At 66.1% G+C, this 55,785-nt stretch carries 57 protein-coding genes, 1 tRNA gene and 1 pseudogene (2 of these 59 only partly in view); 31 read left to right on the top strand and 28 right to left on the bottom strand.

What is annotated here, in order from left to right:
- A protein-coding gene (locus LDO29_RS19070; protein ID WP_224081352.1) for an MFS transporter crosses the window boundary here: on the bottom strand, positions 1–352 show its 5' end (the start). 899 nt of this gene lie to the left of the window's left edge; 352 of the gene's 1,251 nt are visible here — the first part of the coding sequence; its start codon is at positions 350–352; its stop codon lies off the left edge, out of view.
- Between the two features lie 411 nt (positions 353–763).
- Between LDO29_RS19070 and uvrA the strand changes: the two genes are divergently transcribed.
- Together uvrA and LDO29_RS19060 are read left to right on the top strand one after the other, a co-directional pair.
- Positions 764–3,628 (top strand): excinuclease ABC subunit UvrA, encoded by a 2,865-nt coding sequence (gene uvrA / locus LDO29_RS19065; protein ID WP_224081351.1) that lies wholly within the window; start codon positions 764–766, stop codon positions 3,626–3,628.
- A gap of 107 nt (positions 3,629–3,735) precedes the next feature.
- Positions 3,736–4,221 carry an adenosine-specific kinase gene (locus tag LDO29_RS19060; RefSeq protein WP_224081350.1) on the top strand — a complete coding sequence of 162 codons (486 nt, stop codon included), beginning with the start codon at positions 3,736–3,738 and terminating at the stop codon, positions 4,219–4,221.
- A 1-nt stretch (position 4,222) separates the two neighbouring features.
- Here the strand turns inward: LDO29_RS19060 and LDO29_RS19055 are convergent, their stop codons facing one another.
- From LDO29_RS19055 to LDO29_RS19045, 3 genes are all read right to left on the bottom strand, one after another.
- Complete coding sequence (locus LDO29_RS19055; RefSeq protein ID WP_224081349.1) at positions 4,223–5,914, bottom strand: Na/Pi cotransporter family protein; 1,692 nt, start codon at positions 5,912–5,914, stop codon at positions 4,223–4,225.
- A gap of 169 nt (positions 5,915–6,083) precedes the next feature.
- Positions 6,084–6,695, bottom strand: coding sequence for a LysE family translocator (locus LDO29_RS19050; RefSeq protein WP_224081348.1), 612 nt, complete (start codon positions 6,693–6,695; stop codon positions 6,084–6,086).
- Between the two features lie 51 nt (positions 6,696–6,746).
- Positions 6,747–7,319: an adenine phosphoribosyltransferase gene (locus LDO29_RS19045; protein WP_224081347.1), complete on the bottom strand. Its 573-nt coding sequence runs from the start codon at positions 7,317–7,319 to the stop codon at positions 6,747–6,749.
- Between the two features lie 184 nt (positions 7,320–7,503).
- On the opposite strand from LDO29_RS19045, the gene LDO29_RS19040 reads away from it, so the two are divergent.
- Positions 7,504–8,082, top strand: a complete 579-nt coding sequence (locus LDO29_RS19040; protein ID WP_224081346.1) for a DJ-1/PfpI family protein — start codon at positions 7,504–7,506, stop codon at positions 8,080–8,082.
- Between the two features lie 57 nt (positions 8,083–8,139).
- Positions 8,140–8,523 (top strand): ribbon-helix-helix domain-containing protein, encoded by a 384-nt coding sequence (locus LDO29_RS19035; RefSeq protein ID WP_224081345.1) that lies wholly within the window; start codon positions 8,140–8,142, stop codon positions 8,521–8,523.
- A gap of 40 nt (positions 8,524–8,563) precedes the next feature.
- On the opposite strand, the gene LDO29_RS19030 is transcribed toward LDO29_RS19035, so the two are convergent.
- The gene (locus LDO29_RS19030; protein WP_224081344.1) at positions 8,564–10,543 is read right to left on the bottom strand and encodes a monovalent cation:proton antiporter family protein; all 1,980 of its coding nucleotides are present in this window, start codon (positions 10,541–10,543) and stop codon (positions 8,564–8,566) included.
- A gap of 134 nt (positions 10,544–10,677) precedes the next feature.
- Here LDO29_RS19030 and LDO29_RS19025 point away from each other — a divergent pair, with 134 nt between their 5' ends.
- From LDO29_RS19025 to LDO29_RS18975, 11 genes are all read left to right on the top strand, one after another.
- Positions 10,678–11,661: a KpsF/GutQ family sugar-phosphate isomerase gene (locus LDO29_RS19025; protein WP_224081343.1), complete on the top strand. Its 984-nt coding sequence runs from the start codon at positions 10,678–10,680 to the stop codon at positions 11,659–11,661.
- 25 nt (positions 11,662–11,686) lie between these two features.
- Positions 11,687–12,313: an LPS export ABC transporter periplasmic protein LptC gene (lptC, locus tag LDO29_RS19020; RefSeq protein ID WP_224081342.1), complete on the top strand. Its 627-nt coding sequence runs from the start codon at positions 11,687–11,689 to the stop codon at positions 12,311–12,313.
- 87 nt (positions 12,314–12,400) lie between these two features.
- Complete coding sequence (lptA, locus tag LDO29_RS19015; RefSeq protein WP_224081341.1) at positions 12,401–13,051, top strand: lipopolysaccharide transport periplasmic protein LptA; 651 nt, start codon at positions 12,401–12,403, stop codon at positions 13,049–13,051.
- Positions 13,052–13,080: 29 nt separating this feature from the next.
- Entirely contained in the window at positions 13,081–13,881 is an 801-nt protein-coding gene (gene lptB, locus LDO29_RS19010) for an LPS export ABC transporter ATP-binding protein (protein WP_224081340.1), read from the top strand.
- Positions 13,882–13,979: 98 nt separating this feature from the next.
- Entirely contained in the window at positions 13,980–15,458 is a 1,479-nt protein-coding gene (locus LDO29_RS19005) for an RNA polymerase factor sigma-54 (RefSeq protein ID WP_224081339.1), read from the top strand.
- 49 nt (positions 15,459–15,507) lie between these two features.
- Positions 15,508–15,858 carry a ribosome hibernation-promoting factor, HPF/YfiA family gene (gene hpf / locus LDO29_RS19000; protein ID WP_211947099.1) on the top strand — a complete coding sequence of 117 codons (351 nt, stop codon included), beginning with the start codon at positions 15,508–15,510 and terminating at the stop codon, positions 15,856–15,858.
- Positions 15,859–16,240: 382 nt separating this feature from the next.
- Positions 16,241–16,696, top strand: coding sequence for a PTS IIA-like nitrogen regulatory protein PtsN (ptsN, locus tag LDO29_RS18995; protein ID WP_224081338.1), 456 nt, complete (start codon positions 16,241–16,243; stop codon positions 16,694–16,696).
- A gap of 74 nt (positions 16,697–16,770) precedes the next feature.
- On the top strand, positions 16,771–17,742 hold the full coding sequence (gene hprK, locus LDO29_RS18990) for an HPr(Ser) kinase/phosphatase (RefSeq protein ID WP_011296542.1): 972 nt from the start codon (positions 16,771–16,773) through the stop codon (positions 17,740–17,742).
- A gap of 176 nt (positions 17,743–17,918) precedes the next feature.
- Positions 17,919–18,272, top strand: coding sequence for a PsiF family protein (locus LDO29_RS18985; protein ID WP_224081337.1), 354 nt, complete (start codon positions 17,919–17,921; stop codon positions 18,270–18,272).
- Between the two features lie 108 nt (positions 18,273–18,380).
- Positions 18,381–19,265: an RNase adapter RapZ gene (gene rapZ, locus LDO29_RS18980; RefSeq protein ID WP_224081336.1), complete on the top strand. Its 885-nt coding sequence runs from the start codon at positions 18,381–18,383 to the stop codon at positions 19,263–19,265.
- 111 nt (positions 19,266–19,376) lie between these two features.
- Complete coding sequence (locus LDO29_RS18975; protein WP_224081335.1) at positions 19,377–20,039, top strand: LON peptidase substrate-binding domain-containing protein; 663 nt, start codon at positions 19,377–19,379, stop codon at positions 20,037–20,039.
- Between the two features lie 24 nt (positions 20,040–20,063).
- On the opposite strand, the gene mutY is transcribed toward LDO29_RS18975, so the two are convergent.
- The 3 genes from mutY to mutM all read right to left on the bottom strand — a co-directional run bounded on the left by mutY (position 20,064) and on the right by mutM (position 24,379).
- Positions 20,064–21,242, bottom strand: coding sequence for an A/G-specific adenine glycosylase (gene mutY, locus LDO29_RS18970; protein ID WP_224081334.1), 1,179 nt, complete (start codon positions 21,240–21,242; stop codon positions 20,064–20,066).
- A 104-nt stretch (positions 21,243–21,346) separates the two neighbouring features.
- On the bottom strand, positions 21,347–23,302 hold the full coding sequence (locus LDO29_RS18965; protein WP_224081333.1) for a dynamin family protein: 1,956 nt from the start codon (positions 23,300–23,302) through the stop codon (positions 21,347–21,349).
- A 222-nt stretch (positions 23,303–23,524) separates the two neighbouring features.
- On the bottom strand, positions 23,525–24,379 hold the full coding sequence (gene mutM / locus LDO29_RS18960) for a bifunctional DNA-formamidopyrimidine glycosylase/DNA-(apurinic or apyrimidinic site) lyase (RefSeq protein WP_224081332.1): 855 nt from the start codon (positions 24,377–24,379) through the stop codon (positions 23,525–23,527).
- 139 nt (positions 24,380–24,518) lie between these two features.
- Here mutM and LDO29_RS18955 point away from each other — a divergent pair, with 139 nt between their 5' ends.
- From LDO29_RS18955 to LDO29_RS18920, 8 genes and pseudogenes are all read left to right on the top strand, one after another.
- On the top strand, positions 24,519–26,402 hold the full coding sequence (locus LDO29_RS18955) for a tetratricopeptide repeat protein (RefSeq protein ID WP_396022691.1): 1,884 nt from the start codon (positions 24,519–24,521) through the stop codon (positions 26,400–26,402).
- An 82-nt stretch (positions 26,403–26,484) separates the two neighbouring features.
- Positions 26,485–27,096 (top strand): lipoprotein insertase outer membrane protein LolB, encoded by a 612-nt coding sequence (gene lolB / locus LDO29_RS18950; RefSeq protein WP_224081331.1) that lies wholly within the window; start codon positions 26,485–26,487, stop codon positions 27,094–27,096.
- Positions 27,093–27,971 carry a 4-(cytidine 5'-diphospho)-2-C-methyl-D-erythritol kinase gene (gene ispE / locus LDO29_RS18945; RefSeq protein ID WP_396022690.1) on the top strand — a complete coding sequence of 293 codons (879 nt, stop codon included), beginning with the start codon at positions 27,093–27,095 and terminating at the stop codon, positions 27,969–27,971. Before lolB ends, ispE begins: the two co-directional genes overlap by 4 nt.
- Before the next feature lie 59 nt (positions 27,972–28,030).
- A tRNA-Gln gene (locus LDO29_RS18940) sits at positions 28,031–28,107 on the top strand.
- Positions 28,108–28,200: 93 nt separating this feature from the next.
- Positions 28,201–29,154: a ribose-phosphate pyrophosphokinase gene (locus tag LDO29_RS18935; RefSeq protein WP_224081330.1), complete on the top strand. Its 954-nt coding sequence runs from the start codon at positions 28,201–28,203 to the stop codon at positions 29,152–29,154.
- Between the two features lie 132 nt (positions 29,155–29,286).
- The gene (locus LDO29_RS18930; RefSeq protein WP_224081329.1) at positions 29,287–29,907 is read left to right on the top strand and encodes a 50S ribosomal protein L25/general stress protein Ctc; all 621 of its coding nucleotides are present in this window, start codon (positions 29,287–29,289) and stop codon (positions 29,905–29,907) included.
- 141 nt (positions 29,908–30,048) lie between these two features.
- Positions 30,049–30,645, top strand: coding sequence for an aminoacyl-tRNA hydrolase (gene pth / locus LDO29_RS18925; protein WP_224081328.1), 597 nt, complete (start codon positions 30,049–30,051; stop codon positions 30,643–30,645).
- Positions 30,646–30,717: 72 nt separating this feature from the next.
- Positions 30,718–30,858, top strand: a pseudogene (locus LDO29_RS18920) (IS4 family transposase); the annotation flags it as partial.
- A gap of 55 nt (positions 30,859–30,913) precedes the next feature.
- On the opposite strand, the gene LDO29_RS18915 reads toward LDO29_RS18920, so the two are convergent.
- The 5 genes from LDO29_RS18915 to LDO29_RS18895 all read right to left on the bottom strand — a co-directional run bounded on the left by LDO29_RS18915 (position 30,914) and on the right by LDO29_RS18895 (position 35,546).
- Complete coding sequence (locus LDO29_RS18915; protein WP_224081327.1) at positions 30,914–31,174, bottom strand: YfhL family 4Fe-4S dicluster ferredoxin; 261 nt, start codon at positions 31,172–31,174, stop codon at positions 30,914–30,916.
- Between the two features lie 69 nt (positions 31,175–31,243).
- Positions 31,244–31,729 carry a pantetheine-phosphate adenylyltransferase gene (gene coaD / locus LDO29_RS18910; RefSeq protein WP_224081326.1) on the bottom strand — a complete coding sequence of 162 codons (486 nt, stop codon included), beginning with the start codon at positions 31,727–31,729 and terminating at the stop codon, positions 31,244–31,246.
- A 179-nt stretch (positions 31,730–31,908) separates the two neighbouring features.
- On the bottom strand, positions 31,909–32,553 hold the full coding sequence (rsmD, locus tag LDO29_RS18905; RefSeq protein ID WP_224081325.1) for a 16S rRNA (guanine(966)-N(2))-methyltransferase RsmD: 645 nt from the start codon (positions 32,551–32,553) through the stop codon (positions 31,909–31,911).
- Positions 32,554–32,635: 82 nt separating this feature from the next.
- The gene (locus LDO29_RS18900) at positions 32,636–33,982 is read right to left on the bottom strand and encodes a M16 family metallopeptidase (protein ID WP_396022693.1); all 1,347 of its coding nucleotides are present in this window, start codon (positions 33,980–33,982) and stop codon (positions 32,636–32,638) included.
- Positions 33,983–34,025: 43 nt separating this feature from the next.
- Positions 34,026–35,546 (bottom strand): M16 family metallopeptidase, encoded by a 1,521-nt coding sequence (locus tag LDO29_RS18895; protein ID WP_224081324.1) that lies wholly within the window; start codon positions 35,544–35,546, stop codon positions 34,026–34,028.
- Positions 35,547–35,740: 194 nt separating this feature from the next.
- Here LDO29_RS18895 and ftsY point away from each other — a divergent pair, with 194 nt between their 5' ends.
- Positions 35,741–36,865, top strand: a complete 1,125-nt coding sequence (gene ftsY / locus LDO29_RS18890) for a signal recognition particle-docking protein FtsY (RefSeq protein ID WP_224081323.1) — start codon at positions 35,741–35,743, stop codon at positions 36,863–36,865.
- Positions 36,866–36,931: 66 nt separating this feature from the next.
- Here ftsY and maiA read toward each other — a convergent pair whose 3' ends face one another.
- A complete protein-coding gene (gene maiA / locus LDO29_RS18885; RefSeq protein ID WP_224081322.1) occupies positions 36,932–37,579 on the bottom strand; it encodes a maleylacetoacetate isomerase in 648 nt (215 codons plus the stop codon).
- A gap of 4 nt (positions 37,580–37,583) precedes the next feature.
- Positions 37,584–38,285, bottom strand: coding sequence for a fumarylacetoacetate hydrolase family protein (locus LDO29_RS18880; protein ID WP_224081321.1), 702 nt, complete (start codon positions 38,283–38,285; stop codon positions 37,584–37,586).
- Between the two features lie 218 nt (positions 38,286–38,503).
- On the opposite strand from LDO29_RS18880, the gene LDO29_RS18875 reads away from it, so the two are divergent.
- From LDO29_RS18875 to ybiB, 5 genes are all read left to right on the top strand, one after another.
- The gene (locus LDO29_RS18875) at positions 38,504–39,157 is read left to right on the top strand and encodes an ANTAR domain-containing response regulator (RefSeq protein ID WP_224081320.1); all 654 of its coding nucleotides are present in this window, start codon (positions 38,504–38,506) and stop codon (positions 39,155–39,157) included.
- Positions 39,158–39,504: 347 nt separating this feature from the next.
- Complete coding sequence (locus tag LDO29_RS18870) at positions 39,505–40,818, top strand: CmpA/NrtA family ABC transporter substrate-binding protein (RefSeq protein WP_224081319.1); 1,314 nt, start codon at positions 39,505–39,507, stop codon at positions 40,816–40,818.
- Between the two features lie 52 nt (positions 40,819–40,870).
- A complete protein-coding gene (gene ntrB, locus LDO29_RS18865) occupies positions 40,871–41,773 on the top strand; it encodes a nitrate ABC transporter permease (RefSeq protein ID WP_224081318.1) in 903 nt (300 codons plus the stop codon).
- Positions 41,774–41,804: 31 nt separating this feature from the next.
- Positions 41,805–42,608 (top strand): ABC transporter ATP-binding protein, encoded by an 804-nt coding sequence (locus LDO29_RS18860; RefSeq protein WP_224081317.1) that lies wholly within the window; start codon positions 41,805–41,807, stop codon positions 42,606–42,608.
- Positions 42,609–42,699: 91 nt separating this feature from the next.
- The gene (gene ybiB / locus LDO29_RS18855; RefSeq protein ID WP_224081316.1) at positions 42,700–43,710 is read left to right on the top strand and encodes a DNA-binding protein YbiB; all 1,011 of its coding nucleotides are present in this window, start codon (positions 42,700–42,702) and stop codon (positions 43,708–43,710) included.
- A 19-nt stretch (positions 43,711–43,729) separates the two neighbouring features.
- Here ybiB and LDO29_RS18850 read toward each other — a convergent pair whose 3' ends face one another.
- Positions 43,730–44,605 (bottom strand): pirin family protein, encoded by an 876-nt coding sequence (locus LDO29_RS18850; RefSeq protein WP_224081315.1) that lies wholly within the window; start codon positions 44,603–44,605, stop codon positions 43,730–43,732.
- Positions 44,606–44,951: 346 nt separating this feature from the next.
- On the opposite strand from LDO29_RS18850, the gene rpoH reads away from it, so the two are divergent.
- On the top strand, positions 44,952–45,881 hold the full coding sequence (gene rpoH, locus LDO29_RS18845; RefSeq protein ID WP_396022689.1) for an RNA polymerase sigma factor RpoH: 930 nt from the start codon (positions 44,952–44,954) through the stop codon (positions 45,879–45,881).
- A gap of 87 nt (positions 45,882–45,968) precedes the next feature.
- On the opposite strand, the gene LDO29_RS18840 is transcribed toward rpoH, so the two are convergent.
- The 5 genes from LDO29_RS18840 to LDO29_RS18820 all read right to left on the bottom strand — a co-directional run bounded on the left by LDO29_RS18840 (position 45,969) and on the right by LDO29_RS18820 (position 50,268).
- Entirely contained in the window at positions 45,969–46,589 is a 621-nt protein-coding gene (locus LDO29_RS18840) for an SCO family protein (RefSeq protein ID WP_224081313.1), read from the bottom strand.
- 136 nt (positions 46,590–46,725) lie between these two features.
- Positions 46,726–47,661: a heme o synthase gene (gene cyoE, locus LDO29_RS18835; protein WP_224081312.1), complete on the bottom strand. Its 936-nt coding sequence runs from the start codon at positions 47,659–47,661 to the stop codon at positions 46,726–46,728.
- Positions 47,658–48,761, bottom strand: a complete 1,104-nt coding sequence (locus LDO29_RS18830; protein WP_224081311.1) for a COX15/CtaA family protein — start codon at positions 48,759–48,761, stop codon at positions 47,658–47,660. The genes cyoE and LDO29_RS18830 overlap by 4 nt, the downstream gene beginning before the upstream one ends.
- 21 nt (positions 48,762–48,782) lie before the next feature.
- On the bottom strand, positions 48,783–49,439 hold the full coding sequence (locus LDO29_RS18825; RefSeq protein ID WP_224081310.1) for an SCO family protein: 657 nt from the start codon (positions 49,437–49,439) through the stop codon (positions 48,783–48,785).
- Positions 49,440–49,512: 73 nt separating this feature from the next.
- A complete protein-coding gene (locus LDO29_RS18820) occupies positions 49,513–50,268 on the bottom strand; it encodes an SURF1 family protein (protein ID WP_224081309.1) in 756 nt (251 codons plus the stop codon).
- Positions 50,269–50,370: 102 nt separating this feature from the next.
- Here LDO29_RS18820 and LDO29_RS18815 point away from each other — a divergent pair, with 102 nt between their 5' ends.
- Positions 50,371–50,580 carry a twin transmembrane helix small protein gene (locus tag LDO29_RS18815; protein WP_011296509.1) on the top strand — a complete coding sequence of 70 codons (210 nt, stop codon included), beginning with the start codon at positions 50,371–50,373 and terminating at the stop codon, positions 50,578–50,580.
- 120 nt (positions 50,581–50,700) lie between these two features.
- On the opposite strand, the gene LDO29_RS18810 is transcribed toward LDO29_RS18815, so the two are convergent.
- The 7 genes from LDO29_RS18810 to LDO29_RS18780 all read right to left on the bottom strand — a co-directional run.
- Positions 50,701–51,561 (bottom strand): cytochrome c oxidase subunit 3, encoded by an 861-nt coding sequence (locus LDO29_RS18810; protein WP_224081308.1) that lies wholly within the window; start codon positions 51,559–51,561, stop codon positions 50,701–50,703.
- A gap of 110 nt (positions 51,562–51,671) precedes the next feature.
- On the bottom strand, positions 51,672–51,896 hold the full coding sequence (locus LDO29_RS18805; RefSeq protein WP_224081307.1) for a DUF2970 domain-containing protein: 225 nt from the start codon (positions 51,894–51,896) through the stop codon (positions 51,672–51,674).
- 37 nt (positions 51,897–51,933) lie between these two features.
- Complete coding sequence (locus LDO29_RS18800; protein WP_224081306.1) at positions 51,934–52,548, bottom strand: cytochrome c oxidase assembly protein; 615 nt, start codon at positions 52,546–52,548, stop codon at positions 51,934–51,936.
- Positions 52,549–52,565: 17 nt separating this feature from the next.
- Complete coding sequence (locus LDO29_RS18795) at positions 52,566–52,697, bottom strand: cytochrome oxidase small assembly protein (RefSeq protein ID WP_211956060.1); 132 nt, start codon at positions 52,695–52,697, stop codon at positions 52,566–52,568.
- 62 nt (positions 52,698–52,759) lie between these two features.
- Positions 52,760–54,367, bottom strand: a complete 1,608-nt coding sequence (ctaD, locus tag LDO29_RS18790) for a cytochrome c oxidase subunit I (RefSeq protein ID WP_224081305.1) — start codon at positions 54,365–54,367, stop codon at positions 52,760–52,762.
- Between the two features lie 38 nt (positions 54,368–54,405).
- A complete protein-coding gene (gene coxB, locus LDO29_RS18785) occupies positions 54,406–55,671 on the bottom strand; it encodes a cytochrome c oxidase subunit II (protein WP_224081304.1) in 1,266 nt (421 codons plus the stop codon).
- Positions 55,672–55,729: 58 nt separating this feature from the next.
- Positions 55,730–55,785, bottom strand: partial view of a DUF2244 domain-containing protein gene (locus LDO29_RS18780; RefSeq protein WP_224081376.1) — the 3' portion only. It continues 454 nt past the right edge of the window; 56 of the gene's 510 nt are visible here — the last part of the coding sequence; its start codon lies off the right edge, out of view — the gene reads right to left on this strand; the stop codon is at positions 55,730–55,732.

Genomic DNA, 55,785 nt, shown 5'->3' with positions numbered 1-55,785 from the left:
ACGCGGCCACCAGGCCGCCAGCCACGAACAGCAGCAGGCCTGCCACCATGACCGGCTTGCGGCCAATGCGATCCGACAGCCACCCGAGCGGAATGTGCAGGAAAGCCTGCATCAGGCCGTAGATACCCATGGCCAGGCCGACGCGCTGGGCGTCATGGCCATCCGGCAGGCCGCGCGCGTACTCCGCGAAGACCGGCAGGATCAGGAACAGGCCCAGCATGCGCAGCGCGAAGATACTGGCCAGCGAGAGGCTGGCGCGCAACTCGGTGCGCGTCATGCGCTCACGCTGCGGTACGGCCTTGGATTCGCCGGCTACGGCGGCATCTGGGGAAGAAGATGGGATCGGCGACATGGCGATCGTGGGAGTGGGTCAGGCTGCTTGCCGGCGCTGCCGGCAATGGCTGTTTCGATCGGCATCCGGGGCGGAAGTTGCCATCCCGGGCAACCAGGCAAGCGCGGCATTCGGCCCTTCGGCCCGGTTCGCGTCAGTGCGCGCCTTGCGCGGACAACCCGGGAAACCGAAGTTCGGTATATTAACAGGTTTGCTTCTTCGCGCTTTCCGGGTCACCTGGCCGTGCCGGGCAGCCGCCGGCGCGTGCGTCCGCTGGCGGTCCGCAGCGACCGGAAAGGCCCGCGGCACGGCGATTAAATGGCGTATGAAGCACTCTCAATTCAGTTTGGGATTTCCGTTAGACCGACCTGTCCATGCGCCCAGCGCCGACCGGCGGCCTGCCCGGCGACGACTTTTCGGCCTTTTCGGCATATGGAAGAAATCAAGATCCGTGGGGCTCGTACCCACAACCTGAAGAACATCAATCTCGACCTGCCGCGCAACCGGCTGATCGTGATCACGGGCCTGTCGGGCTCGGGCAAGTCGTCGCTGGCATTCGATACCCTTTACGCGGAAGGCCAGCGCCGCTATGTGGAGTCCCTGTCGGCCTACGCGCGCCAGTTCTTGCAGCTGATGGAGAAGCCGGACGTGGACCTGATCGAGGGCCTGTCGCCGGCCATCTCGATCGAGCAGAAGGCCACCAGCCACAACCCGCGCTCCACCGTGGGCACGGTGACGGAGATCCACGACTACCTTCGTCTGCTGTACGCGCGCGCCGGCACGCCCTACTGCCCCGACCACAACCTGCCGCTGCAGGCGCAGAGCGTCTCGCAGATGGTGGACGCCGCGCTGGCGCTGCCGGAAGACACCAAGCTGATGATCCTGGCGCCGGCAGTGGCGGACCGCAAGGGCGAGCACTCCGACCTGTTCGACACCATGCAGGCGCAGGGCTTCGTGCGCTTCCGCATCCGCTCGGGCGGTGGCACCGCGCATGAAGCCGAGGCAAAGGTCTATGAGGTCGATACGCTGCCCAAGCTGAAGAAGACCGAGAAGCACACCATCGAAGTCGTGGTGGACCGCGTCAAGGTGCGCCCGGACATCAAGCAGCGCCTGGCCGAGTCGTTCGAGACCGCGCTGCGGCTGGCCGACGGCCGCGCCATTGTGCTGGAGCTCGACAGCGGCAAGGAGCACATGTTCAGCTCGCGCTTCGCGTGCCCGATCTGCTCGTACTCGCTGCAGGAACTGGAACCGCGCCTGTTCTCGTTCAACAACCCGATGGGCGCCTGCCCGAGCTGCGACGGCCTGGGCCAGATCACCTTCTTCGACCCGAAGCGCGTGGTGGCCTTCCCCAACCTGTCGCTGGCCTCCGGGGCGATCAAGGGCTGGGACCGGCGCAACCAGTTCTACTTCCAGATGCTGCAGAGCCTGGCGGCCTACTACGACTTCGACACCGAAACGCCGTTCGAAGAGCTGCCGGCCAACGTGCAGCAGGTGGTGCTGCACGGCTCGGGCGAAGAGGAAATCCCGTTCACCTATATGAACGAACGCGGCCGCACCACGGTGCGCGCGCATGTGTTCGAGGGGATCATCCCCAACCTTGAGCGCCGCTACCGCGAAACCGATTCGGTGGCCGTGCGCGAGGAACTGGCCAAGTACCAGAACAACCAGCCCTGCCCGGTCTGCCACGGCACGCGTCTGCGCACCGAGGCGCGGCACGTGAAGGTCGGCGAAGGCGAGCAGGCGCGCGCCATCTTCGAGATCAACGGCTGGCCGCTGCGCGACACGCTGACCTACTTCCTGACGCTCGACATGCAGGGCGCCAAGCGCGAGATCGCCGACAAGATCGTCAAGGAGATCACCGCGCGGCTGAACTTCCTGAACAACGTCGGCCTGGACTACCTGTCGCTGGAGCGCAGCGCCGACACGCTTTCGGGCGGCGAGGCACAGCGCATCCGCCTGGCCTCGCAGATCGGCTCGGGCCTGACCGGCGTGATGTATGTGCTGGATGAGCCGTCGATCGGCCTGCACCAGCGCGACAACGACCGCCTGATCGGCACGCTCAAGCACCTGCGCGACATCGGCAACTCGGTGCTGGTGGTGGAGCACGACGAGGACATGATCCGCGCGAGCGACTACGTGGTGGACATTGGCCCGGGCGCCGGCGTGCATGGCGGGATGATCGTGGCCGAGGGCACGCCGCGGCAGATCGAGGACTCGCCGGCATCGCTGACGGGGCAGTACCTTTCGGGACAACGGCGCATTGAAGTACCAAGCAAGCGTGCCGCACCGGACGACGAACGCCTGCTGCGCATCGTCAACGCCAGCGGCAACAACCTGCGCAATGTCACGGCGGAGGTCCCGGTCGGGCTGCTGACCTGCATCACCGGCGTGTCGGGCTCGGGCAAGTCCACGCTGATCAACGACACGCTCTACCACGCGGTGGCGCGCCACCTGTATGGCTCTACGCCTGAGCCGGCGGCGCACGACCGCATCGAGGGGCTCGAGCATTTCGACAAGGTCATCAACGTCGACCAAAGCCCGATCGGGCGCACGCCGCGTTCGAACCCTGCCACCTACACGGGCCTGTTCACGCCGATCCGCGAACTGTTTGCGGGCGTGCCGTCGGCCAAGGAGCGCGGCTACGATCCGGGCCGCTTCTCGTTCAACGTCAAGGGTGGGCGCTGCGAATCGTGCCAGGGCGACGGCGTGCTCAAGGTCGAGATGCACTTCCTGCCCGACGTCTACGTGCCGTGCGATGTGTGCCACGGCAAGCGCTACAACCGCGAGACGCTGGAAGTCCTGTACAAGGGCAAGAACATCTCCGAGGTGCTGGAGCTGACCGTCGAGCAGGCGCATGACTTCTTCAGCGCGGTGCCGGTCGTGCGCCGCAAGCTGCAGACGCTGCTGGACGTGGGCCTCGGCTATATCCGCCTGGGCCAGTCGGCCACCACGCTCTCGGGCGGCGAGGCGCAGCGCGTGAAGCTGTCGCTGGAACTGTCCAAGCGCGACACCGGCCGCACGCTCTACATCCTGGATGAACCCACCACGGGCCTGCACTTCCACGATATCGAACTGCTGCTCAAGGTCATCCACAAGCTGCGCGACCAGGGCAATACCGTGGTGATCATCGAGCACAACCTGGACGTGATCAAGACCGCGGACTGGTTGATCGACATGGGCCCCGAAGGTGGCGCCGGCGGCGGACAGGTGATCGCGCGCGGCACGCCGGAGGATGTGGCGAAGAGCAAGGCGAGCTTCACCGGCAAGTACCTGGCGCCGCTGCTCAAGCGGGGCTGAGGCGTTGAGGGAGTGGCGGCACCGGCTTGCATTCGGTGCCGCAGGGCCTACCATGAACGGCGAGGACGGCCACGACGGCCGTCGCCGCCAATGCGTGGAGGCCCGCCATGGAACTCCTGTCGGTACCGGTCACCAAACCGGAAGCGACCAACTTCATCTTCGGCCAGTCGCACTTCATCAAGACGGTGGAAGACCTGCATGAGGCACTGGCAGGGACCGTGCCCGGCATCCGCTTCGGGCTGGCGTTCTGCGAGGCCTCGGGCAAGCGGCTGGTGCGCTGGTCGGGCACCGATGAAGCGCTGATCGACCTGGCCTGCGAGAATGCCCGCGCGGTCGGCGCGGGGCACTCCTTCTTCATCTTCCTGGGCGACGGGTTCTTCCCCGTCAACGTGCTGGGCGCCGTACGCGCGGTGCCGGAGGTCTGCCGGATCTACTGCGCCACGGCCAATCCGGCCGAAATCATCATCGCGCAAACCGATGGCGGCCGCGCCGTGCTGGGCGTGGTCGATGGCGCATCGCCGCTCGGCATCGAGACGGATGCCGATATCAGCGAGCGGCGAGACCTGCTGCGCAAGATCGGCTACAAGTTGTAGTTCACTGCCGCGCCGCGGTGCTCAGCTGCTGCACCGGCGGCGCGCCGGGCGAATCGTCTTCCTTCATGCGGCTGCGGTTCAGCACGCCGGCCTGCTCCAGCACCGGGTAAGCGGTCGCGCAGAACAGCGAATTCAGGCGCTTGAGTTCGCTGATCACATCGAGGTGCAGCGAACTGGTTTCCACGCTTTCGGCAGTCTGCACGGCCACGCGCTGCAGGTGGGTACGCGCGTATTTCCGCTCGAGCTCGCGGAAGTTGGCCTTTTCGGCCATCAGCGTCTGGGCGCTTTTCAGGTCGCCGTTGAGGAACACCGACAGGCCAAGCCGCAGGTTTGCCACGAGCCGAGCGTGCATCTCGGCGATTTCCTCCATGCCCGCCTCGGAGAACATCAGGTTGTGGGCGATCTTCTTGTCCCTGGTATCAATCAGGATGCGCTCGATGATGTCGCCCGCATGTTCTAGGTTGATGGTCAGCGAGATGATTTCGGTCCAGCGCTGGCCGTCGCGCTCGTCCAGCGCTTCCAGGCTGATGCGGGTCAGGTAAAGCTTGATGGCGGTATAGAGGTCGTCCACCTCGTTGTCGATGCGGCAGGTGGCGGCCGCCAGCTTGGCATCGTTGGTGCGCAGCACGCGCAGCAGGTTGTCCAGCATCTGCTCGACGCGGTCGCCGATGCGCAGCACCTCGCGGGCGGCATTGGCCAGCGCGAGCGTCGGCGTGGGCAGCGCGGCGGTGTCGAGGTGGCGCGGGGTGACCTGGCTTTCGCCGGTGTTGCGCCCGGGCAGCACCGCTTCACACAGGCGCGCCAGCGGCGCGGTCGCACCCAGCAGCAGGACAGCCAGCGCCACGTTGAACAGCAGGTGGAAATTGACGATCAGGCGCTGCGGGTCATGGTCGATCAGCGCCAGCAGGCTCTCGGCCTCGGGCAGGAACGGCAGCGCGACCAGGCAGCCCAGCAGCCGCGACAACAGGTTGCCGAGGGTCACGCGCTTGCCGGGCTGGTTGTTGCCCGACGTGGTCAGCAGCGCCGAGATGCCGGACCCGAGGTTGGCGCCCAGCACGAGCGCCAGCGCCACCGGTATCGACACCACGCCGGCCGAGGCCAGTGCGCCGCAGAACAGCACCACGGCCAGGCTCGAATAGCAAAGGATAGTCAGGAAGGCGCCAATCAGCATGTCCAGCGCCGCGTCGCCGGTCAGCGTGCCGAACAGCACCTTGACGCCCGCTGCCTGCACCACCGGGCGGGTCGCGATCGAGATCAGTTCAAGCGCCAGCGTGATCAACCCCAGGCCGATCAGCACACGGCCGACATGCCCGGGCTTGTTGCCCTTCCAGCTCAGGTGGAGGATCACGCCGATGAAGATCAGCAGCGGCGAGAGCCAGGACAGGTCCAGCGAAAAAACCTGCACCATGACCGCGGTACCCACGTTGGCGCCGAGCATGATGGCCAGCGCAGGCGCCACGGCGATCAGGCCCTGGCCCACGAAGGAACTGACGATGACGGCGGTGGCGTTGCTGCTCTGGACGAGACCGGTGACGCCCAGCCCGGCGAGGAAGGCGGTAAAGCGGTTGGCGACGCTGGCCGAGAGTACGTGCCGGAGATTGGCGCCGTAGACGCGCAGGATCCCGACCTTGACGATGTTCGTGCCCCAGACAAGCAGGGCCACGCCAGAAAGAAGATGCAGAAGTACGCCCATTGTGCGCCCCTGTGTGACCGGTGCCGGATACAGCTTGGAGGAGGCGCCCGCCCGGTCATCATGTTGTTGTCAATGGGTCATTATGCGCCCGTCATGGGGGCGGGGCAACGCCATGGGGCGTGAGGGGCACGCCGGCGGCGCGCGCCGGACGCGTCTGCGCAGGCTCGGTTCAGGGCAGCGCGACCTTGATGCCAAGGCCGACGAAGATCGCGCCGGCCGCGCGGTCCAGCCAGCGCCCCGTAGCCGGCCGCTTGCGCAGCCATGCGCCGAGCCAGCCCGCGCACAGGCCGAACAGCGAGAACACCACGGCCGTCTGCAGCATGAACACCAGGCCCAGCAACACGAACTGCAGCGCCGGATGAGTAGTGTCGGCATGCACGAACTGGGGCAGGAACACCAGGAAGAACAGCGTGACCTTCGGGTTCATCATGTTGCCCAGCACGCTCTGCCGGAACACCTTGCCAAGCGGCACCGCGGCCACGTCACTGCCCTGCGCCAGCCCGCCCTTCGCGCTCAGCGCCTGGATGCCGATCCAGATCAGGTAGGCCGCGCCGGCGTACTTGATCAGCTGGAAGGCCAGCGGGGACGAGCGCAGCACCGCTGCCAGCCCAACCGCGGCAACCATCGTATGGAACAGGCAGCCGACCGCAAACCCGAGCGCCGCCACCACGCCCGCGCGCCGGCCCTGCGCCATACCGCGCGCCAGCACCTGCAGGTTATCCGGACCAGGGGCAAGGGTGATGGCGACCGAGGTCACGAGGAACAGCAGCAAGTCGGGCATGAGGGTCTCCGTCGGGAATGGATCAGGCTGGCAGCGCGTCCGCGCGGCCTGTCAGTGACCGTCGAATCGACACACCGTGAACAGCTGCAGGCCCGCGCCCTGCAGCAGCCGGGAACCGCCAAGTTCGGGCAGGTCGACAATGGCGGCGCCTTCCACCACCGTGGCACCCAGGCGCTCGAGCAGCTTGCGGCCGGCCATCATGGTGCCGCCGGTGGCGATCAGGTCGTCGATCAGCAGCACGCGATCGCCCGGCTTGCAGGCGTCCGCGTGAATTTCGACCGTGGCGCTGCCGTATTCGAGCTCGTATTCCTCGGCCACGGTCTGGAACGGCAGCTTGCCCTTCTTGCGGATCGGCACGAAGCCGAGGTTCAGTTCATAGGCGACGATGGCGCCAAGGATGAAGCCGCGCGCGTCGATGCCCGCGACCAGGTCGAGCTGCGCATCCATGTAGCGGTGCACGAAGACGTCGATCAGCACGCGCAAGGTCTTGGGGTTCTGCAGCAGCGGCGTGATGTCGCGGAACTGCACCCCGGGCATGGGCCAGTCCGGCACGGTACGGATGCGGTCACGCAGGTAGCCTGTGACGTCGCCGAGATCGGGGGACTGGATGATGGAATCTGCCATGGAGATCTGGAAATGTAGGTTGCGCCACGGGCGCTCCGCCGGAAACGCCGACCGGCCGGCCGGGCAGCGGCTGCGGTAACGGGTTACCACCCGGGCCACGCGGGCCCCACGCACAATGGCCCTGCCGGTGCCATGCCGGGCCCCACAGGCCGGCCGGACACCCGTAACCATACAGGAGACCGCGATGGCAAAGAAGATTCTGATGCTGGTAGGCGACTTCGCCGAAGACTACGAAACCATGGTCCCGTTCCAGGCCCTGCAGATGGTGGGGCACACCGTGCATGCGGTATGCCCGGACAAGAAGGCCGGCGACAGCTGCGCCACCGCCATCCACGATTTCGAGGGCGACCAGACCTACACCGAGAAGCGCGGCCACAACTTCGCGCTCAACGCCACGTTTGCCGAGGTCGACCCGGCCGCCTACGACGCCCTGGTCATTCCTGGCGGGCGCGCCCCGGAATACCTGCGCCTGAACGGGCGCGTGCTGGAGATCGTGCAGCACTTTGCCGGCGCCAACAAGCCCATCGCGGCGGTCTGCCACGGCGCCCAACTACTGGCGGCCGCCGGCGTGCTGGAAGGCCGCACCTGCTCCGCCTACCCCGCCTGCGCGCCGGAAGTGAAGCTGGCCGGCGGCAAGTATGCGGACATCCCGGTCGACCAGGCCCACACCGACGGCAACCTCGTGACGGCGCCGGCCTGGCCCGCCCACCCTGCCTGGCTGGCCCAGTTCCTTGCCGTGCTGGGGACGCGGATCGTACATTAGAGGCTTCCGAACGCGGCGCCACCGGCCCTGGCAGGCGTCGCCAGCACGGGAGTTCCCATGTGTGAGATCTTCATCCGCGCCAACCCGCAGTCCTACGAATGCCAGGCGCGGTCGCTACGGCTGCATGGCGTTGCCACCAGCATCCGGCTCGAAAACCTGTTCTGGGAAGTGCTCGAAGAGCTGGCACGGCGCGACGGCATGACCGTCAACCAGCTCATCACGCGACTGCATGACGAGCTCACCGCGCATCGCGGCGACGAAGCCGTGGCCGGCAATTTCTCGTCATTCCTGCGCGTGTGCTGCCTGCGCTACCTGATGTTGCAGGGCAAGGGGCGCATTCCGGCCGATCCCGCCGTCCCGATCCGCTCGCTCGACGCGCGCTCGGTGCTGGACAGCCTGCCGCCATCGTGGGTGGAGGCGCCTGCCGGAGCGGCGCACTAGCGGACCAGGCGCTTTCCCGCGTCTGTTTGGTGGGGGCCGCTCAATCGCTGAGGATCCGCGCCTCCGCTGCCTCCAGCGCCTCCGGGGTACCGCGCAGCACGATAATGTCGCCGGCTTCGAGAACCGTGTCCGGCTCCGGATCGAAAGCGCTGATGCCGCGGCGCCGCACCGCCGTGACCTCGGCCCCGATCCGCTCCAGCCCCAGCGCGCCAAGGCGCCGCCCAACCGCCGTGGCGGCCGCGCCAAGCGACACGGAATGCAGGCGCACGGTGTCGCGCTCGACCATGTCCTCCTCATCGTCGCGGCCGTGAAAGTAGCCGCGCAGCAGGCTGTAGCGCGCGTCGCGCGCTTCCTGCACGCCGCGCAGCACGTGCCGCATCGGCACCCCGAGCAATACCAGCGCGTGTGACGCCAGCATCAGGCTGCCCTCGATGATCTCCGGCACGACTTCAGTGGCGCCGGCCTTCTGCAGCGTGTCCAGCTCGGAATCGTCCACCGTGCGCACGATCACCGGCAGCGCGGGCGCCAGTTCCTGCACATGGTGCAGCACCTTCAGCGCGGACGGCGTATTGGCATAGGTGACGATGATGGCGGCGGCACGGTGGATGCCGGCGGCGATCAGCGCCTCGCGCCGGCCGGCGTCGCCATAGACCACGGTATCGCCGGCGGCGGCGGCATCGCGCACGCGGTCCGGGTCGAGGTCGAGGGCCACGTAAGTGATGCCCTCGCGCTCGAGCATATGGGCCAGGTTCTGGCCGCTGCGTCCGTAGCCGCAGATAATGGCGTGCTTCTCGGTCTGCAGGCTTTGCGCGGCGATGCGCGTCATGTTCAGCGACTGCATCAGCCATTCGTTCGCGGCAAAGCGCAGCACGATGGCATCGCTGTACTGGATCAGGAACGGCGCGGCCAGCATCGACAGCAGCATCGACGCCAGGATGACCTGGATCAGCACCGGGTCCACCAGGTTCAGCCCGTCGATCTGGTTGAGCAGTACGAAGCCGAATTCACCGGCTTGCGCCAGCCCGAGGCCTGTGCGGATAGCCACCCCCTGGCGCGAGCCGAACAGGCGTGCCAGCACGGCGATCAGCACCAGCTTGAACAGTATCGGCACCGTCAGCAGCGCCAGTACGAGCCATACATGCTCGAGCACCACCTGGATGTTGAGCAGCATGCCGATGGTGACGAAGAACAGCCCCAGCAGCACGTCGCGAAAGGGCTTGATGTCCTCTTCCACCTGGTGCCGGTACGGCGTTTCCGAGATCAGCATGCCGGCCATGAACGCGCCCAGCGCCATCGACAGGCCCAGCCGTTCGGTCAGCGCAGCCATGCCCAGCGTGACCAGCAGCAGGTTCAGCATGAACAGTTCCTGCGATCGCCGCGCCGCCACCACGTGGAACCAGCGGCTCATCAGGCGCTGGCCCAGGAAGAAGATCGCGCCCAGGGCCACGGCAATCTTGGCCGTGGCCATGCCCAGCGCCACCACCAGGTCGCCCGGGTCGCGCGACAGGGCCGGAATCACGATCAGCAGCGGCACCACGGCCAGGTCCTGGAACAGCAGCACGCTGATGATGTTGCGCCCGTGCTCGCTTTCCAGCTCCACGCGCTCGGCCAGCATCTTGGAGACGATGGCCGTGGAAGACATCGCCAGCGCACCGCCGAGCGCCACCGACGCCTGCCAGGACAACGGAAACAGCCAGTTGAACAGCCAGCTTGCCGGCACCACGGCCAGCATCGACAGCACCACCTGGGAGCCGCCCAGCCCGAACACCAGCCGCTTCATCGCGCGCAGCTTGCTGAGGCTGAATTCCAGGCCGATGGAGAACATCAGGAAGACCACGCCGAATTCGGCCAGGTACTTGGTCTGGGCCGTGTCGCTGGCCAGGCCCAGCGCATGCGGGCCGATCAGGATGCCGACCGCCAGGTAGCCGAGCATGGGCGGGAGCTGCAGCATGCGGAACGCGACCACGCCGAACACGGCGGCAGCCAGCAGCACCAGGGTCAGTTCCAGCGGAGAATGCATCAGGACGCTCAGGATGAACCGACAGGGCGGGCCGGCTGTGCCCCGGCAGGGCGCCCTGCCGGGGGAACACGGCAAGCACGACGGTCGCCAGGACAGCCCGGGCGTCGCCGCATTCGTTGGTATACTTCGACGCCATGATAGCCAATTTCGATGCGGATCGAGCACTCCGGCTCGCCCGCAGTACCCTCCAGATTGAAGCCGACGCGGTCGCCGCACTTTCCGGGCGCCTGACCGCCGACTTCGCACGCGCCGTGCAACTCGTCCTGCAGTGCAGCGGACGCGTCGTGGTGTCGGGCATCGGCAAGTCGGGCCATATCGGCCGCAAGGTGGCTGCCACGCTGGCCTCCACCGGCACGCCCGCATTCTTCGTGCACCCGGCCGAGGCCAGCCACGGCGACCTGGGCATGGTCACGCGCGACGACGTGCTGGTCGCCTTCTCCAATTCCGGCGAGACCGGCGAGTTGCTGTCGATCCTCCCGATCGTCAAGCGCATCGGCGCCCGGCTGATCTCCGTCACCGGCAACCCGGAATCCAACCTGGCCAAGCTCGCTGACGTGCATCTCGACGCAGGCGTGGAAAAGGAAGCCTGCCCGCTGAACCTTGCGCCCACGGCCAGCACCACGGCGGCGCTGGCGCTCGGCGACGCGCTGGCGGTGGCGGTGCTCGATGCGCGCGGCTTCGGCGAAGAGGACTTTGCCCGTTCGCACCCGGGCGGTGCGCTTGGCCGCAAGCTGCTGACCCACGTGCGCGACGTGATGCGCTCCGGCAATGCCGTGCCGAAGGTCCGCGAAAACACGCCGCTGGCCCAGGCGCTCATGGAAATCACGCGCAAGGGCATGGCCATGACGGCCGTGGTGGACCCGGACGGCGTGGCCATCGGCGTGTTCACCGACGGCGACCTGCGCCGCCTGCTGGAAACCCCGCGCGACTGGAAGACCGTGCCGATCGGCGACGTGATGCACCGTAACCCGCACGTGATCCATGAAGACCAGCTCGCCGTCGAAGCCGTGCAGGTCATGGAAGCCAACCGCATCAACCAGTTGCTGGTGGTCGACCACGACGGGCGCCTGGTAGGCGCGCTGCATATCCACGACCTGACCCGGGCCAAGGTCATCTGAGCCCCGGCGAGCACGCAACGAGACCATGCAGGCTCTCCTGTCCTCCCTCACCGGGATCGCATTGCGGCTGCTGCCATTGCTGCTGATGGCAGTGGTGGCCGGCAGCACGTTCTGGCTGGTGCAGATCAATTCGCAGCAGGAAGGCACCAAGGCGCCGACCGTCCGCAAGCACGAGCCCGACTACTACATGGAGCGTTTCTCGGCCACCGAGCTCGCACAGGACGGCAGCACCAAGATGCGTTTCACCGGCGACAAGATGGTCCACTTCGACGACGACCAGACCTACGAAGTGACCCGTCCCGCCATGCGCGCCTACGAGCCCGACCGCCCGCCGGTGACCGCGCGCGCCGATCTCGGCCGCATGAATGCCGAAGGCTCGGTCATCGACCTGTACGGCAATGGCTTCATCGAGCGGCAACAGGGCGCCGATCCGGCCAAGGACCCGCTGATGACGGCCGCGTCGGACTACTTCCAGGTCCTGGTCAATGACGACATCGTCAAGACCGACAAGACAGTGAAGCTCACGCGCGGCCCGTCGGTCATGACCGCCAACGGGCTGATCTTCAACAACGTTACCCGCGAAGTACAATTGCTGGGTAACGTACGCGGCACCATTATCACCGGTGCACCCACCCGGACTCCGGGATCCTGACAACAACAGCCGCCCGCGCGCGACGGGGCGGCACCGCGAACCTGAGCATCGCGTCCGAATCTCCGCCTTCCTGCGACCCTTGCCAACATGATTGCTTCCCTGACGACCTTGTCCCGCCGGCGCGCCGCCCCGGTGCTGCTGGCCGTGGCCACCGCACTGGTGGCGTTATCGGCGCTGGCGCCGCTGGGCGCCCATGCCGAACGCGCGGACCGGGACAAGCCGCTGGTACTGGAAGCCGACAACGCCAGCTACGACGACGTCAAGCAGATCTACACGCTGACCGGCAACGTGGTCCTGACCAAGGGCACCATGGTACTGAAGTCCGACGCCGCCGAAATCCGCACCGACCCCGAGGGCTACCAGTACGCGGTGGCCACGGCCAAGGCCGGCAAGCAGGCGTATATCCGCCAGAAGCGCGAAGGCGTGGACGAGTACATGGACGGCTGGGGCGACCGCATCGAATACGACGGCAAGCAGGAAGTGTCCAAGCTGATCGGCCACGCGCGCATGGCGCGCCTGCAGGGCGCCAAGCTGGTCGACGAGATCCGCGGCGCGGTACTGACCTATGACAGCCGCAACGAGTTCTACACGGCCGCCGGCGGCGGCGACAACACGTCGGCCGGCAACCCGTCGGGACGCGTGCGCGCGGTGCTCTCGCCGCGCCAGGAAGCGAGCGGTGCAGCCGCTGCCCCGCCGCTCGACCTGAAACCGGCGCCCGCGCCGTCCAGCAAGCCCTGAATCACGCGCCCGAGCGCATCACCGCCACCATGACCGATACCGCCATGCTCGCCCCCACACCCGCTTCCGCCGCCAACGACGTCCGTGCCGACAGCAGCACGATGGTCGTGCGCCACCTGAAGAAGCGCTACGGGTCGCGCACGGTGGTCAAGGACGTGTCGCTCGAGGTGAAAAGCGGCGAGGTCGTCGGGCTGCTCGGCCCGAACGGCGCGGGCAAGACCACGTCGTTCTACATGATCGTGGGCCTGGTGGCGCTGGACGAGGGCGATATCGTGCTCGACGGCCAGCACATCAGCGGCCTGGCCATCCACGAGCGCGCGCGCATGGGCTTGTCCTACCTGCCGCAGGAAGCCTCGGTGTTCCGCAAGCTGAACGTGGAAGAGAACATCCGCGCGGTGCTCGAGCTCCAGATCGTGAATGGCAAGCCGCTGCCCAAGGCCGAGATCGACGCCCGCCTGGATACGCTGCTGGACGACCTGCAGATCGCCCACCTGCGCAACAATCCTGCGCTGTCGCTGTCGGGCGGCGAGCGCCGCCGCGTGGAGATCGCGCGCGCGCTGGCGTCGTCGCCGCGCTTCATCCTGCTCGACGAGCCGTTCGCCGGCGTGGACCCGATCGCCGTCGGCGAGATCCAGCGTATCGTCAGCTTCCTCAAGGCGCGCAACATCGGCGTGCTGATCACCGACCACAACGTGCGCGAGACGCTTGGCATCTGCGACCACGCGTATATCATCAGCGAAGGCACCGTGCTCGCATCGGGCCAGCCCGAAGACATCATCGCGAACGAGTCGGTGCGCCGCGTCTACCTGGGCGAGAATTTCCGCATGTGAAGCCGGGGCGGCAGCTGTCCTCGGCAGAATCGATCAGGCGGCATCAGCGATAGCAATTTCCGTTCCAACATCGGAAAGATGCGCATAAAATAGGTCGCATGAAACCGTCGCTACAGCTCCGCCTCTCCCAGCATCTGGCGCTCACGCCGCAACTGCAGCAGTCGATCCGGCTGCTGCAACTTTCCACGCTGGAGCTGCAGCAGGAAGTCGAGCAGGCACTGACGGAAAATCCGCTGCTGGAGCGCGAAAACGACTGGATCGAAAGCCCGCTGCGCGTGGCGGCAGATGGCTCGGTCAACCTGCAAAGCGCCCCGGCGCCCGCAGCTGCCGAGCCGCAAGGCAACGGCGAAGCGAATGCCAATAGTGCGGGCGGCGAGGACGACAGCTACAGCGACAACGGCGGCGACGATTACGGCAGCGACTGGAGCCTGGACGATTTCGCACGGCGCCCGCAAGGCGAGGACGACGAGAAAACGCCCATGCAGCTGCGCGATGCCGAGCCCACGCTGCGTGAACACCTGATGGAGCAGCTCACGCCGCTCAAGATATCCGCGCGCGACAAGGGCCTGGCGATCTTCCTGATCGAGTCGCTCGATGACGACGGCTACCTGGGCGCGTCGCTAGAGGAAATCTGCAGCGAACTACCCGAGGAACTCGAATTCGAGGTCGAGGAAGTGCAGGCCATGCTCACGCTGCTGCAAAGCTTCGACCCGGCCGGGGTGGCCGCTCGCAACGCGGCCGAGTGCCTGAGCCTGCAACTGCGCCGGCTGCAGCATCCACAGCGGGAACTGGCGCTGTCGATCGTCACCCATCATCTGGAACTGCTTGCCGTGCGCGACTACACGCGCCTGAAGAAGGCATTGCAGGTGGACGAAGCGGCGCTCAAGGCCGCGCATGAGCTGATCCGCTCGCTTGCCCCCTACCCCGGCCACGCCTACAGCCGGCCTGAAGCGGATTTCGTGGTGCCGGACGTGTTCGTGCGCAAGAGCGGCAGCGGCTGGATCGCGCAGCTCAACCCCGACGTGATGCCGCGCCTGCGCATCAACGACATGTACGCGCAGATCCTGCGCGGCGCGAAGGGGGAATCCGGTGCGGCCGGCCTGCAGCAGAAACTGCAAGAGGCACGCTGGCTGATCAAGAATATCCAGCAAAGGTTCGACACGATCCTGCGCGTTTCGCAGGCGATTGTCGAACGTCAGAAGAACTTCTTCACGCACGGCGAAATCGCGATGCGCCCCTTGGTTTTGCGGGAGATTGCCGATACACTGGGATTACACGAGTCAACCATATCCCGGGTGACGACCAATAAATACATGGCAACGCCGATGGGTACTTTCGAACTGAAGTACTTCTTCGGTAGCCACGTGTCCACCGAAACAGGTGGAGCGGCTTCATCAACGGCCATCCGCGCCTTGATCAAGCAACTCATAGGAGCCGAAGACCCGAGGAGTCCCCTTTCCGACAGCCGAATTGCCGAATTGCTGGGTGAACAAGGCTTCGTTGTCGCGCGCCGTACCGTCGCCAAGTATCGCGAGGCCCTGAAGATCCCCGCTGTCAATCTCCGCAAGACTTTGTAGCCGAGTTGCACCGCCTGCCTGGTGCAGCTCTTTCAGAAGGAGAAGCGCTATGAACTTCAAGATCAGTGGACACCACCTGGACATCACGCCCCCGCTGCGTGAGTACGTGGAAACGAAGCTGGAGCGTATCGTCAGGCATTTCGATCAAGTCATTGGCGTCAGCGTGCTACTCTCAGTCGACAATCACAAGGAAAAGGACAGGCGGCAGTACGCGGAAATCAATCTGCACCTCCGGGGCAAGGACATCTTTGTTGAAGCCCATCACGAAGACCTGTATGCGGCAATCGACGCACTCGTCGACAAGCTGGACCGCCAGGTACTTCGCTACAAGGACCGTGTCCAAGGCCACGACCGTGAAGCGGTCAAGTACCAGATGGCCGAATCGCAACTACAGCAATGATCATGTCTGCCAGCCGCAAGGCTGGCCGCTGAAAAAGGACTGATAAAAGCAAGCCGCGCCATGTAGCGCGGCTTTTTTGCGTCTGTTGCCGGCCACGTCTCGCGGGCCAACGGCGCGGGTGTTCGCAACTGGCGCGGCTCGGTGTATGCTGTCCAAGACATAGCCAGTGGCAACTCCGGTGCCCCCGCCCTTCCCTAGTGCGGCGGCACCACCACGGGCCGGGACATACAGGAACCGGCGCTGCATTGCACAAGGACAGGGGAGACGCTGCTCTATAATGGCCGAACGCCTCGCAAACCATGGCCTCGCCGCAACCCGGCCCCGCATCGTTGCCGGGCTGAGCAGTCCGATCTGCCTGCTAACTGAAATCCTCGCATCGCCCATGAATCGTTTGGCCAAACTGCTGCCACCCGGCAACATCAACCTCGACGTCAGCGTCACCAGCAAGAAGCGCGTCTTCGAGCAAGCCGGGCTCCTCTTCGAGAACAACCATGGCGTGGCGCGGGCAACCGTGACCGACAACCTGTTTGCGCGCGAGTCGCTGGGTTCGACCGGCCTCGGCGCGGGCGTGGCCATTCCGCACGGGCGCATAAAGGGGCTGAAGCAACCGCTGGCTGCCTTCATGCGGCTGGCCGAGCCGATCCCGTTCGAATCGCCTGACGGCAAGCCCGTCTCGTTGCTGATCTTCCTGCTGGTGCCGGAACAGGCCACGCAGCAGCACCTCGAAATCCTCTCCGAAATCGCCCAGCTCCTGTCGGATCGCGACATGCGCGAAGGCCTGGCAACGCTGGCCACGCCCGACGCGGTCCATCAGCTCCTGACGCAGTGGCATCCCTGATCCTCCCCCTGGGCTCGCAACAGACCGGGCAACCGTAAAGCCCGGCACGGCCCCCGCCCCGAAAGTCATACCGCATGGAACTCACCGGCGTCACCTCCCAGTCGATCTTCGACGACAACGCAGCCGACATCAAACTCTCGTGGGTGGCTGGCCTGGAGGGTGCGGACCGCGCCTTCGACGTGGAGTTTGCCCGCGAGGCCACCTCGGCCGCGGACCTGGTCGGCCACCTGAACCTGATCCACCCGAACCGGATCCAGGTGCTGGGCAAGCCCGAGATCACCTACTACCAGCGCCTGGACGACGAAACCCGCAAGCGCCAGATGGGCGAGCTGATCCTGCTCGAGCCGCCGTTCCTGGTGGTGGCCGACGGCATGGAGCCGCCGCCGGACCTGGAGCTGCGCTGCACGCGCTCGTCCACGCCGCTGTTCACCACGCCGGTTTCGTCGGCCGCGGTAATCGACCACCTGCGGCTGTACCTGTCCCGCATATCGGCGCCGCGCGTGACCATGCACGGCGTGTTCCTGGACATCCTCGGCATGGGGGTGCTGATCATGGGCGAATCGGGCCTCGGCAAGAGCGAACTCGGCCTGGAGCTGATCTCGCGCGGCCACGGCCTGGTGGCCGACGATGCGGTGGACTTCGTGCGGCTGGGACCGGATTTCATTGAAGGCCGCTGCCCGCCGCTGCTGCAGAACCTGCTGGAAGTGCGTGGCCTGGGCCTGCTCGACATCAAGACCATCTTCGGCGAGACCGCCGTGCGGCGGAAGATGAAGATGAAGCTCGTGGTCCAGCTGGTGCGCCGCAACGACGGCGAGTTCGAACGCCTGCCGCTCGACTCGCAGTACCTCGACGTGCTGGGCCTGCCGATACATATGGTCAAGATCCAGGTGGCGGCCGGCCGAAACCTCGCCGTGCTGGTCGAGGCCGCCGTGCGCAACACCATCCTGCGCCTGCGCGGCATCGACACGCTGCGCGACTTCATGGATCGCCAGCGTGCCGCGATGCAGGCCGACGCGGTCTCGCGCGGACAGGGCCGCCTGCTCTGATCGGGCATCGCGACACGTTTTCAATTGCTTACATTGGCGTTGACAAATAAGTCAACGCGGTGGGGACATCCTTCGTTTTGTGCTGTAATGGGCATCGAGCCCAGTCCGGAGCCGCTGCGTCCGCCGTCGGCCGGCGAAAAGCGGCCATGAAGTTTTCCACAGCCAGGAGAGCAAGCATGAAGAAACTGATCGCGATGTGTATGCTGGTGACGCCGCTGCTGGCCACTGGCGCCTTTGCCCAGCCGGCCACCCCGGCAACGCCAGCAACGCCGGCCGCTCCGGCCAAGGCTGCGCCGGCATCCGCCGCCAAGGCTCCCACCGCGCAGCAGCAGAAGATGAAAGACTGCAACGAGCAGGCCGGCGACAAGAAAGGCGACGAACGCAAGGCCTTCATGAAACAATGCCTTTCGGCCAAGGGCGTGCAGCCGACCAAGACCCAGCAGGAAAAGATGTCGGCCTGCAGCAAGGAAGGCAAGGGCAAGAAGGGCGACGAGTACAAGGCGTTCATGAAGGAATGCCTGTCGAAGTAAACAGCAGCCGTCCCTGACCAGAATGGCGAACCGCGCGGTTCGCCATTTTTGCCTTGCGCAGGCCCCTGTCATGACGTGGCCATTTCGGGATGCTATGCTTCCGATGCTATGCGCATCATCCTCATCACCGGCATCTCCGGCTCCGGCAAATCCGTCGCACTGAACGTGCTTGAAGATGCAGGCTACTACTGCGTCGACAACCTGCCGGCCCAATTCATCCCTGACCTGGCCCGCTACCTCGCCGCCGAAGGCTATACGCACCTTGGCGTGGCCACCGATATTCGCAGCCGCGAATCGCTGGACCACCTGCCCGACACGGTCCGCGAGCTGGCCGGGACCCACCAGGTTGAAGTCCTGTTCCTCACGGCCAGCACCGATGCACTGGTGCAGCGCTACTCCGAAACGCGGCGCCGGCACCCGTTGTCGATCCTGACCAACGGCGCGTCCGGCTCCGACGGCGAACCGGCGTTCAATGACACGGCGCTGATGGAAGCCATCGAGATGGAGCGGGAACTGCTCAGCCCGCTGGCCGAGTCCGCGCACCGCATCGACACCAGCAACGTGCGCACCAATACCCTGCGCAGCTGGATCAAGGAGCTGATCCGCGAAGACAGTGAGCACCTGACGCTGCTGTTCGAGTCGTTCGGCTTCAAGCACGGCGTGCCCAGCGATGCCGACCTGGTATTCGACGTGCGCTCCCTGCCCAATCCATACTATGACTTGGCACTGCGCCCGCTGACGGGCCGCGACGGTCCGGTGATCGACTTCCTCCAGGCCCAGCCGATGGTGCTGGCGATGGCCGAAGATATCCGCGCCTATGTGGAAAAGTGGCTGCCAAGTTTCATTGCCGACAACCGCAGCTACCTGACCGTAGCCATCGGCTGCACCGGCGGACAGCACCGTTCGGTCTATATTGCGGAAAGGCTTGCCAACTATTTCCGGGCGCATGGTAATGTGCTGGTGAGACACCGCGAGCTCGCGCCGGCAACGTAGCCGTTGCAGTCCGCCGGTGCCGCCAGGCCTATCCGGCCCTGGCAGCCATGGCGGCCGCCGCACCCGATTCGGCGGCCGGTTTCCCCGATCCAGTGGAACACCAGCCATCGCATGTCCTCGACAGACCTTCTCCGCCACACCGCTCCCGTCGACGCAACGCCGCTGACGCTGGAAAACCTCCCACTCTTCCCACTGCATACGGTGCTGTTTCCGGACGGCCGCCTGCCGTTGCGCGTATTCGAGAAGCGCTATGTGGACATGGTGCGCAACTGCCTGCGCGATGCGGCGCCGTTCGGCGTGTGCCTGATCGCCAGCGGCGAGGAAGTGGCTCGCCCCGGCCAGGGAACCGTGCCGGAATCGATCGGCTGCCTGGCCGAGATCGTCGATTGCAACATGGAACAGCTTGGCGTGCTGCTGATCGAAACGCGCGGGCGCCAGCGTTTCCGCGTGCTCGAGCATCGCACGCGCGACGACGGGCTGATCGTGGCCAGCGCCGAACTGCTGCCTGCCGACATCATCGACTGCAAGCTCGAACTGCTGGGCGAATGCCTGTCGGTACTGCGCCGGATCGTCACGCGGCTGCATGCCGAGCAGCCCGACCGCATGCCGTTTGCCGAGCCCTACCTGTGGGACGACCCGAGCTGGGTCACCAACCGCCTGTGCGAACTGCTGCCGGTGCCGATGAAGGCCAAGCAGATGCTGATGGCGCTGCCCGATGCTGGCATGCGCATCGAGATCGTGCACCGCTACATGCGGCAGCACCACATGGTGTAGGCCCCGCCCCGCCGCGTTCGAAGTTCAGAACAGCCCGCCGCGGGCCTGCATCTCGAGCAGCTTGCGCACCGGTGCGGGCGTGCCGAGCGCGTCGAGATCATCGAGTGAAAGCCACCGCCGGGCCGGCCCCGAATCCGGTTCGCGCAGCGACAGCGCAGCCATGTCGACCCGGATCGCGCGGATCAGCAGCCGGAAATGCGTGAAGACGTGGACCAGTTCGCCCGCCATGTCCGCGCGCGACGGTTCGCCGAAGGCGCGCGCATAGCCGAGCGCTTCCTGCTCGGCGAGTTCCGGGTCGAACGGCACGGTTGCCACCGGCATCTCGGGCAGGCTCCACAAGCCGCCCCAGACGCCGCTGTCCGGTCGAAGCTGCAGCAGCACGTCGCGTCCATGGCGCACCATGACCATCACGGTGCTGCGTTCCGGCACCGCTGCGCGCGGCTTGGGCGTTGGCAGCGTGGCGGTCAGGCCATCGCGGCGCGCCACGCAATCCGCCGACAGCGGGCACGCTAAAGCATCGGCCAGGCATGCAGGCTTGCCGCGCGAACATACTGTCGCGCCCAGGTCCATCAAGCCCTGCGTGTAGGCCACCATGTCGTCGGCCTGGCGCGGCCCCGGCACGGGCAGCGCGGCTTCGGCAAGCCCCCACATGCGGCTTTCGATGACGCGCTCGCCCGGGTGGCCGTGAATGCCGAAGAAGCGCGCAAAGACGCGCTTGACGTTGCCGTCGAGGATAGGGGACCGCACGCCCGCACTGAAAGCCGCGATGGCCGCCGCCGTCGAGCGGCCAATGCCCGGCAGCGTGGCCAGCACCGCGGGATCGGTCGGAAACCGCCCGCCATGGTCGCTGACGACCTGCATGGCGCAGCGGTGCAGGTTGCGCGCGCGCGAGTAGTAGCCCAGCCCCGCCCATAGCGCCATCACCTGGTCCGCGGGCGCAGCGGCCAGCGCCTGCACGGTCGGCAGCTGCGCGACGAAGCGCTGGAAATAGTCGATGACCGCGCTCACCTGCGTCTGCTGCAGCATGATTTCCGACAGCCAGATCCGGTACGGGTCGCGCGTGTTCTGCCACGGCAGGTCATGCCGGCCATGCACGCGCTGCCAGTCGACCACGCGCGCGCCGAAATCGGCGGGAACATGGATATCGGGCGGCACGGCGGCGGCATTGACGGACGAGACAGCGGGGGCGGACTTGCGGGGCATCGGGGACGGTCAGACACATGGGTGGCGCGGCAGGCAAACGGGCCGCGCCAAAAAAGAAAGCGCCGCGCAGGGCGGCGCCACATGATATACCGGCCGGGCCGGGATCAGGCCACGGCGAGCTGCTCGCCTTCCATGCCCGCCCCATCCGGGCGGATGATGCGCTGGGCATGCGCTTCGATGCGCCCGCTGCGCTCATCCAGGCCGTTGAGCACCTCTTCCAGGTCGGCGATGCGGCTCTCGAGCGTGTCGGTGGCCTCGTGGATGCGTTCGATCGAATCCACGCGGCGGCGCAGCTGCTTCTGGTGCTCGCGCACCTGCGCCTCCAGCGGCGTCATCACGGACTTGAGCCAGACTTCGATATCGCGGTTCAGGTCGCGGAAATTTTCCAGCACGCGGCTGGCCATGGTATCGAACGCGCCCTGCACCAGATGCGGCCGCGAGCGCGTCAGCATGCTGACCGTGCCGAAGTGCGACTGCACGAGTTGCAGGATCTCCTTGAGTTCGGCGACAAAGCGCGTGGTCACGAACTGCATCGGCGCCGGCAGCGTAAAACCGTGCTCGGCATTGAAGCGCCGGTACATGCTGTCGATGAGCTGGTGCAGTTGGCCGATCTTGCTGTCGGCGTCGGTGATCAGCGTGATGAGCTGCGCGAACAACGCGTCCATATCCTCGCGCAGGCCGCGCGAGAAGAAACGCTCCTTCATCTGCTCGCGCGCAGTCCGCATGGTGCTGCGCACGTCGCGCAACTGCAGGCTCTTGATGATGTCTGCGCTGTGGCGGCCGAACACCAGGCGCAACGCCTGGAACTTGCTGATGCTCTGCTCGAACTCTTCCTTCTCGCTCTGCACGCGCATCAGCATGTGCTTGACCATCGCGTGGTTCTTGCCGCGCAGCCCCCGCAGCTCGAACAGCTGTTCGACGATGTCGCGGCGACGGCCCTGCAGCAGTTGCTGCGCGCCGCGCGCCATGTCCTGCACGGAGCGATGGACCTGGTCGGCAACGATCTCGCGCCGGCGCGGGATCAGCTGGTCGGACAGCACACGTTCGAAATGCGGCAGGCCGCTGCGCGCCAGCAGCGTTTCGTCATGCGTGACCTTGGCCACCAGGCCCTTCTGCGCCGACACCGGATAGACGCGCCCCTGCTCGATGCCGAGCACTTGCGCCGTCGAGGTGACCTGGCCCGAGATCTCCTTCGCGATCTCCGCCTGCGACTTCAGCGGGTCCCACAGGCCGTCGATCTTGTTGAGCACGGCCAGGCAGCCACGGCGATGGCCGGCGCCCACGTGCCCGCGCCAGAGCTCGAGGTCGCTCTTGGTCACGCCGGCGTCCGCGGCCAGCACGAACACCACCACGTGCGCGTCGGGAATCAGGCGCAGCGTCAGTTCGGGCTCCGTACCGATCGCATTCAGCCCCGGCGTGTCGAGAATGACCAGCCCCTGGCGCAGCAGCGGGTGCGGGAAATTGATGACCGCATGGCGCCAGCGCGAGATCTCGACCATGCCTTCGGCATCCACCGCATAGGCGGCGTCCGGGTCTTCCTCGTGGTACAGGCCCAGCGACTCGGCCTGGGCCGGCGGCACGCGGATGGTCTCGACCACATGCTGGAACGCCGCCAGCATGCCCTCGGGCGACGACGGGTCCAGCGGCACAGAGTGCCAGTGCGAGGCGGACGTGCCGGCCTCCAGGAAATCCGCGGTCGAGGCCTCCTGCAACCGGGTTTCGATCGGCAGCAGGCGGATGCTGGGCGGCTCATGCTCGTCGTAGCGCAGCTCCGTCGGGCACATGGTGGTGCGCCCGGCCGACGACGGCAGGATGCGGCGCCCGTAATCGGCAAAGAAGATGGCGTTGATCAGCTCGCTCTTGCCGCGCGAGAACTCGGCGATGAAGGCGACCTTGAGCCGGTCGCTGCGCAGCACGCTCTGGATGCGCTGCACGCGCTCCTCGGCCGTCGCATCGTAGAGGTCGTGCTGTTGCAGCCACGACTGGAATTCGGCCAGCGACTGGAGTACCCCGGTTCTCCAGGCACCGTATTGTTCAAATTGGTGGGCGAGCGTTGTCATGGCGGCGGTTCGGCTAGGTTCCCTGTCCGGCAATCTGGCGCAAGTGCCGATTTTGCAGGTCGGCGCGTTTTTGTAACTTTTTATGACTGCGCACAAGATACAGGTTTCCGGGGCGCTTTTGTGGCGCTTTTGTGGAATTCACGCCGCTTGGCGGCAGAGTGTTGCGCCGAGCCATCGACACAGGCCCGGAAGGGCCTCCCGTACCCGCGAATGCACCGCGCTTCAGTGCTGGCAATGCGTGCAGTAGAAGGTGGAACGCTGACCCTGGACGATCTGCCGCACCGGCGTGCCGCAGACCCGGCAAGGCTCCCCGGCGCGATCGTAGACAAAGCAGTCGAGCTGGAAATATCCGCTGGCGCCGTCGCTGCCGACAAAGTCGCGCAGCGTGCTGCCGCCGCGTTCGATAGCCTGCGCCAGGGTTTCGCGCACGGCCAGCGCCAGCCGCTCGCAGCGCGCCAGGCTCAGCCGGCCGGCCGGCGTGGTCGGGCGGATGCCGGCGCGGAACAGGCTTTCCGAGGCGTAGATGTTGCCGACACCCACCACGATATTGCCGGCCAGCAGCACGGTCTTGATCGCGGCGGAACGCCCGCGCGTATGGCGGTGCAGCCAGCCGCCGTCGAAATGCGGATCGAACGGCTCAATGCCCAGGCCGCGCAGCAGCGGGTGGCCGGACAGCATGGCCTCGCTCAGCGGACTCCAGAGCACGGCACCGAAACGGCGCGGATCGCGAAAGCGCAGCACGATACGGCTGCCGCCGGCGTCGGCCAGCGCCAGGTCCAGGTGGTCGTGGGCGCCGGCGGGCGGCGCATCGGGCAGCACCCGCAGCGTTCCGGTCATGCCCAGGTGGACCAGCAGCCAGCCGGCGTCGCCGGTGGCTTCATCGACGCACTCGAGCAGCAGGTACTTGCCCCGCCGTTCGATACGCCGCACCTGGCGCCCGGCCAGGCGTGCCTCCAGATCGTCGTCGACCGGCCAGCGCAGGCCCCGGTGGCGCACGGTCACGTCGGCAATACGCCGCCCCACCACATGCGGCAACAGGCCGCGCCGGGTCACTTCGACCTCCGGCAATTCAGGCATCGAACCTCTCCGTTGGTTACCGCTCCAAATTCCTGTCGGAAGCGCGCTCACATGGCCGCGCCGGCAAGCAGCGCATTGTAGCGGCAGGCTACAATGCCCCTATCATTCGAACGCTTGAGAGCGCCGGAGCAATCATCACATGTCGGACCTTTTTCCGGATCCTGTTGCGAGACCCGCGGCGAACGCTGCGCCGGGCCGCGTGGACTTCCCCGCGAAGGCCATCACCCCGCGCCCAGGCATGGCTGCGGGGTCGGCGGGCCGCACCGGGCGCCACATCCGGTCCGTGACTGCGGCAGCCTGCCTGGCGCTTGCCGCGATCGGCGCGGTCCAGGCCGCGCCCGCGCAGCCCGACGCGGCACAAGCCGGCGTCACGCTGCCGAACGTACCGCTGACCGGCGACATCATGTACCGCGTGATGGCCGCCGAGATCTCGCTGCAGCGCGGGCTGGTCGGACCGGCCTATCGCACTTACCTCGAACTGGCCCGTTCCACGCGCGACCCGCGCTTTGCGCAGCGTGCGACGGAGATTGCCTTCAACGCACGCATTCCGCAGCAGGCGCTCGATGCCTCGCGGCTGTGGAGCGACCTCGCACCAGGCTCGCCGGCGGCGCGGCAGGTGCTCTCGACCCTGCTGGTGCTCAATGGCCGCTGGAGTGAAGTGCGGCCGCTGCTGGCACAGCAGTTGTCCGGCGTGCCCGCCAACCACCGTGGCGAAAGCATTCTCCAGCTTCAGCAGCAGATGTCACGCACCAGCGACCCGGCCGGCGCGGCCGCACTGCTGCAGGAGCTGATCCGGGACGACGCGCGCCTGCCGGAAACGCACCTTGCCATCGCCAGGGCGCAGGAAATCGCGGGCAATACCCCGGCCGCGCTCACGGCGCTCGACGAAGCGCTGCGGCTGCGCCCCGACTTTGAGCCTGCCGCATTGATGGCGGCCGAACTGCGCGCCGAGAACGAGCCCGACCAGGCCATTGCCGGCTTGCGCCGCTTCCTCGACAAGTCGCCGCGGTCCGTCAGCGGCCACATCACGCTGGCGCGCCTGTACCTGATGCACAACGACATGCCCGCCGCGCGACAGGAATTCGAGACGCTGCGCAAGGTCGCACCGACCGACCCGCGCGTGCCGCTCGCGCTGGGGTTGACCAGCCTCCAGGCCAAGGATTTCGGCGAGGCCGAGCAGTACCTGAAGGAGTACCTGCAGCTCGCCGAGAAGGTGCCGACCGCCAATCCGGACATCGCCTTCCAGTACCTGGCCCAGATTGCCGAGGAGCGCAAGGACTACGCAGGCGCGATCCGGTGGCTCGAGCGCATCGAGGACAGCCGGCTGGGGCCCGCCGCAGCGGCCAAGCGCGCCCAGCTGCTTGCGCGCCTGGGCAAGCTCGACGATGCCCAGGCCATCTTCGGCGACATGCTCAGCGATGCCGAGGACATCCCCGATCCGGCCCAGCGCTCGCAGCGCATGATGGCCATCCGCCAGGCCGAGGTCGCCACGCTGATGGAGACCAAGGCCTACGATCGCGCGCGCAAGGTTCTCGACGAGCGCGTCACGACGGAGCCGGACAACGCCGACTGGATCTACGAGCTTGCCATGCTGGACGAGCGTCAGAAGCGCTACGACAGCATGGAGCAGGGCCTGCGGCGCGTGATCGCGCTGCAGCCGGAGCAGAAGCAGGGGTACAACGCGCTCGGCTATTCGCTGGCCGACCGCAACATACGCCTGCCGGAAGCGCGCAAGCTGCTCGAGCGCGCCTCGGAACTGGGGCCGGATGATCCGTACATCATGGATAGCCTCGCCTGGGTGAAATTCCGCATGGGTGAACTGCAGCCAGCGGCGGACCTGCTCAAGAACGCCTACGCCAAGGCCCCCGAGGCCGAGATCGGCGCGCACCTGGGCGAGGTGCTATGGCAGCTCGGCGAGCGCGACGAAGCCCGCAAGACCTGGACCGAAGCCGCCAAGATCGAACCGGACAACGAAACCCTGGTCGATACCCTGCGCCGCTACAACGTCCTGCTCTCCAAGTAGGCCCGGGCCTGTCCTCGCGACCGGCCCTGCCATCTGTCGCGGGCTGTCCCACCAGGGCAGCCCGCTTTCCCGAATGCCGACCATGAACCGATCCCGCCGCCTGGCCCTGCTTTGCCTTGGCGCGCCCCTGTTGCTGGCGGCCTGCGCCAGCGTTGCGCCTTCGCGCGGCTTCGATGCCGGCGAAACCGCCACAAGCCGGCATTACACCGGCCGCTTCTCGGCCAACTATGTCCGTTACGGCCGCGACGAGGGCGTGCAGGGCAGCTTCCGCTGGGAAGAACAGGGCCGCAACGTGCGCCTCGACCTGCTGTCGCCACTGGGCCAGACGCTGGCCGTGGTCACCGCCACGCCGTCGGGCGCGACGCTCGACCTGCCCAACAAGCCGCCGCGCAATGCGCCGGAAGTCGACAGCCTGCTGGAGGAAGCGCTCGGCTTTGCGCTGCCGGTGGCCGGCATGCGCGACTGGCTGCATGGCCGCCCGGCAGCCGGCCGGCCGGCCAGCGCCACGCGCGATGCGCAGGGCCGACTTGCCACGCTGGCACAGGACGGCTGGAGCGTGCGCTACGTGGCCTGGCAGGACACGCCATCCGCTACGCAAACAGCAGCGCAGCCGCGGCGCATCGACCTGGAGCGCGACAGCGGCCCCACGCCGCTGTCGGTAAAGCTCGTGATCGACGCGGAGGAAACACCTTGACCGGAACCATCAACCTGCCGCCGCCGGAACTGCGCGATTGCCCTGCCCCGGCCAAGCTCAACCTGTTCCTGCATGTCACGGGCCGGCGCCCGGACGGCTATCACACGCTGCAGACGGTGTTCCAGCTCGTGGACTGGTGCGACACGCTGCATTTCCGGCGCCGCGACGACGGCATCGTGGCGCGCACCACCGACATCCCCGGCGTGCCGCCGGAAAGCGACCTCGTCGTGCGCGCTGCGCGCGCACTGCAGCAGGCAACGGGCACGTGCTTTGGCGCGGACATCGGGATCGACAAGATCCTGCCGATGGGCGGCGGCATCGGCGGCGGCTCGTCCGACGCGGCCACGACGCTGCTCGCGCTCAACCACTTGTGGGGCCTGGGCCTGCCGCGCGCCGAGCTGATGCGGATCGGGCTGACGCTGGGTGCGGACGTGCCCGTGTTCGTGTTCGGCGAGAACGCGTTCGCGGAAGGCGTGGGCGAGGAACTGACCCCGGTGGACCTGCCGGAGAGCTGGTTCGTGGTCGTCCATCCGAAGCAACATGTTCCGACAGGAGAGATTTTTTCGGATGAGTGCTTGACAAGGGATACGCCCGTCTCCATAATTGCGGTCTTCGCTGCTTGCACAAACAAATTCGCTTTCGGTCGCAACGACCTGGAAGCGGTAGCAACAGCGAAGTTCGGCGAAGTTGCCAGAGCCCTTGGATGGCTGAAGCAGTTCAATCAGCATGCAAGGATGACCGGTTCCGGAGCCTGCGTGTTTGCACGTTTCCCTGACGAGCAAACGGCGCAGCAGATCCTGAAGCGGTTGCCTCCCCAGTGGGATGGCAGGTGTGTGCGCAGTCTGGCACGTCACCCGCTCGCGGCGTTCGCATAGCAAGTTATCGTTCGGCGAGGTACGGCAGTTTGGTACCACGAAGAACGGCAAGGTTGTGTAGGGGAGTCGCCAAGTTGGTCAAGGCACCGGATTTTGATTCCGGCATTCGAAGGTTCGAATCCTTCTTCCCCTGCCATTACATTCCTATAGTGTCGTTACGACACTCAGTATCAGTCACCGGCATTGCCGGTGACGCCAAGCTCCCCCAGCAGCAAGACAGGTGCCCCGAATGAGCAGCGAAGGCTTGATGGTATTTACCGGCAACGCCAACCCCAAACTCGCGGAGGCTGTCGTACAGCACCTCGGCATTCCACTGGGCAAGGCGCTCGTTGGCCGTTTCTCCGACGGCGAAGTCCAGGTCGATATCCAGGAAAACGTTCGTGGCAAGCACGTCATCGTGCTGCAGTCCACGTGCGCGCCGACCAACGACAACCTGATGGAACTGATGGTGATGGTCGACGCGCTCAAGCGCGCCTCGGCGCGCAGCATCACCGCCGCAATGCCCTACTTCGGCTATGCCCGCCAGGACCGCCGCCCGCGTTCGGCGCGCGTGGCGATCTCGGCCAAGGTCGTGGCCAACATGCTGGAAGTGGCCGGTGTGGACCGAGTCCTGACCATGGACCTGCACGCTGACCAGATCCAGGGCTTCTTCGATATCCCCGTCGACAACATCTACGCATCCCCCGTGCTGCTGGGCGACCTGCGCGAGAAGAATTACGGCGACCTGCTGGTCGTGTCGCCCGACGTCGGCGGCGTGGTCCGCGCCCGTGCGCTGGCCAAGGAACTGAACTGCGACCTGGCGATCATCGACAAGCGCCGTCCCAAGGCCAACGTGGCCGAGGTGATGAACATCATCGGTGAAGTCGACGGCCGCAACTGCGTGATCATGGACGACATGATCGACACCGGCGGCACGCTGTGCAAGGCGGCCCAGGTGCTGAAGGAGCGCGGCGCGCTGAAGGTCTTCGCCTACTGCACGCACCCTGTTCTGTCCGGTGGTGCGGCTGCCCGGATTGCGGACTCTGCGCTCGATGAAGTGGTGGTGTGCGACACCATCCCGCTGTCGGAAGAAGCGGCCAAGTGCAGCAAGATCCGTCAGCTGTCGACCGCCCCGCTGCTGGCCGAAACCTTCACCCGTATCGTCAAGGGCGACTCGATCATGTCGCTGTTTGCGGGTTCCTGATAGAATCTCTGGCTTTGCCACGCCGATTGCCGGTTTTCCAGCGATCGGCGTGATGTGACCGGCGCATCGGTTTCGATTGCGCCACAACAGGGCTGTCTGGTCGCGGACAGCCTTCTTTACTTTGGAGTCATCATGAAAGTAGTCGCTTTCGAGCGTAGCGTACAGGGTACGGGTGCGAGCCGCCGCCTGCGCAATTCGGGCAAGACCCCCGGCATCATCTACGGCGGCGCCGCCGAACCGAAGATGATCGAACTGGATCACAACGCGCTGTGGCACGCCCTGAAGAAGGAAGCCTTCCACTCGTCGATCCTGGACCTGGAAGTCGCAGGCAAGACCGAGAAGGCCCTGCTGCGTGCCTTCCAGATGCACCCGTTCAAGCCGCTGGTGCTGCACGTCGACTTCCAGCGCGTGTCGGCCTCGGAAAAGGTCCACGTCAAGGTGCCCCTGCACTTCATGAACCAGGAAACCGCTCCTGGCGTGAAGCTGGGCCACGGCCTGGTCAACCACATCGTGAACGACCTGGAAGTGTCGTGCCTGCCGGCCGACCTGCCCGAGTTCATCGAAGTGGACGTCGGCACCATGGAACTGGGCCAGACCCTGCACCTGGCTGACCTGAAGCTGCCGAAGGGCGTGACCGTCGTGACCCACGGCGACGAAAACCCGGCCATCGCCAGCATCTCGCTGCCGGCTGGTGCCGCTTCGGCTGCCGAAGGCGCAGAAGGCGAAGGCGAAGGCGAAACGCCGGCTGCCTAAGCTGCCTGAGTTACCAAAACGGTATTGCGGCCCGACCGCAAGACGGAAAGAACCGCCGGTCATGCCGGCGGTTTTTTTTGGCGTATGCTTGGCGCCTGCAAGACGACAGCAACCCTGCCGCCATCCAACCCAGTTCAACGCATGATCAAGCTCATCGTCGGCCTCGGCAATCCCGGCGCGGAATACGAGGCCACCCGCCACAACGCCGGCTTCTGGCTGGTGGACCAGCTCGCCCGCATGGGCGGCACCACGCTGCGCGTGGAAGGCCGCTTCCACGGCCTGGCAGGGCGCGCACGCCTGTGGGACCAGGACATCTGGCTGCTCAAGCCCTCTACGTTCATGAACCGGTCCGGCCTGGCCGTGGTATCGCTGGCCCGCTTCTACAAGATCCTGCCCGACGAGATCGTCGTCGCGCATGACGAGATGGACCTGCCTCCTGGCGCCGCCAAGCTCAAGCGCGGCGGCGGCGCGGGCGGCCATAACGGGCTGAAGGACATTGCCGCCCACCTGACCACGCAGGACTTCTGGCGCCTGCGCCTGGGCGTGGGGCATCCGCGCAACCAGCCCGGCGGGGCCGGCGCGGGCCGCGAGGATGTTGTCAACTTCGTGCTCAAGCCGCCGCGCAAGGAAGAGCAGCAGGCGATCGACGAAGCCATCGACCGCTGCATCGACCCGCTCGGCCTGCTGGCACGCGGAGAAACCGAACGCGCGATGATGGCGCTGCACACGACACGCTGACCCCGGACGACAAAAAACCCGCCTTCTGGCGTAATGCCGTTCAGTTAAGAACTGAACGGCATTTTTATTTGGTTGCCCGCCTGTCTGCGCCGACTACGCGACCGTCTGAAAACGCTGCCCAATGTAAAACGACCCGGTCGCTCATGCGACCGGGTCGTTAAGTCCCGCCCTTCACACTATCCCGTTCGATTCCTCAATCGAGACCTTAACTGAACGGCATTACGCCTTCTGGCGGGTTTTTGTTGCGAGTTTACCGAAGCCCCGCTTGTCAGGCCGCGTGCTTGGCCGCGGTCAGCAACCGGTACCGATGCATCAGGACTTCATGCGTCTCGACGCGGTTCGGGTCCTTGGGGATGCACGCCACCGGGCAAACCTGCTGGCATTGCGGCTCATCGAAGTGACCAACGCACTCGGTGCACTTGTTGGGGTCGATTTCATAGATCTCGGGCCCCATCGAAATAGCTTCGTTCGGGCACTCGGGTTCACAAACGTCGCAATTTATGCAGTCGTCGGTGATCATCAGCGCCATGGTGTTTCCTTCCAGCGGACGCGCCCGCGCCCGAACTGGCCGCGAATCGACGCGTCTGAAGCCAGTATTTTATTCCGGTTTGCCGATTTTCTCTTGCAGCCAGCGCTCCACCGACGGGAACACGAACTTGCTGACATCTCCGCCCAGCACGGCAATCTCGCGCACGAAGGTGCCGGAGATGAACTGGTACTGGTCGGACGGCGTCAGGAACATGGTTTCCACGTCCGGCAGCAAGTAGCGGTTCATGCCCGCCATCTGGAACTCGTACTCGAAATCCGACACGGCGCGCAGGCCGCGCACGATCACGCGTGCGTTGTTCTTGCGCACGAAATCCTTGAGCAGGCCCGCAAAGCCCTCGACGCGCACATTGGGGTAGTGGCCCAGCACTTCGCGGGCAATGGCAATGCGCTCCTCGAGCGAAAAGAACGGGCGCTTGTTGGGACTGTGCGCCACGCCAACCACCAGTTCGTCGAAGATATTCGACGCACGGCGGACCAGATCCTCGTGCCCCCGGGTCATGGGATCAAACGTACCGGGGTAGACCGCGATGGCCATACTTCCTCCTTGATCTGCCCGCTGCCGGTCCTTTTCCGAACCGCCTTGCCTGCCGGCTTCCGCCGGGTGGTTGATGCGTCGCGAGCGTTATAACAGCGGCGTAGTGTAACGCTAAATCCGTGAATTGGAAGTCGTCGACTTGTGCTTTTGCCGGCTTGCACAACGCGCTACCGCTCGCGTCAGGCCCCGGCGCCGTCGGCACCGCGATGCCGCAGCAGATGGAAATGCACCGCGCCGGCACGCGCCTGGCGGACAATTTCCAGCGATGCCGGCACCGGCGCATCCGCGCCAGTCAGCGATCGGTCCGTCTCCACGTACACCGCGCCGCCGCGGCGCAACAGCCGCGCCGCATGCTCGAGCGCGGGCCGCAGCCAGTCCTCGGCGAAGGGCGGGTCCAGGAAGATCACGTCGAAGCTCGCATCCGGCATCTGGGCGGCCACGGCGAAGGCATCGCCCTGCACCACGCGCATGTGGGCGGCATCGAGCCGGTACTGGTTGTCGCGCAACTGCTTGGCGACACGCGGGTTGAATTCGACCAGCGTGACGGCCTCGGCACCGCGCGAGGCGGCTTCGAAACCCAGTGCACCCGAGCCGGCGAACAGGTCCAGGCAGGTCAAGCCGGACAAATCCTGGCCGAGCCAGTTGAACAGGGTTTCCCGCACGCGGTCCGGCGTGGGCCGCAGCCCTTGCGCTTCGGGCACGGGCAGCATCGTGCGCTTCCAGCGGCCACCGATGATGCGGACCTGGGATGGCGCCTGGCGCGGCGCCGGAGAAGACGATCGCCCGCTCGCAGCGGGCGATGGAGATCGGGAACGCGAATTCATCCCGTGATTGTAGAGCCTGTCGGCCGTTCGGCCAGCCCTGTTCCAGGCATGCTGGGTGCAACAGGCCCCACAGGGCCCGCGCTCATTCCGGGCCGCCGACGATTACCGTGGCCATGTCGTCGGGATGGACATGGCGCCCGAACGCCGCTTTCACCTGCTGGCGCGTGACCTTGCCGATCTGGGCGGTCCAGGTGTCCAGGTAATCGAGCGGCAGCCCGTACCAACCGATATTGGCCACATTGGTCAGTAGCTTGCGGTTGCTGTCGATGCGCAGCGGGAAGCCGTTGACCAGGTTGTCCTTGGCGGCCTTGAGCTCGGCGTCGGTCGGGCCTTCGGCGACGAAGCGGGCCAGCACCTGCCGCACCAGCCCCAGCGCTTCCTTGGTCTGCTCCTTCTTGGTCTGCAGGCTGATGCCGAATGGGCCCGGCTGCTTGGACGGCGCAAAGTAGCTGTCTACGCCGTAGGTGAGTCCGCGCTTCTCGCGCACCTCATCCGTCAGGCGCGAGCTGAAGCCGCCGCCGCCCAGCACGTAATTGCCGACCAGCAGCGCGAAGTAGTCCGGGTCGCCGCGTGCGATGGACGGCTGGCCGGTCACCACCGCCGCCTGCTGCGCGGGGTGCGGGATGCGTTGCTCGCTGGCCGGTATGGTCGTCTGCACCTGCGGCATGGCCGGTGCCGCGCTGCCCGGCGGCAGGCCGCTGGTCAGCTTCTCGGCAATGGCTTCGGCCTGCTTGCGGTCGATCGCGCCGATCAGCGTGACCACCGCGCGCGACGCGCCGTAGTTGTCGCGCCAGAACTTGACGATGTCATCGCGCGAGATCGATTCCACCGAGGCCGGCGTGGCTGACACGCCGTACGGATGGCCCGGATACATCGCCTTGGCGAGCGCCTTGTCGGCGATCACGCCGGGCTTGGCGTCAGCTTCGCGGATGGCGCTGATCAGGCGCTGTTTTTCGCGGCCCACCACGGCGTCCGGATAGGTGGGCGCCTGGATCAGCTGCATGGCCAGCGCCACGGATTGATCGAGCTCCGGCTGCGCGGTCAGCGTGCGCATGCCGATGCCGCCGCGGTCGCCGCCGGCCGCGCCGCCGAAGACGGCGCCGGTATCGGCGAAGGCATCGGCGATCTGCGCCTCGTCGCGCGCCGGCTGGCCGTTGCGCGCGGCAGCGCCCTTGTCCAGCAGCGCCGCCGTGAGCGTAGCGAGTCCGGCCTTGCCTGGCAGGTCATAGCGGCTGCCGGCGTCGAAATCCACGTTGATATCCAGCATCGGGATCGATGGGCTGTGCACGTAGAACACTTGCGCCCCGGTGGACGCGGTCCAGTGCTCGATCGGAATGGCGGCCAGCGCGGCGTGCGCCGCGAGCAGTGCCAGCGCGCCCAAAGCTGCGCCGGCCAGTCGGCGCAGCGCGTGTGGGGAAGGAGTGGTCATCTCGCTCATCTCGCTCATCTGGGGCAGGGACATGCGTGGATCCTCAGTGGCGCAGGCCTTCCGGGGCCTTCGCCTTGGGCTTGTTCGGATCGATCGGCTGCGGCAACAGCGTGGCCACCGTCAGGTTGTCGTCGGTGAAGTACTTCGCGGCCACGGCCTGCACCTGGGCCGGCGTGACTTCCTTGATCTTCTCGAGGATGCGGTCGATGTTGCGCCACGAGATATCCGATATCTCGGCCACACCGATTTCCATGCCCTGGCCGAATACGGAATCGCGCTTGTAGATCTGGCTGGCCACGACCTGCGCCTTGACGCGCTTGAGCTCCTCGGGCGAGACGCCGTTCTTCGCGATGCGCTGGATCTCCTCGCGCAGCGCTGCCTCGATCTGGTCGGTGGTATGGCCGTCGGCCGGCGTGCCGTCGAGCACGAACAGGGAATTGCCGCGGTTGATGCTGTCGTAGCCGACATTGACGTCGTCGGCCAGGCGCTGCTCGCGCACCAGCTCGCGTGTCAGGCGCGCGTTGTCGTAGCCGTTGAGCACCGCGGCCAGTACCTCGAGCGCGTACGGGTCGACATCCTTTTCGACATCGCGCAGGCGCGGCACCTTATAGGCCATCACCATGTACGGGTTCTCGGCCGGAGCCTTCACCCAGATGCGCTTGATGCCGATCTGCGGCGGATCGATCTGGTCCTTGCGCAGCGGCAGCGGGTGCGGCTTGAGCTTGCCGTAGTAGCGTTCGGCCATGGCCCGGACCTCGGCTGGATTAACATCGCCGGTGACGATCACCATGGCGTTATTGGGCACATACCAGCTGCGGTACCAGGCCTCTACGTCTTCCAGGCGCATATTGACGAGATCGTCCATCCAGCCGATCACCGGATGCCGGTAGGGCGCGGCGACATAGACGGAAGCGAGCAGTTGCTCGTAGACGGTACCGCGCGCCGAGTCGTCGGTGCGCAGGCGGCGCTCTTCCATCACGACCTTCATCTCGCGCTCGAACTCGCCTTTGTTGAAGATGAGATTGGCCATGCGGTCGGCTTCCAGCTCCATCATCCTCGGCAGATACTGTTTGCCGATCTGCTGGTAGTACAGCGTGAAATCGCGGTTGGTCATGGCGTTCTCGCGCCCGCCGAGCGCCGCGACCTGCTTGGAAAACTCGCCCACGCCGACCTTGGGCGTGCCCTTGAACATCATGTGCTCGAGCATGTGGGCGACGCCGGTCGTGCCGCTGACCTCGTCGATACCCCCGACGCGGTACCAGATCTGGTGCGCCACCGTGGGAGCCCGGTGGTCTTCCTTGACGATCAGGCGCAGGCCGTTGGACAACCGGTACTCCGTCGTGCCCTGCGCCGTGGCCCCCACTGGCGCGGTCTGTGCGGACGGCATGGGCGAGGCGACGGTGCGCTGCGCCTCGGCGCCGGCCGACCACGGCGCCGCGGCCAGCAGCAGGACGGGCAGTGCCCGCCTGGCCAGGCGTTCCAGGGACGCCCTGCTCCCGGCAAGGGCGGGGAAGGGTTCAGGGCGGGCGGCGCCCGTTCCGGTCACGACAGTGCGATGGTCCATGCAACCCCGTCTGCTAGAATTTTGCCGATCGATTCATGTGCCCATGAATCCGCTGTGTTACGAACTATACGCAAAAGCAGGCACGCACCACAACGAGAGGCGGGTGGCGTGCCGGAATATTGCGTAAGGCCTTGATGATTAACGGCGCCGCCGGACGGCGGCCGATCCTGACGGGGTATTGACCCCTTTCCCCAATGTTTAGTTTCTGGAAGAAGCGCAAGGCCGAGCCGGCCCCTGCGCCGGCAGAACCGCCCGCCGCGGCCCCGGCTCCCGCCCCGGCACCCTCCCCCGCCGCCAGCCCGGCCCAGTCCCTTGCCCCGTCTCCCGCGCCGGTAGTACCCGCTGCTTCGGCGCCGGTCGCCGCGCCGGCCGCATTGGAAGACATGGAGCTGACCCCACCGCCGGCGCAGACGGTGGAAGCCCGGCGTGGCTGGATGCAGCGCCTGCGCACCGGCCTGTCCAAGACCAGCCGGAACCTGAGCACGCTGTTCGTCGGCATGAAGGTCGACGAAGCCCTGTTCGAGGAACTGGAGACCGCCCTGCTGATGGCCGACGCCGGCGTCGAGGCAACCGAATACCTGCTCGGCGAGCTGCGCAAGCGCGTGCGCAGCGAGCGCATCGAATCGGCCGAAGGCGTCAAGGCCGCGCTGCGCGACCTGCTAGTGCAGCTGCTGCGCCCGCTGGAAAAGACCATGGCGCTGGGCCGCGAGCAGCCGCTGGTGATGATGATCGCGGGCGTCAACGGCGCCGGCAAGACCACCAGCATCGGCAAGCTGTGCAAGCACTTCCAGCACTACGGCCAGTCCGTGCTGCTGGCAGCCGGCGACACCTTCCGCGCCGCCGCGCGCGAGCAGCTCACCATCTGGGGCGAGCGCAACAACGTGACCGTGGTGGCGCAGGAGAGCGGCGACCCGGCCGCGGTGATTTTCGACGCGGTCAATGCGGCGCGCGCGCGCGGCATCGACATCGTGATGGCCGACACCGCCGGGCGCCTGCCCACGCAACTCCACCTGATGGAAGAGCTCAAGAAGGTCAAGCGCGTGATCAGCAAGGCCATGCCCACGGCCCCGCACGAGGTCCTGCTGGTGATAGATGCCAACACCGGCCAGAACGCGCTGGCGCAAACGCGCGCGTTCGACGACGCGCTCGGCCTTACCGGCCTGATCGTGACCAAGCTCGACGGTACCGCCAAGGGCGGCATCCTCGCGGCCATTGCGCGCCAGCGTCCGGTGCCGGTCTATTTCATTGGCGTCGGCGAGAAGGTGGAAGACCTGCAGCCGTTCAAGGCGGAGGAGTTTGCCGACGCGCTGCTCGGCTGATTGCGTCGCCCGAATAAGCAAACGCCCCGGTCCTGCCGGGGCATTTTTCATGGCTGAGCCCGCCAATCACTCCGCGTCGGGCTGTTCCTTCGGCTGCGCCTTCTGGAACGCCGGCAGTTCCATGCACGCTTCCTGGATCCGCGCGATGGTCGGGTAGCGGCTCACGTCGATATTGAAGCGCTGCGCGTTGAAGACCTGCGGCACCAGGCAGATGTCGGCCAGCGTCGGCGTATCGCCGAAGCAGAAGCGGCCGACCTTGCCCTGGCGTTCCAGGTTGGCCTCGACCGAGGCAAAGCCCAGTTCGATCCAGTGCCGGTACCACGCGTCCTTGGCCTCGTCGGCAACGCCCAGCGTGCGCTTGATGTACTTCAGCACGCGCAGGTTGTTCAGCGGATGGATCTCGCAGGCAACCTCCAGCGCCAGGCCGCGCACGTAGGCGCGGTCCAGTGCGGTGCCGGGCAGCAGCTTCGGCTCGGGATGGATCTCGTCCAGGTACTCGATCATGGCCACCGACTGCTGCAGCACCTGGCCATCGTCGAGCACCAGCGCGGGCACCAGGCCGTCCGGGTTCAGCGCCCGGAACTCGGGTAGCAGCTGCTGCCCCCCGTCCTTGAGCAGGTGCACCGGCACGTAGTCGTACGGCAGGCCCTTCAGCTCCAGCGCGATACGCACGCGATAGGACGCGGAGCTCCGGAAATAGCTGTAGAGCTTCATCGGATCAGACCACCTTGATGGTCAGGTCGCCCACGCCGCCGACATGGCACTGCATCACGTCGCCCTTGACCACCGGGCCCACGCCCTCGGGCGTGCCGCTGAAGATCACGTCGCCGGGCTGCAGTTCGAACAGCTTCGACAGGTACGACACCATTTCCGGCACCGACCAGATCAGGTCGGCCAGGTCGCCGCGCTGCTTTTCCACGCCGTTGACGGACAGCGTCACCTCGCCCTTCTCCGGATGGCCGATGGCCGACACCGGCACGATCGGGCCGATCGGCGCCGAGCGGTCGAAGGCCTTGCCGGTCTCCCAGGGGCGGCCGGTCTTCTTCGATTCGTTCTGCAGGTCGCGGCGCGTCATGTCCAGGCCCACGGCGTAGCCGAATACATGGCTGGCTGCCTGTTCCACCGGGATGTCCTTGCCGCCCTTGCCGATCGCCACGACCATTTCCACTTCATAGTGGACGTTGCTGGTGCCCGGTGGATACGGGAAGGCGCCCTCGGTGCCGTCCGCCACGTAGCTGACCGCATCCGACGGCTTGCAGAAGAAGAACGGCGGCTCGCGGTCGGGGTCCGAGCCCATTTCGCGGGCGTGGGCGGCGTAGTTGCGGCCGACGCAGTACACGCGGCGCACCGGGAAGCTAGCGTTGCTGCCGCGCACGGGCACGCCAACGGGTGCCGGCGGGGCAAAAACGAATTCGGTCATGCATCTCTCCAGACTTGTTCTGATATCTGTGCGCACGGGCGGCCGGTGTCGCCAGCAGACACCCCCCGGGGCGCAGCAGGGCAACAGGATACACCTGCCCGCCGGCCTGCGTACGACGGCATACAGTGAATACGGGTAAGCCCCTTATGTGCCCAGCGGCGTGCCGGAACGAATACCCGGCGCGGATCTTGCATGGTGCGAGGCAACCCACGATAGCCATGACCCGCCGCCACCCGTCCCCCTCTTCCAGCCAGTCCAGCCAGCCCCCTCAGGGCCCCGCACCGGGCAGCCGCACGCTGCGCATCCTGCTGGTGCGCGACCCGCATGACGTCGACCCGCTCAACGTCGAGACCATCCGCGGCGGGCTCCTCAGCGCCGGATTCACCGACATCCAGACCGTGGACGCCGACCTGCGCCTGCCCGACGTGATCGCGGCCAGCCAGCCGGACCTGATCATCATCGCCTCCGAATCCGCCGCGCGCGACACCGTGGAGCACGTGTGCGTGTCCACGCAGCACGCACCGCGCCCCATCGTACTGTTCACCGACAACGACGACGCGCAGCGCATCAAGGCTGCGCTGTCGGCCGGCATCACGGCCTATATCGTCGACGGCCTGCGCGCCGAGCGCGTCAAGACCGTGCTGGACGTCGCCTACGCCCGCTTCGAGCTGGACCAGCAGCTGCGCGCCGAACTCGATGCCACGCGCCTGAAGCTGGCCGAGCGCAAGGTGGTCGAGCGCGCCAAGGGCCTGCTGATGCAGGCGCGCGGCATCACCGAGGACGAGGCCTACAAGCGCCTGCGCAGCATGGCAATGGAGCGCGGCCTGAAGCTGGTGGACGCGGCCCAGCGCGTGATCGACGTGATGGGCTGAGCATCCGCACGCGGTGCGGCTCCGGCACGCCGCTGGTGCAATGCACAAATCTGGCGCTGGTGAATGACAGCGGCACTCCCTCCCGGCCCGGCCTGCGCGGCCGGCGGGCACGACTCACCCCGGATTCCCGTTTTTGCCCCCTGCACAGGCCGTCCAGGCCGCCACTGAGCCTGGCACAGCCATTGCGTTATCCGCGCATCGGCCAACGAGGGCCGATCACAACTCAGGCGGGTACGGCCAACGCGGGCCGCGCCACGCCATGGACAACGGCGTCCCGGGCTGCACCCGTCTTCTGGCGAACGCGGGCTGCGGATCGGGACGCTTTTGCTTTTTCTCGGAGCCCAGCAATGCCCTCTCGCCTCAGGAATGCCAAGCCGCTGCCCGCCGCGGTCGATGCCAACCTCGCCACTGCCGACGCGGCACCGGCCAGCAGCGGCCGCCGCCGCGCGCTGGCCACCATTGCCGGGGCCAGCGTGATGACCCTGGTCGATCCGCTGGTGCGCGCCGGCGCATGGGCGGCAGGTTCGGACGCGCCGGAGAAGCCCGAGGTGCGCATCGGCTTCATCCCGCTGACAGACTGCGCCTCGGTGGTCATGGCGGCGACGCTGGGGCTCGACAAGAAGTACGGCATCAAGATCACGCCGACCAAGGAAGCGTCCTGGGCAGGCGTGCGCGACAAGCTGGTCAATGGCGAGCTCGACGCCGCCCACGTGCTGTACGGCCTGGTCTATGGCGTGCAGCTGGGCATCGGTGGCCCGAAAAAGGACATGGCCGTGCTGATGAGCCTGAACCACAACGGACAGGCCATCACGCTGTCGTCCAAGCTGGCCGAGAAGGGGGCGAAAGACAGCGCCAGCCTGAGAGCGCTGATGAGCAAGGAAAAGCGCGACTACACCTTCGCCCAGACCTTCCCGACCGGCACGCACGCCATGTGGCTGTACTACTGGCTGGCCGCCAACGGCATCAACCCGATGCAGGACGCCAAGGCCATCACCGTGCCGCCGCCGCAGATGGTGGCCAATATGCGCGTGGGCAATATGGACGGCTTCTGCGTGGGCGAGCCATGGGGCGCACGCGCCATTGCCGACAAGATCGGCTTTACGGCGGAGACCACGCAGGCGATCTGGAAGGACCATCCCGAGAAAACGCTCGGCACCACCGCCGAGTTCGTGCAGAAGAACCCGAACACGGCGCGCGCCATGGTGGCGGCGATCCTGGAGGCGTCGAAGTACATCGACGCGTCGGCCTCGAACCGCCGCAAGACGGCCGAGACCATCGCCGCCAAGTCCTACGTCAACACCGATATGGACATCATCCTGGACCGCATGCTGGGCCGCTACAGCAATGGCCTGGGCAAGACCTGGGATGATCCCGACGCCATGAAGTTCTACCAGGACGGCTCGGCCAACTTCCCGTTCCTGTCGGATGGGATGTGGTTCCTGACGCAGCACAAGCGCTGGGGCCTGCTCAAGACCCATCCCGACTATCTCGCGGTGGCAAAGCAGGTCAACCGCATCGACCTCTACAAGCAGGCCGCCGCGGCGGCGCAGGTGCCGCTGCCCAAGAGCGACTTCCGCACCGCGAAGCTGATCGACGGCGTGGTGTGGGATGCCACCAAGGACCCGAAGGCCTACGCCGACGGCTTCAAGATCAAGGCCTGACACGCAGGCCATCGCCATCGTTTCGGATTGCCCCTGAACCAAGGAGCCAGACGTGAATGCCATCGCCAGACCCGTGCCGGAAGGCGCCACCCGCTTGCAGGCCGACCCAGATTCCAGTGAGCGCGCGCGGCGCCGCGCGCTGGAGATCGAAGCCCAGGCACGCCGCGCCGAACGCCGCGAGGCGCTCAGCACCTTCGTGCTCAAAGGCGTGCCGCCGCTGCTGGGCTTTGCGCTGTTCGTGCTTGCCTGGCACGGCATCGCCACCCTGATCCCGGCGCTGCCGACACCAGGCGCCACCTGGAATGCAGCCGCGCCGCTCTTCAGCGACCCGTTCTATCGCAATGGCCCCAATGACCAGGGCATCGGCTGGAACGTGCTGGCGTCGCTCGCGCGCGTCGGGGCGGGCTTCGGGCTCGCGGCGCTGGTCGGCATTCCGGCCGGCTTCGTGCTCGGGCGCTTCGCCTTCCTGAACGCGATGGCATCGCCGGTGATCAGCCTGCTGCGGCCGGTGTCGCCGCTGGCGTGGCTGCCGATCGGGCTGCTGCTGTTCAAGGCCGCCAATCCTGCCGCGATCTGGGCCATCTTCATCTGCTCGATCTGGCCGATGGTGATCAATACCGCAGTCGGCGTCACCCGCGTGCCGCAGGACTACCTGAACGTGGCGCGCGTGCTGGACCTTTCCGAATGGAAGGTGTTCACGCGCGTGCTGTTCCCGGCCGTGCTGCCGTACATGCTGACCGGCGTGCGGCTGTCGATCGGCACGGCATGGCTCGTCATCGTGGCGGCCGAGATGCTAACTGGCGGCACCGGCATCGGCTTCTGGCTGTGGGACGAGTGGAACAACCTGAAGGTCGAGCACATCGTCATTGCCATCTTCGTGATCGGCGTCATCGGCCTGCTGCTGGAGCATGCGCTGCTGGCGCTGGCCCGGCGCTTCAGCTACGGCAGCAACTGACCGCGCCGCGCGCAAACCAACGGAAACCGCCATGGAAAAGTTCGTCAGCATCGAAAACGTCGGGCAGACCTTCAGGACGCGCAAGGGGCCGTTCGTGGCGCTGCGCGACATCAACCTGCAGATCGCGCAGGGGGAGTTCATCACGCTGATCGGCCATTCGGGCTGCGGCAAGTCCACGCTGCTGAACCTCGTCGCGGGCCTGGCCACGCCGACCAGCGGGGGGCTGATCTGCGCGGGCCGGGAAATCTCCGGGCCCGGACCCGAACGCGCCGTAGTGTTTCAGAACCACTCGTTGCTGCCGTGGATGACCTGTTTCGACAACGTCCACATCGGCGTGGAACGCGTGTTCGGCGGCAAAGAAAGCAAGGCGCAGCTCAAGGCGCGTACACATGACGCGCTGGCGCTGGTGGGCCTGACCCACGCGGAAGGGAAATTCCCGCACGAGATCTCGGGTGGCATGAAGCAGCGCGTGGGTATTGCGCGTGCGCTCGCCATGGCACCCAAGGTGCTGCTGATGGACGAACCCTTCGGCGCGCTCGACGCGCTCACTCGGGCACACCTGCAGGATGCCTTGCTGAAGATCGTGGAGCGGACCCGCAGCACCGTGGTCATGGTCACGCACGACGTGGACGAGGCTGTGCTGCTGGCCGACCGCATCGTGATGATGACCAACGGCCCGGCGGCCACGATCGGCGAGATCCTCAGCGTCGGCCTGCCGCGGCCGCGCGACCGCGTGGCGCTGGCCGAGGACAAGGACTATCACGCCTGCCGCACGGCGGTGCTGGATTTCCTCTACCGCAAGCAGCGCAACCCGGCCTTGCAGGAAGCGGCCTGAACGGCCACGGACGCGCCCGCCGCCATGGGCGTGGCGGCGGCGCTCCGCTATCATGAAGCGAGACCTCCAATCACCCCAACGCTGCCCGCCCATGACCACATCGACCGCCACACCTGCCACGGGCCCCTTCACCGCGGCCCGCTACATCAAGGAAATCGGCCGCGGCGTGAACGGCGCCCGCGCGCTGCCGCGCGAAGACGCGCAAACCCTGTTCGACGCCATGCTGGCCGGTCGCGTGTCGGACCTGGAGCTGGGCGCGGTGCTGATGGCCTACCGCATCAAGGGCGAGGCCCCGCACGAGCTGGCCGGCATGCTCGAGGCCGCGCACGCGCACTGCCGGCCGCTGGCCGCGCCGGGCGACCGCCAGGTGGTGGTCATCCCGAGCTACAACGGCGCGCGCAAGCAGCCCAACCTGGTGCCGCTGCTGGCCCTGTTGCTGGCACGCGAAAATATCCCGGTGCTGGTGCACGGTTCGCGCGTGTTTCAGGGCCGCGTGACGAGCCTGACCCTGTTCGAAGCGCTCGGCGTACCGTTGTGTACCTCCACCGATGAGGCCGCCGCGCGCCTGCGCGATGGCGACGGCGCCAACGGGCCGCTGGCAGTCGTGCCGGTGGATGTGCTGTCGCCGGGCCTGTCTCAGCTGTTGGACCGACGCAATGTCATCGGCCTGCGCAACTCGTCGCACACCGTGGCCAAGATGCTGCAGCCGGTCGGCGCGCATTCGCCGGCCGAGGCGCTGCGCCTGTACAGCTATACGCATCCCGAGTACCGCGAAACGCTGACTGACTATTTCTCGCATGAGCCGGCCAATGTGCTGCTGGCGCGCGGCACAGAAGGCGAGGTGGTGGCCGATGCACGCCGCGGCAGCCGCATCGACTGGCTGCACGATGGCCACCAGCAAACCATCGTCGACCCGACCAGTGGTTCGATCGCCGATGTGCCGGAACTGCCGCAGGGCAGCGACGTGCCGGACACGGCGGCCTGGACGCGCAAGGTGCTGGACGGCGCGGTGCCGGTACCCGGCCCGATCGCCACGCAGGTGCGCGCCATCCAGGAGTGCCTGCGCCAGGGCACGCGCGTAGCCTGGGCCAGTCCGCTCTGACCGGCGCCAAGTCCGCCCCTCAGGGCTTGCGGGGCGGCAGCGGAATGCGTTCGGTTTCGCCGGGGACGTGCGGGAACTGGTCGTCCTCCCAGCGCTGCGATGCGGCTTCGATCGCCTCTTTGCTGCTGGCCACGAAGTTCCAGAAGATATGGCGCCGCCCGTCGGTGGGATCGCCGCCCAGCAGCATCACGCGCGATGGCACGGTGGCGGTCAGCGTGACCGTCTGGCCGGGCGCGAGCACCACCATATGCTCTGCCGGCAGCACCTCCGCGTCGAGTGCAACACTGCCGTCAACCGGGTAGATGCCCCGCTCGGCATGCTCGGGCGGGATCTCCAGGCTTGCACCGGCATCCATCTCGATCGCCACATACAGCGTGCGGCTGAATACCTTGACCGGGGAAGTCTTGCCGAAGGCATCTCCGGCAATCACCGTCATGCGCACGCCAGGCAGCTCGATCTTGGGCAGCGTGGCGCCCGGATGATGAAAGAACGACGGCTCCACGGTCTCATGGCCCTTCGGCAGCGCCACCCAGGTCTGGATGCCATGCAGGCGCGCGCCCGCCTTGCGCACGGATTCGGGCGAGCGCTCGGAATGGACGATGCCGTTTCCGGCGGTCATCCAGTTCACGTCACCGGGACGGATGAGCTGTTCGCTGCCGAGACTGTCCCGGTGCATGATCTCCCCATCGAACAGGTACGTGACCGTTGCCAGGCCGATATGAGGATGCGGACGCACATCCGCGCCCTGCCCGGGTGGCAGCGTCACCGGGCCCATATGATCGAAGAAGATGAACGGGCCGACCGTCTGGGTAGCCGCCGCGGGCAGCAGCCGGCGCACGGTGAAATCGCCCAGGTCTCGCACGTGAGGCTTGAGCAAGTGTTCGATGGCAGACATAGGTCCTCCGGGTCGTGAGGCAGGCTCTTGTGGGCTGTGGCGGTGCTCGCGCCAGCACTGTCAGTGTAGCGGGTGGCGTAATACAGTATCCCGCCTGACAGTGCGAACCGAGAAGGCCGGCCGGTCTCTAACCAGAGGTGTCCGGCTTGCCGATGTGCAGCGTGAGTATCTTGATAGATATAAGGCTATTCAAAGATAGATGACAATCATCAGGAACTATCGACGCCTTAGGAACTCCAATTAGCACTCACCCGGCTTGAGTGCTAAGATGTGTTGCAATGCCGTGCCTTCCCACCCGGATCGGCACGCCGGCAACCGAACCGCCGGATGCGAAAGGAGCAATTGAGTGAACGCAGTCTTGTCTGCCGACCAAACCCTGATGAACAGCCGTCTGCCGACGGCGCCCAAGCAGGCCGGAAGCTTTGCATTGACCTTCCCGGCCACCGTGGGCAACCTGGAAAGCTATATCCAGGCCGTACACCGCATTCCCCTGCTCACCGCGGAGGAAGAGCAACGCCTCGCGCGCGAACTGCGCGACCATGATTCCGTCGACGCCGCACGCCAGATGGTGATGTCCCATCTGCGCTTGGTGGTGTCGATCGCACGCCAGTACCTGGGATACGGGCTGCCGCACGCCGACCTGATCCAGGAAGGCAATATTGGCCTGATGAAGGCCGTGAAGCGCTTCGACCCGGACCAGGGCGTACGCCTGGTGTCGTACGCGATGCACTGGATCAAGGCCGAGATCCACGAATATGTGCTGAAGAACTGGCGCATGGTCAAGGTGGCGACCACCAAGGCCCAGCGCAAGCTGTTCTTCAACCTGCGCAGCCACAAGCAGGGCTCCCACACCTTCACGCCGGAGCAGATCGAAGCCGTCGCGCGCGACCTCAACGTCAAGCCCGAAGAAGTGATGGAGATGGAAACCCGCCTGTCGGGTGGCGATCTCGCGCTCGAAGGCCAGGTCGACGATGGCGAGGAAGAGTTCGCCCCGATCGCCTACCTGGCGGACAACCACAACGAACCCACGCGCGTGCTGGAAGCCAAGCGCCAGGACCGCATGCAGGTCGAGGGGCTGGAAGAGGCGCTGACGCGCCTGGACGCACGCAGCCGCCGCATCATCGAAGCGCGCTGGCTGAATGTCGAGGACGACGGCTCGGGTGGTGCCACGCTGCATGAGCTGGCCGATGAATTCGGCGTGTCGGCCGAGCGGATCCGCCAGATCGAGGCGGCGGCGATGAAGAAGATGAAGGGGGCGTTGCAGGCGTTTGCCTGATCGCTTCCGGCGCCTGGTTATCCGCAGGCACCATGCAAAAGGCCGGTCCACTCGACCGGCCTTTTTTTCGTGCTGTCGCCGCCCCGCTCAGGACAGCAGCTGCTTGATATCGTGAGCAATCGGCTCCGGCCCCTGCCCATGCCGGATGAACAGCCTCAACCGCCCTTCCGTATCAAACACATAGCTACCCGCCGAGTGATCCATCGTGTAGTTGTTCGGCGACGTACCCGGCACCTTCGCGTAGTACACCTTGAAGTCCTTGGCCACCTTCTGCAGCGCGGCATCATCGGCCGGCCGCATTCCGAGGAAACGCGGGTCGAAGGCCGGCACGTACTGCGCCAGCAGCGCCTGCGTATCGCGCTCCGGATCCACCGTGACGAACAGCACCTGGACCTTGTCGGCGTCCGGCCCGAGTTGCTCCATCACCGCCTTGAGCTCAGCCATGGTGGTCGGACAGACATCCGGGCAATGCGTGTAGCCGAAGAACATCACAACGACCTTGCCCTTGAAGTCGGCAATCGTGCGGACTTTGCCGTTGTGGTCGGTCAGCGAGAAGTCCTTGCCGAACTCTGCCCCGCCGCTGATGTCGACGTTGCGGAACGAGGCCTTCTGCTGGCCACAGGCGGCAAGGGCCAGGGCGAGGAAGGCCAGCGCCGCAAAGCGGCGGAACGAGGCAAGAAGGCCGTGGGATTGGCTTGGCTTGGTCATGCGAGATCGGAAGTCGGGGGCGCCGGCAGGGCAGCTGCGACGCGCGATGGCGAGGGCAGCACACAGTATCGCCTATCCGTGCCCGGCATCGCCGCGGCCGCGACAAGATGTCGCAGGCCGCGAACATCGAGGCCGCTCAGACCTGGGGCACGAACTTGAAGTAGTGATCGACCAGCAGCACCGCGAACAGCAGCGACAGGTAGAGGATCGAGAAACGGAAAGTGCGCTGCGCCAGTTCGTCCGAGTAGTTGCAGTACAGCGTCCACGAATATTTCAGGAACCAGGCGCCCAGCACCAGCGCGCTGGCCAGGTAGATGTAGCCGCTCATGCCGTAGACGAACGGCAGCAGCGTCGCGGCGATCATGACCAGCGTGTACAGCAGGATGTTGAGCAGCGTGTACTTCTCGCCGTGCGTGATCGGCAGCATCGGCAGCCCGGACTTGGCGTAGTCCGCGCGGCGGTACAACGCCAGCGCCCAGAAGTGCGGCGGGGTCCAGGTGAAGATGATCAACACCAGGAACCAGGCCTCGGCCGGCACGTCGTTGGCCACGGCTGCCCAGCCCAATGCCGGCGGCATGGCGCCCGACAGTCCACCGATGACGATGTTCTGCGGCGTGGCCGGCTTGAGCAGGATGGTGTAGACGACGGCATAGCCCAGGAAGGTGGCGAAGGTCAGCCACATCGTCAGGTCGTTGGCGAACACGTGCAGCAGCCACATACCGGCGCCACCCAGGATGGCCGAGAAGATCAGCGTCTGGGTGGTGGTGATCTCGCCAGTGGCCGACGGGCGCCAGGCCGTGCGGCGCATCAGCGCGTCGATCTTCTGCTCGACCAGGCAGTTGATGGCGAACGCGGCCCCGGCCAGCAGCCAGATGCCTGCGGCGCCGCCGATCAGTACGCGCCAGGGCACCATGCCCGGCGTGGCCAGGAACATGCCGATGATGGCGCAGAACACCGCGAGCTGCGTCACGCGCGGCTTGGTCAGGGCGGCATACTGGCGGACCAGGTGACGCACCCGGCCTACGGGATGGGATTGTGTTGCGGTTGCCACGGGAGGGAGTTTGTCTTTCATGTGGCGCGAGCGGCAGTCGGCACGCTGGAAGCAGCGCCGGCGGGCCGGGTCGCGAGCCCTATATTGTAGTTGAGTCGCACCAGCAGCAGCAGGAGCACCGCGGCCCCTCCGTTGTGCGCGACGGCGGCCACCAGCGGCCAGTCCAGTACGATGTTCGATAGACCGGTGGCGAGCTGCAGCGCCAGCACGGCCAGCAGCCAGCACGACGCGCCGCCAAGCCCTTCCAGCCTGCGTGCACGCAGGCCGAACCACGCCAGGTAGCCCAGCACGACCACGGCAAAGCAGCGGTGCACCCAGTGGATGGCCACCAGTGCCGCGTGCGGAATGTAGTCGCCATCAGCGGTCATGCCGAGCTGGCGCCACAGCGTGAAGCCGTGCGTGAAATCCATCTCCGGCACGAGCTGGCCATTGCACAGCGGGAAATCCGTACACGCCATCACCGCGTAGTTGGTGCTGACCCATCCTCCCAGGAAAATCTGGATCACCAGCAGCAGCAGCGCCACGCGCGCCGGCCAGCGCAGCGCTCCCGCCTGCGGCGCCACAGGGTGCGGCGGATCATTGCGCGAGCCGAGCCAGATCAGCGCCGCCAGCAGGCTCATGCCGAGCAGCAGGTGCGTGACGACGATGATGGGCTGCAGCTTCATCGTCACGGTAAAGGCACCGAACGCACCCTGCACGCATACCAGCAGCAGCACGCCGGTGGCAAACCACGGCGACTGCTTCAGCTCCTTGCGCTTGACCCACGCCAGCACCATCAGCGTGATGATCAGCACGCCCACCGCCATGGCGAAATAGCGGTGGATCATCTCGATCCACGCCTTGGCGAGCGTGACCGGGCCGCTCGGCAGCGCAGTCTCGGCGGCGTGGATCGGCTCCATGGCCGCATGCGGGTTGGAATGGCCGTAGCAGCCCGGCCAGTCCGGGCAGCCGAGGCCGGAATCGGTCAGCCGCGTAAAGCTGCCGAACATGATCAGGTCCAGCGTCAGGAACGCGGTGATCCAGACCAGCTTGCGGTACTTGTTGCGGTCGCCGCGGACCAGGACATACGAGATCGGGAACAGCGCGATCAGGATGCCGATGATGGCGAGTTGAAGCAGCATGCGTGTCGTCCCTCAGGCCCCTCAGCCGATGCGCGAGACCCGGAGCAGCTTCTTGAGGTCGCCGCTCATCTTCTTGGGATCAGGGTCTTTCGGGAAGCGCATCATCAGGTTGCCAAGCGGATCGACCAGGAAGATGGTGTCTTCGATTCGGCTGCCCTCGGCAGCAGGCAGCCATTGCCGCGCCACATCAGGCGGAATACGCAGGAAGCGCACGCCGGCATAGGGCTCGTTGTAGGCCGCGGACAATCGCTCATCGACGGCGCCCTCGTCCGTGATCAGCCAGACCGGCACAATGCGCTCGCGATCCTGGCCCTGGCCCGCGCGGATCTGGCGGATGGTGAAGAGCTTCTTCGCACAGGCTTCATCGCAGGCCGACGGGTCGGCCGTCACCAGCAGCCACTTGCCGCGGAAGCTTTCGAGCGGCACGGCCTCGGCGCGCTCGTTGGCGACGCGCACGGCCGGCATCGGACGCTGCGGATCGATCAGCGCGCCGTAGTTGGTAGCGCCGCCGGTCGGCTTGAAGACGTAGAAGGTCAGGTAGGACGCAATCACCGGCGATGCGCACACCAGCAACAGCAGCAGCATCTGGATGCGGCCGCGGCGCGTGCGCGCGTCGATGCGCGAGTCCGGCGGAGATGCCGTGCCGGCCGGGGCCGGGGCGGAGTCTTGGTGTGGCATGCGTACGTCTGTCGTTCGTTTGTCGTGGCGCCCGCCCGGTGGCGCGCGCCTGTTGTCCGTGGCCTGATGGCCGTCAAGTGGGTCCTGCGCTGGCAAGCCGGCGCGCGCGGCGCCAACCCAGCACGATCAGCAGCACCAGCGTCAGCGCGGCCAGCCCGAACCACTGGAAGGCATAGCCGTAGTGCCGGTCGGCCCCGAGGTCGGCCGGCGCCCAGTCGCGCGCGAGGCCGTCGCCGGTGTCGGTGCGCTGCTCGATCACAAGCGGCTGCAACGCCATGCCGGTTTCTGCTGCATAGGCGGCCAGGTCCACGTTCTGGCGAATCCTGTGACCGGCTTCCGCGCTGGCAGGCTGGCCGAGGCTATAGACCTTGGGCACAGCCGCGAGTGCCGTGCCTTCGATGGTCACCTCGCCGGCCGGCGTCGGGAATGGCGCAATACGCGTGCGGTCCTGGGCATCGCGCGGCAGCCAGCCACGCAATATCAGCACGCTGCGCGCGGCGCCACCGTCACTCCGGATCTGCAGGGGCGTGAGCACCAGGAAGCCGGCGCGGCTGTCGGTGCCATTGCCGTGGGGGCGATTATCCAACAAGACGGTCCGGTCTGCCTCAAAACGGCCGGTCACGCGCACGGTGCGGTCGGCCAGGGGACCCGGCGGGGGCGCGGAGGTCAGCGTCACCGGCGTCTGCGCGGCCAGCATCTGCAGCCGTTCGGCGCGCGCGAGCTTCTCGTGCGCGCGGTTGAGCTGCCAGTTGCCCAGCGCGCATGTCACTGCGATCACCACCGCGGCCGCAGCGGTCGGCACGGGGCTGAGGGCACGCCAGAACTTCATCGGAAGACTCCGGCCGGCAGGTATCGTGCGATGCCGGCGATGCGATAATGGCACTTTCCGCCAACGAGCCCGCGGCACGTACCGCGGCCAGCCTGCCCCGCCATGCGCTTTGTCATCATCGTCGCCTTTCTCCTGATCATCGGCAGCCTGGCCTCGGCCCTGTTCTTCATGATGCGCGACCGCGGCAGGACGCCGAACATGATGCGCTCGCTGATGTTCCGCGTAGGCTTCTCGGTGGCGCTGTTCCTGTTCATCCTGTTCTCGCACTGGATGGGCTGGATCCACAGCACCGGCATCCGCATGAATCCGTAGATTCCGGAAACCGCAAAAAAACAAGCGCCGCAGGCTGGTTCCCCTCCTGCGGCGCTTCTGTTTTGTGGTCCCGCGGCGCAAGGCGCTTCGGGCCTTCCGCCGGGTACGACAAATTGCTGCTTACAGCCAGTACACCACGACGTAGAGGAACAGCCACACCACGTCAACGAAGTGCCAGTACCAGGCGGCGCCTTCGAACGCGAAGTGGTGCTCGGGCGTGAAATGGCCCTTGAGCACGCGGATCAGCACCACGGTCAGCATGATCGCGCCCATGGTCACGTGGAAGCCGTGGAAACCGGTCAGCAGGAAGAACGTGGAGCCGTAGACGCCCGAGGTGAGCTTCAGGTTCAGCTCCGAGTAGGCGTGCATGTATTCGTAGGCCTGCAGGCACATGAAGATCGCGCCCAGCAGGACGGTCAGCACCATGCCCTGGATCACCTGGCTGCGCTTGCCGGCCAGCAGCGCGTGGTGCGCCCAGGTCAGCGTCAGGCCCGACATCAGCAGCAGTGCGGTGTTGATGGTCGGGATCGGCCACGGGCCCATGGTCTGGAAGCTTTCCACCACGCCGGCCGGACCGGTGTTGGGCCACACGGCGGCAAAGTCGGGCCACAGGATCTTGTTGTCGAGATCGCCCAGCCACGGCATGGCGATGGTGCGGGCATAGAACAGCGCGCCGAAGAACGCTGCGAAGAACATCACTTCGGAGAAGATGAACCAGCCCATCGACCAGCGGAACGACAGGTCGATGTTCTTGCCATACATGCCACCTTCGGATTCGCTGATGGCGTCGCCAAACCAGCTCTTGAGCACGAACAGGAACCACAGCAGGCCGAAGCCGCACAGGTACGGCGCCCAGTGCTGTCCGTTCACCCAGCCGGCAGCGCCGGCGCCGGTCATCAGCAGGCCGAAGCTTGCCGTGATCGGGTGGCGCGACGGTCCCGGTACGAAGTAGTACGGAGCGTTTGCGCGATTCGCACTCATTCTTTTATCTCCAGCTCAGAGTCTTGGTTCAATCGTTATCGGCGCGTCCGGCTTGCCTTGCCTCCCTGGCTGCCGGCGCGCACTGCTTTTCTGTCTACCCTACTTCCCTGCTATGCCGCGGCCGAACTGACCACGGCACGTACGATCGTGATGAGGATCGCGATGAACACCGCTGCCGCGATCACCCCGGCAATGACCACATGCACCGGGTTCAGCTTCGCCATGTCGTTCTCGTGCGCCGCGCCCTTGCGCAGGCCGATGAACGACCACAATACCGCGCGCATGGTCTGCACGAACGACATCTTGCGCTTGACCGCGTCCTTCAGTTCGTCCACGGCATCTCCTCTGCCTCTACCCAGCTTCTACCCTGCCTCAGCCGCCGCTGCGTGCCGCGGGCGGGCTATCCAGCTCACCCTGCGGTGCCTGTGCCACCGGCGTACCCACTTCAAAGAAGGTGTACGACAGCGTGATGTTCTTCACATCCTTCGGCAGCTTCGGATCGATCACGAACACCACCGGCATCTCGCGCGCTTCCTTCGCCTTGAGCGTCTGCTGCTTGAAGCAGAAGCACTCGAGCTTCTTGAAGTACTCGGTCGCCTGCTTGGGCGCGTAGCTCGGGATCGCCTGCGCCGCGATGTCGCGCGACTGTCCGTTGGCCACTTCGTAGACGATCGTCGCCATCTCGCCCGGATGCACTTCCATGCTGTTCTTCACCGGACGGAAGGCAAAGGGCCCGCGCGCGTTCGAATCGAACTCCACCGTGATGGTGCGGCTCGTGTCGACCTGCGTGTTCTTGAGCGAGCCGCCATACAGCTCGCGCGTGGTCACCACATTGATCCCGGTGAGATCGCAAATCTTCTTGTACAGCGGCACCAGCGCGTAGCCGAACCCGAACATCACGCCGACGATTACCACGAGCCGCAGCATCATGCCGCGGTTGAAGCGCTTGTCGGCTTCGTGGTTCTGCCCGTGCTGATCGACGCTCATCCCGCTACCTCGCAGCTTCAGCCAAGGAAAACCATCTTGGCGAAGAACCCCAGAAAGAAAACCACCACGATCGACAACAGGATCAACCCCAGGCGCCGGTTGGCGGCTTTCTGGTCTGCTTGCGATGGGTTTTTTTGTGGAGCCTGCATCTTGTGTTACCTGCCGGCACGGAAGGCGGCTGGCGCCCTCCGTGCCTTGTTGCGTTCAGTGCTTAGCGAACTTGCGGCGGCACTTCAAAGGTGTGGAACGGGGCCGGCGACGGCACGGTCCACTCCAGGCCCTCGGCACCATCCCAGGGCTTGTCCGCGGCCTTCTCGCCGCCACGGTACGACGGCAGCACCACGAAGAAGAAGAAGTACACCTGCATCAGGCCGAAGCCCAGGGCTCCGATCGACGCGATCGCGTTGAAGTCCGCGAACTGGGTCGGGTAGTCGGCATAGCGACGCGGCATGCCGGCCAAGCCCAGGAAGTGCATCGGGAAGAAGGTGACGTTGAAGAAGATCAGCGAACCCCAGAAGTGGATCTGGCCGCGGGTTTCGTTGTACATGAAACCGCTCCACTTCGGGCCCCAGTAGTAGAAGCCCGCGAACAGTGCGAACAGCGAGCCCGCCACCAGCACATAGTGGAAGTGCGCCACGATGAAGTAGGTGTCCTGCAGCTGGATGTCGATCGGGGCCACCGCCGGCATCAGGCCGGTGAAGCCGCCGATGGTGAACACGAAGATGAAGCCGATCGCGAACAGCATCGGGGTCTCGAACGTCATCGAGCCGCGCCACATGGTGGCGATCCAGTTGAAGATCTTCACGGCCGTCGGCACCGCGATCAGCATGGTCGCGTACATGAAGAACAGCTGGCCCGTCACCGGCATGCCGGTCGTGAACATGTGGTGCGCCCACACGATGAACGACAGGATGGCGATCGAGGAGGTCGCGTACACCATCGAGCTGTAGCCGAACAGGCGCTTGCGGGCGAAGGCCGGCACCACGTGCGAGATGATCCCGAATGCCGGCAGGATCATGATGTACACCTCGGGGTGGCCGAAGAACCAGAAGATGTGCTGGTACATCACAGGATCGCCGCCGCCGGCGGCCGAGAAGAAGCTCGTGCCGAAGTGGCGGTCGGTCAGCACCATGGTGATGGCGCCTGCCAGCACGGGCATCACGGCGATCAGCAGGTAGGCGGTGATGAGCCACGTCCAGCAGAACATCGGCATCTTCATCAGCGTCATGCCCGGGGCGCGCATGTTGAGGACGGTCACGATGATGTTGATCGAGCCCATGATCGACGACGCGCCCATGATGTGCATGGCGAAGATGGCCATGTCCATGCCCGGGCCCATTTGCACCGACAGCGGCGCGTACAGCGTCCAGCCGGCGGCGGTGGCGCCGCCCGGGGCGAAAAACGAGCCGGCCAGCAGCAGCGCCGCGGGCGGCATCAGCCAGAAGCTGAAGTTGTTCATGCGCGCGAACGCCATGTCGGATGCGCCGATCTGCAGCGGGATCATCCAGTTGGCGAAGCCCACGAAGGCCGGCATGATCGCGCCGAACACCATGACCAGGCCGTGCATGGTGGTGAACTGGTTGAACAGTTCGGGGCGGAAGAACTGCAGGCCCGGCTCGAACAGCTCCAGGCGGATCAGCAGCGCCAGCACGCCGCCCGACAGCAGCATGGTGAACGAGAACAGCAGGTACAGCGTGCCGATGTCCTTGTGGTTGGTGGCGAACAACCAGCGGCGCCAGCCATGCGGGTGATCATGCGCGTGGTCGTCATGCGCATGATCGTGCGGGTGGCCGATTGCGTCGGGGGTAGCAGTACTCATCGCAAATGCTCCTCTAATCCTGTCCTGTCTTCAGCCGGTCAGCCCGCGGTGCGGTTGCCCGCGGTGCTAGCCTGCTTGCTGCCCTGGTCCTTGGCGGGCGTGGCTTCCGCCTTCGGTGCGTCGCCGCCTGCAGCGCCGCCGCCTTCGGGGAACTTGCCGGCGCGGGCATTCATGAAGTCGCTGGGCTGGATCACTTCGCCGGTCTTGTTGCTCCAGCTGTTGCGCACATAGGTCATCGCTGCAGCCAGTTCGGTATCGGACAACTGCTTCCACGACGGCATGGCGTTCTTGCCTTCCAGCATGATGTGCATCTGGCCAGCCTTCGGGCCGTTCACGATCTTGGAGCCGTCCAGCGCCGGGAACGCACCGCCGCCCTTGCCGTTCGGCTGGTGGCAGACCGCGCAGTTGGCGGTGTAGACCTTCTCGCCGCGGACCTTCATTTCGTCCAGCGTCCAGGTCTTGTTCGGATCATCGGCCTTGGCAGCCATTTCCTTCTTCTTGCCGTCGACCCATTTGGTGTAGTCGGCGTCGGACACGACGCGCACGACGATCGGCATGAAGGCGTGCTCCTTGCCGCAGAGCTCGGCGCACTGGCCACGGTACACGCCGACCTTCTCGGCCTTGAACCAGGTGTCGCGCACGAAGCCGGGGATCGCATCCTGCTTGACGCCGAAGGCCGGGATCATCCAGGCGTGGATCACGTCGTTGGCCGTGGTGACGATGCGCACCTTCTTGTTGACGGGCACCACCAGCTCGTTGTCCACCTCCATCAGGTAGGTGTTGGACTTCGGCGCTTCGTTGTTGATCTGTTCGCGCGGAGTGGTCAGGGTCGACACGAAGGAAATGCCTTCGCCCTCGCCCTTCAGGTAGTCGTAGCCCCACTTCCACTGGTAGCCGGTGGCCTTGATGGTGACATCGGAGTTGGTGGTGTCCTTCATGGCCACCACGGTCTTGGTGGCCGGCAGGGCCATGGCGATCACGATCAGGAACGGGACGATGGTCCAGACCACTTCGACCGTGATGCTTTCGTGGAAGGAGGCGGGCTTCGCACCCTTGGCCTTGCGGTGCGTGAACACGGAATAGAACATCACGCTGAACACGGCGACGAAGATCACCGTGCAGATGATCAGCATCATCCAGTTCAGCCAGTGAATCTGCTCGGCGATCTTGGTGACCGGCTCGGTCAGGTTCAGCTGACGCACGGCGGGACCGCCGGGCATGTCACTGACCGCCAGGGCCGCCTGGCTGGCTAGCAGGGATGCGCTCGCCAGACAAACTGCGGATGCCTTCTTCCACATTTTCATTTGTTATCTACCCAATTTACAGATTCAAATCTGTCCCCGCCTCCGCCCCCGCCACCTCTCAGAGGCGGCGCAGGGCCGCTGCGAGCTCCTGGGCGAACTTGCGCCGCTTGTTCA

Origin of the sequence: Cupriavidus laharis (genome assembly GCF_914271435.1) — a bacterium.
Lineage (GTDB): Bacteria > Pseudomonadota > Gammaproteobacteria > Burkholderiales > Burkholderiaceae > Cupriavidus > Cupriavidus laharis.
This window is presented reverse-complemented; position numbering and strand designations above follow the sequence as displayed.

Coding starts and splice junctions, on each gene's coding strand:
- uvrA (WP_224081351.1), top strand. CDS start 764: ATGGAAGAAATCAAGATCCGTGGGGCTCGTACCCACAACCTGAAGAAC.
- LDO29_RS19060 (WP_224081350.1), top strand. CDS start 3,736: ATGGAACTCCTGTCGGTACCGGTCACCAAACCGGAAGCGACCAACTTC.
- LDO29_RS19055 (WP_224081349.1), bottom strand. CDS start 5,914: ATGGGCGTACTTCTGCATCTTCTTTCTGGCGTGGCCCTGCTTGTCTGG.
- LDO29_RS19050 (WP_224081348.1), bottom strand. CDS start 6,695: ATGCCCGACTTGCTGCTGTTCCTCGTGACCTCGGTCGCCATCACCCTT.
- LDO29_RS19045 (WP_224081347.1), bottom strand. CDS start 7,319: ATGGCAGATTCCATCATCCAGTCCCCCGATCTCGGCGACGTCACAGGC.
- LDO29_RS19040 (WP_224081346.1), top strand. CDS start 7,504: ATGGCAAAGAAGATTCTGATGCTGGTAGGCGACTTCGCCGAAGACTAC.
- LDO29_RS19035 (WP_224081345.1), top strand. CDS start 8,140: ATGTGTGAGATCTTCATCCGCGCCAACCCGCAGTCCTACGAATGCCAG.
- LDO29_RS19030 (WP_224081344.1), bottom strand. CDS start 10,543: ATGCATTCTCCGCTGGAACTGACCCTGGTGCTGCTGGCTGCCGCCGTG.
- LDO29_RS19025 (WP_224081343.1), top strand. CDS start 10,678: ATGATAGCCAATTTCGATGCGGATCGAGCACTCCGGCTCGCCCGCAGT.
- lptC (WP_224081342.1), top strand. CDS start 11,687: ATGCAGGCTCTCCTGTCCTCCCTCACCGGGATCGCATTGCGGCTGCTG.
- lptA (WP_224081341.1), top strand. CDS start 12,401: ATGATTGCTTCCCTGACGACCTTGTCCCGCCGGCGCGCCGCCCCGGTG.
- lptB (WP_224081340.1), top strand. CDS start 13,081: ATGACCGATACCGCCATGCTCGCCCCCACACCCGCTTCCGCCGCCAAC.
- LDO29_RS19005 (WP_224081339.1), top strand. CDS start 13,980: ATGAAACCGTCGCTACAGCTCCGCCTCTCCCAGCATCTGGCGCTCACG.
- hpf (WP_211947099.1), top strand. CDS start 15,508: ATGAACTTCAAGATCAGTGGACACCACCTGGACATCACGCCCCCGCTG.
- ptsN (WP_224081338.1), top strand. CDS start 16,241: ATGAATCGTTTGGCCAAACTGCTGCCACCCGGCAACATCAACCTCGAC.
- hprK (WP_011296542.1), top strand. CDS start 16,771: ATGGAACTCACCGGCGTCACCTCCCAGTCGATCTTCGACGACAACGCA.
- LDO29_RS18985 (WP_224081337.1), top strand. CDS start 17,919: ATGAAGAAACTGATCGCGATGTGTATGCTGGTGACGCCGCTGCTGGCC.
- rapZ (WP_224081336.1), top strand. CDS start 18,381: ATGCGCATCATCCTCATCACCGGCATCTCCGGCTCCGGCAAATCCGTC.
- LDO29_RS18975 (WP_224081335.1), top strand. CDS start 19,377: ATGTCCTCGACAGACCTTCTCCGCCACACCGCTCCCGTCGACGCAACG.
- mutY (WP_224081334.1), bottom strand. CDS start 21,242: ATGCCCCGCAAGTCCGCCCCCGCTGTCTCGTCCGTCAATGCCGCCGCC.
- LDO29_RS18965 (WP_224081333.1), bottom strand. CDS start 23,302: ATGACAACGCTCGCCCACCAATTTGAACAATACGGTGCCTGGAGAACC.
- mutM (WP_224081332.1), bottom strand. CDS start 24,379: ATGCCTGAATTGCCGGAGGTCGAAGTGACCCGGCGCGGCCTGTTGCCG.
- LDO29_RS18955 (WP_396022691.1), top strand. CDS start 24,519: ATGTCGGACCTTTTTCCGGATCCTGTTGCGAGACCCGCGGCGAACGCT.
- lolB (WP_224081331.1), top strand. CDS start 26,485: ATGAACCGATCCCGCCGCCTGGCCCTGCTTTGCCTTGGCGCGCCCCTG.
- LDO29_RS18935 (WP_224081330.1), top strand. CDS start 28,201: ATGAGCAGCGAAGGCTTGATGGTATTTACCGGCAACGCCAACCCCAAA.
- LDO29_RS18930 (WP_224081329.1), top strand. CDS start 29,287: ATGAAAGTAGTCGCTTTCGAGCGTAGCGTACAGGGTACGGGTGCGAGC.
- pth (WP_224081328.1), top strand. CDS start 30,049: ATGATCAAGCTCATCGTCGGCCTCGGCAATCCCGGCGCGGAATACGAG.
- LDO29_RS18915 (WP_224081327.1), bottom strand. CDS start 31,174: ATGGCGCTGATGATCACCGACGACTGCATAAATTGCGACGTTTGTGAA.
- coaD (WP_224081326.1), bottom strand. CDS start 31,729: ATGGCCATCGCGGTCTACCCCGGTACGTTTGATCCCATGACCCGGGGG.
- rsmD (WP_224081325.1), bottom strand. CDS start 32,553: ATGAATTCGCGTTCCCGATCTCCATCGCCCGCTGCGAGCGGGCGATCG.
- LDO29_RS18900 (WP_396022693.1), bottom strand. CDS start 33,982: ATGACCACTCCTTCCCCACACGCGCTGCGCCGACTGGCCGGCGCAGCT.
- LDO29_RS18895 (WP_224081324.1), bottom strand. CDS start 35,546: ATGGACCATCGCACTGTCGTGACCGGAACGGGCGCCGCCCGCCCTGAA.
- ftsY (WP_224081323.1), top strand. CDS start 35,741: ATGTTTAGTTTCTGGAAGAAGCGCAAGGCCGAGCCGGCCCCTGCGCCG.
- maiA (WP_224081322.1), bottom strand. CDS start 37,579: ATGAAGCTCTACAGCTATTTCCGGAGCTCCGCGTCCTATCGCGTGCGT.
- LDO29_RS18880 (WP_224081321.1), bottom strand. CDS start 38,285: ATGACCGAATTCGTTTTTGCCCCGCCGGCACCCGTTGGCGTGCCCGTG.
- LDO29_RS18875 (WP_224081320.1), top strand. CDS start 38,504: ATGACCCGCCGCCACCCGTCCCCCTCTTCCAGCCAGTCCAGCCAGCCC.
- LDO29_RS18870 (WP_224081319.1), top strand. CDS start 39,505: ATGCCCTCTCGCCTCAGGAATGCCAAGCCGCTGCCCGCCGCGGTCGAT.
- LDO29_RS18860 (WP_224081317.1), top strand. CDS start 41,805: ATGGAAAAGTTCGTCAGCATCGAAAACGTCGGGCAGACCTTCAGGACG.
- ybiB (WP_224081316.1), top strand. CDS start 42,700: ATGACCACATCGACCGCCACACCTGCCACGGGCCCCTTCACCGCGGCC.
- LDO29_RS18850 (WP_224081315.1), bottom strand. CDS start 44,605: ATGTCTGCCATCGAACACTTGCTCAAGCCTCACGTGCGAGACCTGGGC.
- LDO29_RS18840 (WP_224081313.1), bottom strand. CDS start 46,589: ATGACCAAGCCAAGCCAATCCCACGGCCTTCTTGCCTCGTTCCGCCGC.
- cyoE (WP_224081312.1), bottom strand. CDS start 47,661: ATGAAAGACAAACTCCCTCCCGTGGCAACCGCAACACAATCCCATCCC.
- LDO29_RS18830 (WP_224081311.1), bottom strand. CDS start 48,761: ATGCTGCTTCAACTCGCCATCATCGGCATCCTGATCGCGCTGTTCCCG.
- LDO29_RS18825 (WP_224081310.1), bottom strand. CDS start 49,439: ATGCCACACCAAGACTCCGCCCCGGCCCCGGCCGGCACGGCATCTCCG.
- LDO29_RS18820 (WP_224081309.1), bottom strand. CDS start 50,268: ATGAAGTTCTGGCGTGCCCTCAGCCCCGTGCCGACCGCTGCGGCCGCG.
- LDO29_RS18815 (WP_011296509.1), top strand. CDS start 50,371: ATGCGCTTTGTCATCATCGTCGCCTTTCTCCTGATCATCGGCAGCCTG.
- LDO29_RS18810 (WP_224081308.1), bottom strand. CDS start 51,561: ATGAGTGCGAATCGCGCAAACGCTCCGTACTACTTCGTACCGGGACCG.
- LDO29_RS18800 (WP_224081306.1), bottom strand. CDS start 52,548: ATGAGCGTCGATCAGCACGGGCAGAACCACGAAGCCGACAAGCGCTTC.
- LDO29_RS18795 (WP_211956060.1), bottom strand. CDS start 52,697: ATGCAGGCTCCACAAAAAAACCCATCGCAAGCAGACCAGAAAGCCGCC.
- ctaD (WP_224081305.1), bottom strand. CDS start 54,367: ATGAGTACTGCTACCCCCGACGCAATCGGCCACCCGCACGATCATGCG.
- coxB (WP_224081304.1), bottom strand. CDS start 55,671: ATGAAAATGTGGAAGAAGGCATCCGCAGTTTGTCTGGCGAGCGCATCC.